The 57,671-nt window shown below is 39.6% G+C and carries 60 protein-coding genes (2 of these 60 running past the window's edge); 57 read left to right on the top strand and 3 right to left on the bottom strand.

Translation table 11 applies throughout. The features are described from left to right. Together G587_RS0104860 and G587_RS0104855 are read left to right on the top strand one after the other, a co-directional pair. Window positions 1-150: the 3' end of a homoserine dehydrogenase gene (locus tag G587_RS0104860; protein WP_026491327.1), read on the top strand. The gene continues 1,056 nt to the left of window position 1, outside the view; the window shows 150 of its 1,206 coding nt (coding positions 1,057-1,206); its start codon lies beyond the left edge, outside the window; the stop codon is at window positions 148-150. 23 nt (window positions 151-173) lie between these two features. After that, on the top strand, window positions 174-1,493 hold the full coding sequence (locus G587_RS0104855; protein WP_026491326.1) for an aspartate kinase: 1,320 nt from the start codon (window positions 174-176) through the stop codon (window positions 1,491-1,493). Between the two features lie 58 nt (window positions 1,494-1,551). Here G587_RS0104855 and G587_RS0104850 read toward each other — a convergent pair whose 3' ends face one another. Next, complete coding sequence (locus G587_RS0104850) at window positions 1,552-2,292, bottom strand: hypothetical protein (protein ID WP_026491325.1); 741 nt, start codon at window positions 2,290-2,292, stop codon at window positions 1,552-1,554. 143 nt (window positions 2,293-2,435) lie between these two features. On the opposite strand from G587_RS0104850, the gene G587_RS0104845 reads away from it, so the two are divergent. The 5 genes from G587_RS0104845 to G587_RS0104825 all read left to right on the top strand — a co-directional run bounded on the left by G587_RS0104845 (window position 2,436) and on the right by G587_RS0104825 (window position 9,910). Then, complete coding sequence (locus G587_RS0104845; RefSeq protein WP_026491324.1) at window positions 2,436-2,942, top strand: DUF6106 family protein; 507 nt, start codon at window positions 2,436-2,438, stop codon at window positions 2,940-2,942. 14 nt (window positions 2,943-2,956) lie between these two features. Next, window positions 2,957-4,411 carry an IMP dehydrogenase gene (guaB, locus tag G587_RS0104840; protein WP_026491323.1) on the top strand — a complete coding sequence of 485 codons (1,455 nt, stop codon included), beginning with the start codon at window positions 2,957-2,959 and terminating at the stop codon, window positions 4,409-4,411. A 129-nt stretch (window positions 4,412-4,540) separates the two neighbouring features. Beyond that, the gene (locus G587_RS21440; protein WP_051200743.1) at window positions 4,541-7,201 is read left to right on the top strand and encodes a bifunctional diguanylate cyclase/phosphodiesterase; all 2,661 of its coding nucleotides are present in this window, start codon (window positions 4,541-4,543) and stop codon (window positions 7,199-7,201) included. Window positions 7,202-7,303: 102 nt separating this feature from the next. Continuing rightward, window positions 7,304-8,965: a glutamine--tRNA ligase/YqeY domain fusion protein gene (locus tag G587_RS0104830; protein ID WP_026491322.1), complete on the top strand. Its 1,662-nt coding sequence runs from the start codon at window positions 7,304-7,306 to the stop codon at window positions 8,963-8,965. A gap of 75 nt (window positions 8,966-9,040) precedes the next feature. Next, a complete protein-coding gene (locus G587_RS0104825) occupies window positions 9,041-9,910 on the top strand; it encodes a DUF2225 domain-containing protein (RefSeq protein WP_026491321.1) in 870 nt (289 codons plus the stop codon). A 47-nt stretch (window positions 9,911-9,957) separates the two neighbouring features. On the opposite strand, the gene G587_RS21435 is transcribed toward G587_RS0104825, so the two are convergent. Continuing rightward, window positions 9,958-10,293, bottom strand: coding sequence for a hypothetical protein (locus G587_RS21435; protein ID WP_051200741.1), 336 nt, complete (start codon window positions 10,291-10,293; stop codon window positions 9,958-9,960). 169 nt (window positions 10,294-10,462) lie between these two features. Between G587_RS21435 and G587_RS24165 the strand changes: the two genes are divergently transcribed. The 28 genes from G587_RS24165 to G587_RS21410 all read left to right on the top strand — a co-directional run bounded on the left by G587_RS24165 (window position 10,463) and on the right by G587_RS21410 (window position 38,526). Continuing rightward, window positions 10,463-11,065 carry a TetR/AcrR family transcriptional regulator gene (locus G587_RS24165; RefSeq protein ID WP_051200738.1) on the top strand — a complete coding sequence of 201 codons (603 nt, stop codon included), beginning with the start codon at window positions 10,463-10,465 and terminating at the stop codon, window positions 11,063-11,065. Window positions 11,066-11,101: 36 nt separating this feature from the next. Beyond that, window positions 11,102-12,028 carry a carbohydrate kinase family protein gene (locus G587_RS0104810; RefSeq protein WP_026491320.1) on the top strand — a complete coding sequence of 309 codons (927 nt, stop codon included), beginning with the start codon at window positions 11,102-11,104 and terminating at the stop codon, window positions 12,026-12,028. A 78-nt stretch (window positions 12,029-12,106) separates the two neighbouring features. Further along, window positions 12,107-13,642 (top strand): 4-alpha-glucanotransferase, encoded by a 1,536-nt coding sequence (gene malQ, locus G587_RS0104805; RefSeq protein ID WP_026491319.1) that lies wholly within the window; start codon window positions 12,107-12,109, stop codon window positions 13,640-13,642. Then, the gene (locus G587_RS0104800; protein ID WP_026491318.1) at window positions 13,635-14,675 is read left to right on the top strand and encodes a LacI family DNA-binding transcriptional regulator; all 1,041 of its coding nucleotides are present in this window, start codon (window positions 13,635-13,637) and stop codon (window positions 14,673-14,675) included. Before malQ ends, G587_RS0104800 begins: the two co-directional genes overlap by 8 nt. A gap of 48 nt (window positions 14,676-14,723) precedes the next feature. Next, a complete protein-coding gene (locus tag G587_RS0104795) occupies window positions 14,724-16,298 on the top strand; it encodes an extracellular solute-binding protein (protein WP_026491317.1) in 1,575 nt (524 codons plus the stop codon). 110 nt (window positions 16,299-16,408) lie between these two features. Further along, a complete protein-coding gene (locus G587_RS0104790; protein ID WP_026491316.1) occupies window positions 16,409-16,960 on the top strand; it encodes a DJ-1 family glyoxalase III in 552 nt (183 codons plus the stop codon). Between the two features lie 8 nt (window positions 16,961-16,968). Further along, window positions 16,969-17,460 (top strand): CYTH domain-containing protein, encoded by a 492-nt coding sequence (locus G587_RS0104785; RefSeq protein WP_026491315.1) that lies wholly within the window; start codon window positions 16,969-16,971, stop codon window positions 17,458-17,460. 165 nt (window positions 17,461-17,625) lie between these two features. Next, window positions 17,626-19,071 carry a trigger factor gene (gene tig, locus G587_RS0104780; RefSeq protein ID WP_026491314.1) on the top strand — a complete coding sequence of 482 codons (1,446 nt, stop codon included), beginning with the start codon at window positions 17,626-17,628 and terminating at the stop codon, window positions 19,069-19,071. A 59-nt stretch (window positions 19,072-19,130) separates the two neighbouring features. Continuing rightward, window positions 19,131-19,793, top strand: a complete 663-nt coding sequence (clpP, locus tag G587_RS0104775) for an ATP-dependent Clp endopeptidase proteolytic subunit ClpP (protein ID WP_081679338.1) — start codon at window positions 19,131-19,133, stop codon at window positions 19,791-19,793. A 36-nt stretch (window positions 19,794-19,829) separates the two neighbouring features. Further along, a complete protein-coding gene (gene clpX, locus G587_RS0104770) occupies window positions 19,830-21,104 on the top strand; it encodes an ATP-dependent Clp protease ATP-binding subunit ClpX (protein ID WP_026491312.1) in 1,275 nt (424 codons plus the stop codon). A gap of 69 nt (window positions 21,105-21,173) precedes the next feature. Continuing rightward, window positions 21,174-21,788, top strand: coding sequence for a ribosome biogenesis GTP-binding protein YihA/YsxC (yihA, locus tag G587_RS0104765; RefSeq protein WP_026491311.1), 615 nt, complete (start codon window positions 21,174-21,176; stop codon window positions 21,786-21,788). Between the two features lie 20 nt (window positions 21,789-21,808). Continuing rightward, a complete protein-coding gene (locus tag G587_RS0104760; protein ID WP_026491310.1) occupies window positions 21,809-22,486 on the top strand; it encodes an HdeD family acid-resistance protein in 678 nt (225 codons plus the stop codon). Between the two features lie 157 nt (window positions 22,487-22,643). Beyond that, window positions 22,644-25,235 carry an ATP-dependent chaperone ClpB gene (gene clpB, locus G587_RS0104755; protein ID WP_026491309.1) on the top strand — a complete coding sequence of 864 codons (2,592 nt, stop codon included), beginning with the start codon at window positions 22,644-22,646 and terminating at the stop codon, window positions 25,233-25,235. Continuing rightward, on the top strand, window positions 25,235-25,417 hold the full coding sequence (locus G587_RS0104750) for a DUF4250 domain-containing protein (RefSeq protein WP_026491308.1): 183 nt from the start codon (window positions 25,235-25,237) through the stop codon (window positions 25,415-25,417). The genes clpB and G587_RS0104750 overlap by 1 nt, the downstream gene beginning before the upstream one ends. 208 nt (window positions 25,418-25,625) lie before the next feature. Next, window positions 25,626-26,120, top strand: a complete 495-nt coding sequence (locus tag G587_RS21425; RefSeq protein WP_196812511.1) for a cyclic nucleotide-binding domain-containing protein — start codon at window positions 25,626-25,628, stop codon at window positions 26,118-26,120. 52 nt (window positions 26,121-26,172) lie between these two features. Further along, window positions 26,173-27,342 (top strand): FecR family protein, encoded by a 1,170-nt coding sequence (locus G587_RS0104740; protein ID WP_081679337.1) that lies wholly within the window; start codon window positions 26,173-26,175, stop codon window positions 27,340-27,342. Window positions 27,343-27,348: 6 nt separating this feature from the next. Continuing rightward, window positions 27,349-28,182, top strand: coding sequence for an MBL fold metallo-hydrolase (locus tag G587_RS0104735; RefSeq protein WP_081673449.1), 834 nt, complete (start codon window positions 27,349-27,351; stop codon window positions 28,180-28,182). A gap of 5 nt (window positions 28,183-28,187) precedes the next feature. Next, a complete protein-coding gene (locus G587_RS21420) occupies window positions 28,188-30,005 on the top strand; it encodes a CHASE2 domain-containing protein (protein WP_051200735.1) in 1,818 nt (605 codons plus the stop codon). 100 nt (window positions 30,006-30,105) lie between these two features. Next, window positions 30,106-30,831, top strand: a complete 726-nt coding sequence (locus G587_RS0104725) for a CpsB/CapC family capsule biosynthesis tyrosine phosphatase (protein ID WP_026491305.1) — start codon at window positions 30,106-30,108, stop codon at window positions 30,829-30,831. Window positions 30,832-30,883: 52 nt separating this feature from the next. Continuing rightward, window positions 30,884-31,615, top strand: coding sequence for a YveK family protein (locus tag G587_RS0104720; RefSeq protein WP_035785724.1), 732 nt, complete (start codon window positions 30,884-30,886; stop codon window positions 31,613-31,615). Window positions 31,616-31,671: 56 nt separating this feature from the next. Next, entirely contained in the window at window positions 31,672-32,535 is an 864-nt protein-coding gene (locus G587_RS0104715; RefSeq protein WP_026491303.1) for a polysaccharide biosynthesis tyrosine autokinase, read from the top strand. Between the two features lie 11 nt (window positions 32,536-32,546). Further along, window positions 32,547-33,089 (top strand): hypothetical protein, encoded by a 543-nt coding sequence (locus tag G587_RS0104710; protein WP_155829428.1) that lies wholly within the window; start codon window positions 32,547-32,549, stop codon window positions 33,087-33,089. A gap of 3 nt (window positions 33,090-33,092) precedes the next feature. Next, on the top strand, window positions 33,093-34,151 hold the full coding sequence (locus tag G587_RS0104705; protein ID WP_026491301.1) for an LCP family protein: 1,059 nt from the start codon (window positions 33,093-33,095) through the stop codon (window positions 34,149-34,151). Continuing rightward, complete coding sequence (locus G587_RS24160; RefSeq protein ID WP_196808849.1) at window positions 34,126-34,950, top strand: class B sortase; 825 nt, start codon at window positions 34,126-34,128, stop codon at window positions 34,948-34,950. Before G587_RS0104705 ends, G587_RS24160 begins: the two co-directional genes overlap by 26 nt. Before the next feature lie 171 nt (window positions 34,951-35,121). After that, on the top strand, window positions 35,122-35,874 hold the full coding sequence (locus tag G587_RS0104695; RefSeq protein WP_155829426.1) for a hypothetical protein: 753 nt from the start codon (window positions 35,122-35,124) through the stop codon (window positions 35,872-35,874). 144 nt (window positions 35,875-36,018) lie between these two features. After that, the gene (locus G587_RS0104690) at window positions 36,019-36,723 is read left to right on the top strand and encodes a sugar transferase (RefSeq protein ID WP_081673451.1); all 705 of its coding nucleotides are present in this window, start codon (window positions 36,019-36,021) and stop codon (window positions 36,721-36,723) included. A gap of 94 nt (window positions 36,724-36,817) precedes the next feature. Then, window positions 36,818-37,855, top strand: coding sequence for an aldo/keto reductase (locus G587_RS0104685; protein WP_026491298.1), 1,038 nt, complete (start codon window positions 36,818-36,820; stop codon window positions 37,853-37,855). 17 nt (window positions 37,856-37,872) lie between these two features. Continuing rightward, window positions 37,873-38,526, top strand: coding sequence for a hypothetical protein (locus tag G587_RS21410; RefSeq protein ID WP_242830034.1), 654 nt, complete (start codon window positions 37,873-37,875; stop codon window positions 38,524-38,526). 48 nt (window positions 38,527-38,574) lie between these two features. On the opposite strand, the gene G587_RS0104675 is transcribed toward G587_RS21410, so the two are convergent. After that, on the bottom strand, window positions 38,575-39,459 hold the full coding sequence (locus G587_RS0104675; RefSeq protein WP_026491297.1) for an Rpn family recombination-promoting nuclease/putative transposase: 885 nt from the start codon (window positions 39,457-39,459) through the stop codon (window positions 38,575-38,577). Window positions 39,460-39,855: 396 nt separating this feature from the next. Between G587_RS0104675 and G587_RS0104670 the strand changes: the two genes are divergently transcribed. The 22 genes from G587_RS0104670 to G587_RS21385 form a co-directional block, all read left to right on the top strand. Continuing rightward, complete coding sequence (locus tag G587_RS0104670; RefSeq protein ID WP_026491296.1) at window positions 39,856-40,653, top strand: hypothetical protein; 798 nt, start codon at window positions 39,856-39,858, stop codon at window positions 40,651-40,653. 152 nt (window positions 40,654-40,805) lie between these two features. Then, on the top strand, window positions 40,806-41,198 hold the full coding sequence (locus tag G587_RS0104665) for a helix-turn-helix domain-containing protein (RefSeq protein WP_242830033.1): 393 nt from the start codon (window positions 40,806-40,808) through the stop codon (window positions 41,196-41,198). A 3-nt stretch (window positions 41,199-41,201) separates the two neighbouring features. Next, window positions 41,202-42,395, top strand: a complete 1,194-nt coding sequence (locus G587_RS0104660) for a hypothetical protein (RefSeq protein WP_026491294.1) — start codon at window positions 41,202-41,204, stop codon at window positions 42,393-42,395. Between the two features lie 34 nt (window positions 42,396-42,429). Continuing rightward, complete coding sequence (locus tag G587_RS0104655) at window positions 42,430-42,633, top strand: hypothetical protein (RefSeq protein ID WP_026491293.1); 204 nt, start codon at window positions 42,430-42,432, stop codon at window positions 42,631-42,633. Between the two features lie 3 nt (window positions 42,634-42,636). After that, window positions 42,637-43,080 carry a GNAT family N-acetyltransferase gene (locus G587_RS0104650; protein ID WP_155829425.1) on the top strand — a complete coding sequence of 148 codons (444 nt, stop codon included), beginning with the start codon at window positions 42,637-42,639 and terminating at the stop codon, window positions 43,078-43,080. 318 nt (window positions 43,081-43,398) lie between these two features. Continuing rightward, entirely contained in the window at window positions 43,399-44,325 is a 927-nt protein-coding gene (locus tag G587_RS0104645) for a hypothetical protein (protein WP_026491291.1), read from the top strand. A 181-nt stretch (window positions 44,326-44,506) separates the two neighbouring features. Then, complete coding sequence (locus G587_RS0104640; RefSeq protein WP_026491290.1) at window positions 44,507-44,809, top strand: hypothetical protein; 303 nt, start codon at window positions 44,507-44,509, stop codon at window positions 44,807-44,809. A gap of 72 nt (window positions 44,810-44,881) precedes the next feature. Continuing rightward, window positions 44,882-45,394: a helix-turn-helix domain-containing protein gene (locus G587_RS0104635; protein WP_026491289.1), complete on the top strand. Its 513-nt coding sequence runs from the start codon at window positions 44,882-44,884 to the stop codon at window positions 45,392-45,394. After that, entirely contained in the window at window positions 45,334-46,023 is a 690-nt protein-coding gene (locus G587_RS0104630; RefSeq protein WP_155829423.1) for an IS630 family transposase, read from the top strand. Before G587_RS0104635 ends, G587_RS0104630 begins: the two co-directional genes overlap by 61 nt. A gap of 118 nt (window positions 46,024-46,141) precedes the next feature. Beyond that, window positions 46,142-46,459 (top strand): hypothetical protein, encoded by a 318-nt coding sequence (locus G587_RS0104625; protein WP_026491287.1) that lies wholly within the window; start codon window positions 46,142-46,144, stop codon window positions 46,457-46,459. Then, window positions 46,426-46,725: an FkbM family methyltransferase gene (locus G587_RS0104620; RefSeq protein WP_026491286.1), complete on the top strand. Its 300-nt coding sequence runs from the start codon at window positions 46,426-46,428 to the stop codon at window positions 46,723-46,725. The genes G587_RS0104625 and G587_RS0104620 overlap by 34 nt, the downstream gene beginning before the upstream one ends. Window positions 46,726-46,846: 121 nt before the next feature. Further along, complete coding sequence (locus tag G587_RS0104615; protein ID WP_026491285.1) at window positions 46,847-47,749, top strand: radical SAM protein; 903 nt, start codon at window positions 46,847-46,849, stop codon at window positions 47,747-47,749. After that, window positions 47,739-48,560, top strand: a complete 822-nt coding sequence (locus G587_RS21405) for a glycosyltransferase family 2 protein (protein ID WP_051200730.1) — start codon at window positions 47,739-47,741, stop codon at window positions 48,558-48,560. The genes G587_RS0104615 and G587_RS21405 overlap by 11 nt, the downstream gene beginning before the upstream one ends. A 10-nt stretch (window positions 48,561-48,570) precedes the next feature. Further along, on the top strand, window positions 48,571-49,458 hold the full coding sequence (locus G587_RS0104605) for a radical SAM/SPASM domain-containing protein (RefSeq protein ID WP_051200727.1): 888 nt from the start codon (window positions 48,571-48,573) through the stop codon (window positions 49,456-49,458). A gap of 5 nt (window positions 49,459-49,463) precedes the next feature. Then, on the top strand, window positions 49,464-50,615 hold the full coding sequence (locus tag G587_RS0104600; protein WP_026491283.1) for a glycosyltransferase family 2 protein: 1,152 nt from the start codon (window positions 49,464-49,466) through the stop codon (window positions 50,613-50,615). Between the two features lie 6 nt (window positions 50,616-50,621). Further along, complete coding sequence (locus G587_RS0104595) at window positions 50,622-51,899, top strand: hypothetical protein (RefSeq protein WP_026491282.1); 1,278 nt, start codon at window positions 50,622-50,624, stop codon at window positions 51,897-51,899. Continuing rightward, window positions 51,896-52,897: a hypothetical protein gene (locus G587_RS0104590; RefSeq protein ID WP_026491281.1), complete on the top strand. Its 1,002-nt coding sequence runs from the start codon at window positions 51,896-51,898 to the stop codon at window positions 52,895-52,897. Before G587_RS0104595 ends, G587_RS0104590 begins: the two co-directional genes overlap by 4 nt. A 3-nt stretch (window positions 52,898-52,900) precedes the next feature. After that, window positions 52,901-53,830 (top strand): glycosyltransferase family 2 protein, encoded by a 930-nt coding sequence (locus G587_RS21400; protein ID WP_051200725.1) that lies wholly within the window; start codon window positions 52,901-52,903, stop codon window positions 53,828-53,830. A 9-nt stretch (window positions 53,831-53,839) separates the two neighbouring features. Further along, window positions 53,840-54,715, top strand: a complete 876-nt coding sequence (locus G587_RS24155; RefSeq protein WP_051200723.1) for a glycosyltransferase family 2 protein — start codon at window positions 53,840-53,842, stop codon at window positions 54,713-54,715. A gap of 3 nt (window positions 54,716-54,718) precedes the next feature. Further along, window positions 54,719-55,918 carry a hypothetical protein gene (locus tag G587_RS0104575; protein ID WP_026491280.1) on the top strand — a complete coding sequence of 400 codons (1,200 nt, stop codon included), beginning with the start codon at window positions 54,719-54,721 and terminating at the stop codon, window positions 55,916-55,918. Between the two features lie 48 nt (window positions 55,919-55,966). Beyond that, a complete protein-coding gene (locus G587_RS21390; protein ID WP_051200721.1) occupies window positions 55,967-57,406 on the top strand; it encodes a flippase in 1,440 nt (479 codons plus the stop codon). Further along, window positions 57,403-57,671, top strand: partial view of a radical SAM protein gene (locus tag G587_RS21385; protein WP_196812509.1) — the beginning only. 553 nt of this gene lie beyond the right edge of the window; only the first 269 of its 822 coding nucleotides appear in the window; it begins with the start codon at window positions 57,403-57,405; its stop codon lies off the right edge, out of view. Before G587_RS21390 ends, G587_RS21385 begins: the two co-directional genes overlap by 4 nt.

Raw genomic sequence — 57,671 nt, 5'->3', positions numbered from 1 at the left:
GCAAAGGAGCTTTTTGGTGATGTTAATCAGGTTAAAGCAGCTAAGGTGAGCGGCGAGTTCGCATTTGTTACACCTGAGATGTCTGAGAAGGAGTTTGCTGAGAAATTCGAGAAGCTTAGCGGCGCGAAGAGTTATTTAAGATTATTGTGATATATTGAGGAGTGAGTGAAAAAATGAGCAAGGTAGTAAAATTCGGAGGCACTTCCTGTGCTGACGCAAAGCAGTTCCAGAAGGTTGCAGAGATTGTTAAGGCTGACAAGGAGCGCAGATATGTGGTTGTATCTGCTCCCGGAAAGAGAACTAATCTAGATGTTAAAGTAACTGATATGCTTTATCAGTGCTACGATCTGGCTGAAAAAGGAAAGGACTTTTCCAAAGAGCTGACTGCAATCGAGGAGAGATTCAATGAGATCATCAAGGGCCTTAAGCTCAAGATGTCATTGAAGGATGAGTTCGCTGAGATCGCAAAGAACTTCAAGGCAAAGGCAGGCAGTGATTATGCAGCATCAAGAGGTGAGTTCTTAAATGGTAAGATCATGGCTCAGTATCTTGGATTTGAGTATGTTGATCCCGCAGAGGTTGTTCTCTTTGATGAGGACGGAAGCTTCGATGCAGAGCTGACAAACCGCAAGATGGCCAAGCGCCTTAAGAATGTTGAGTATGCAGTTGTCTCCGGTTTCTACGGAGCCTACGAGGATGGAAAGATCAAGACCTTTTCAAGAGGCGGATCAGATATCACAGGTTCTATCATCGCAAGAGCTATTCATGCAGATGTATATGAGAACTGGACTGATGTTTCAGGCTTCCTTGTAGCAGACCCCAGAATCATCGACAGACCTGCTCAGATTGAGACTATCACATACACAGAGCTCCGAGAGCTTGCATATATGGGTGCTTCCGTTCTTCATGAGGATGCAATTTTCCCTGTAAGAAAAGAGGGCATTCCGATCAACATCAGAAATACCAACAGACCTGAGGATGTTGGAACCTGGATTGTTGAATCAACTGCTAAGAAGTCAAAGTTCACTATCACAGGTATCGCAGGTAAGAAGGGATTCTGCTGTGTGAACATCCTTAAGGATCAGATGAACTCAGAGGTTGGATTTGTGAGAAGAGTTCTTCAGGCCTTCGAGGATCAGGACATTTCAATCGAGCATGTTCCTTCAGGAATCGATACCATGACAGTATTTGTTTCCCAGGATGATTTCATTGATAAGGAGCAGGCAGTTGTTTCCGAGATTCACAGACTTGCAAAGCCGGATCTTCTCGAAATCGAATCAGACCTTGCACTTATCGCAGTCGTTGGTCGAGGCATGAAGAGAACCCGCGGTACTGCAGCGAGAATCTTCTCAGCACTTGCACATGTAAGTGTCAACGTTCGCATGATCGATCAGGGTTCATCCGAGCTTAACATCATCATCGGTGTTGAAAACAGAGACTTTGAAAAAGCAATCAAGGCTATATACGATATCTTCGTAATGACACAGCTTTGATTTAAACAGACATAAAATAAGCCATCCGCAATTGATAAGCGGATGGCTTTTTAGTTTCTTAGTTAAGTATATATTGGATGAAATCCTTTGCTACGTCGGTGCGCTGGCTTGCAGTTACGATTCCGATGTAGGCCTTCTCGCCGGGGTAGTACTGAATCTCGTCGAGATGCGGATTGTTCTCAAGGATGATTCCTACGGGAACAGGCTCTGTTTCAGACATCTTTGCCATTGAATCCTCGGCGGGCTCGGTAGGAGTAATTCCTGTTTCCGGATCTGTTTCCTTTACGAAGTCCTCGGGAGTTGCGTAGTATACCTTATCTCCAAGTGCTGCGAGTTCTTCTTCGGTATAATAATTTCTTAAATCCTGAAAAATTTCATTTCCTACATAGTTCTTGAAAATTGTTTCATCTGCCATGATGACATCTAAGTCTCTGGCAGCTATCATGGCGTATATTCGCTCTGAGTTGGCGATCGAGTACTGGTCAGGACTCTTTAAGTCGATTGTTGAAGATGAGTCAATTGCAATCGTGAACTTCGAGGTATCGATTTTTTCATAGTCGGCGAAGCCATCTCTTATTGAATCAGGTTCCATCATGCTCGCTGTGTTTATGAAGGTACATGACAGAGCATACGGCTTTTGCATAACAATGTCTTTTACAATTGAGATAGTGACTATCACCACGATGACTGCCACAATTACATGGATTTTGTAATAATCCCAAAAATAATCCCAGTGAGCTTTGAATCCCATTCCCTTAAGGGCCTGCCACTGGCTTCTTTTTTCTTCGTTGATATTCATTTTTCAATTACTCCTCAAATTCAATAATAGCTACCCTCGCCGAAAGAACTTTTTGAAAAGTTTTCGTTCCGATTCTTGACGAGAGTTTACAGTTAATATATCATAACGTTTAAAAAACATGGAAGGAAATTTGCAAAAAAATGATGAGTGACAGCAGTTACGTAGAAGTTTTAGTTGCAAGAAAGCCTCAGCCGCTGATGGTTTTCCTTAAGTATCTTTTGATTCTTTTGGCAGTATTCTCATTTATTCTGGGATTCTTAAGCGGAAGCATTATTTTTATGATACTTTTCGTGGCATTCGGAGTCGGAGTTTATTTTGTATCTCTCAATGCATCCATTGAATACGAGTATCAGTATTGCGAACGTGAGATCACCGTAGACAAGATTCTTAACAAGAGTAAGAGAAAAAGAGTAGCAACTTTCGAAGCAGAGCGCATGGAAATGCTTGCGCCATCTAAGTCCTATCATCTGGACGAATATCGTAATAAAGACAATTACAGATTGCTTGACTTCTCATCCGGAATCGAACAGCAGCCGGATATTACTTACACTATGTACTATGACGGCAGAGAAAAGGTTGTTTTCGAGCCCACAAGAGAAATGGTAGAAGCTGTTAAAAATATTGCACCTCGTAAAGTATTTATGGACTGAAAAAGGAGAGAAAAATGGGACAGATTATTGGCGAAGGAATTACTTTTGATGACGTACTTTTGGTTCCGGCATATTCACAGGTTGTGCCGAACATGATAGATGTCAGCACACATCTTACTAAGAAGCTTAAACTCAACATCCCCATGATGAGTGCAGGTATGGATACTGTAACAGAGCACCGCATGGCTATCGCTATGGCTCGTCAGGGTGGTATCGGTATTATTCATAAAAACATGTCAATCGAGGCTCAGGCTGATGAGGTTGATAAGGTTAAGAGATCTGAAAATGGCGTCATCACTGATCCTTTCTCTCTTTCACCTGATCACACACTTGCAGATGCAGATGCTCTTATGGCTAAGTTCCGCATCTCAGGCGTGCCGATCACAGAGGGCAAAAAGCTCGTTGGTATCATCACAAACCGTGACCTTAAGTTCGAGCAGAACTTTGATCAGAAGATCAGAGAGGTTATGACAAGTGAGAATCTTGTAACCGGAAGACCCGGAATTACTCTTGAAGAGGCTAAGCAGATCCTTGCTAAGTCCAAGAAGGAGAAGCTTCCTATCGTCGATGATGACTACAATCTTGTAGGTCTTATTACTATTAAAGATATCGAGAAGACAATCAAATATCCTCTTTCAGCAAAGGATGATCAGGGCAGACTTCTCTGTGGCGCAGGTGTTGGTATCAGCGCTAATGTTCTTGATCGTGTAGGTGCCCTTGTTGATGCAAAGGTTGACTGTGTTGTTCTTGATTCAGCTCATGGTCACTCGGAGAACGTTCTTAAGTGCCTCAGAATGATCAAGGAAAAGTACCCGGATCTTCAGGTTGTTGCTGGTAATGTTGCTACAGCTGCAGCTACAAAGGCTCTTATCGAGTCAGGTGCAGACGCTGTTAAGGTTGGTATCGGTCCCGGATCAATCTGTACAACACGCGTAGTTGCAGGTATCGGTGTTCCTCAGGTATCAGCAATCATGGATTGCTACTCAGTTGCAAGAGAGTACGGCATCCCGATCATCGCTGATGGTGGTATCAAGTACTCAGGTGACATCACAAAGGCTATCGCAGCAGGTGGAAGCCTTGTAATGATGGGTTCAATGTTCGCAGGCTGTGATGAAGCTCCCGGTGAGTTCGAGCTCTTCCAGGGTAGAAAATATAAGGTATATCGTGGCATGGGTTCAATCTCAGCTATGGAGAACGGTTCTAAGGATCGTTACTTCCAGGAGGGTGCTAAGAAGCTCGTTCCCGAGGGTGTTGAAGGTCGTGTTGCTTATAAGGGAACTGTTGAAGATACAGTATTCCAGCTTATCGGTGGTCTCAGAGCAGGTATGGGTTACTGCGGATGCGAGACAATCCAGCAGCTCAATGAGAATGGTAAGTTCATTAAGATGACAAGCGCAGCACTTAAGGAGAGTCATCCTCATGATATCCATATCACTAAGGAAGCTCCTAACTACAGCGTTGATGAGTGATAATTTTTTGCAAATAGTAAAGTCTTCTCCCGGAGTCGGGGGAAGACTTTTTTGATTAAGAATTTTACTTAAAAATATCACAATAAGTGATATAATTATTTGTAATTATAACTATTTCAGGAGACGGCTTTGGACAGCAACAAAAATCCCGGAAATTATATAAGAATGAAGGACAAAGAACTCCGCAAATGGCAGGACAGCTTTGCAACTATGTCAGGAGTTTATTTGTGTTGTCTTGATCCTAAGGGTGAGAAAATTACTGAGTTTTCAGGTGATGTTCTTGAAGTTTCAACCATCAAAAAAGCAGTGGATGATATCCACATCAGAAATATTTTTCAGAGAGTAACAGAGGGTGACTTAGAGGATCAGGCTGTTGAGAGAACAACTATTCCGAACCTCAGAGTTGCTGCGGTTGCAGCGAAGCTTGAGGGCGTAACACAGCTTGTATGGATCGTCTGCGGACTTCTTAAGGATGCAGAGTATGAGCCTGATCTTTACAAAGAGGAGCCTATCACTGATTTTTCATATCTGACAACAGAAAAGAGATTTTATAATTGCCTTGATTTCCTTAGAGTGACTACTCTTGCTATGGCTAAGGGTTATAAGTCAATGAATCAGGCAGAAGCTTCGACTGCTGAGAACTTCAAAAAGTCCGAGGATTTTAAGGTGTCCTTCCACAGAGCAGAGCTCATGACGGAGATCGTGTCTCTTCTTGATAGCGACGACGAGATAGAGGATATCATGACACAGATTCTCGTGAAGGTCTGCGAATATCTGGATATAAGCAATTCCTTTATCTGCCGTATGCACACTGAGGATAGCCTAATGGACATCGTCGTACAGTGGACAGGCGAGGGTGTTTATAAGATATTTGAGGAGGACAAGGATCTGGATCGCTGCTGGTTCCTTGGCAGGAATCACATGGTGGCCGTTTCTCCAAACACTGCCATGAATTCCGGTGAGAAGGAGCAGCTGGAGGACCTCGGAATAAAGGGCGTTGTTTCCGTTCCGATCGCAATTTCGGATCAGACACCTTTCTATGCATGCTTTGCAGAGACAAGAGATGATAAGCGCAATAAGGACTGGGTTGTGGATGACATCAAGTTCATCAATGACGCGATCAAAATCCTGCAGAATATCATCACGAAAAGACTTCAGAAAAATTCCATCGCAAGCTCTTTTCAGTCGCTGGAAGCGGTTCTCGACAACGTGGGAAGCTCGATTTATGTGCGCTGCATGAAGACGGACGAGCTGCTCTTTGCAAACAGAAGTCTTAAGAAGCATTTCGCTAAGGAGCTTCAGAAGAATACACTGAAGGATCTTTTTGAAGAAAATATACCTCCCCGTTCCCATAGCGGTAACTATGAGATTTATTACGAGGAGAAGGATCGCTGGTACGACCTTTATTACACCCGCATCAAATGGGTAGACGGAAGGCTCGTTTCACTCTGCGCTATCTACGAGATCACTGAAAAGAAGATATATCAAAAGCGCATAGAACAGCAGGCGTATACTGACTTTTTGACAGGTCTCTACAACAGATTATGCTGCGAGAGAGATCTGGTAAATTATGTAGAAAAGGCTAAAAAGAGCAATTCCAAGGGTATGCTCATGTATCTTGACCTTGATGATTTCAAGAAGATCAACGACGGTCTTGGACATCAGTTTGGAGACATTCTTTTGCAGGATATATCAGCTGCCATAAAGAGTATCGATGGTGTTCAGAACTCCTGCTATCGTATGGGCGGCGATGAATTTGTAATAATAGTTCCGCCTGAGCATTATCACAAGCTGGACAGCATCCTTGAGGAGATAAGAAGAGCCTTCGCAACTCCCTGGTATCTAAAGGACGGCGAATACTACTGCACGATGAGTATGGGTACTGTTGAGTTCCCTACTGCGGGCGATACAGTTGAAGAGCTTATCCGCAAATCCGACATCGCCATGTATGAAGCTAAGAAGTCCGGTAAAAACAGGATTTCCCAGTATTCTGAAAATATTGATGCGTCCACAATAAGACGCCTCGATATGGAAAAAGCCATGTACAAGGCTGTCGAGGACAACTGCCGCGAGTTCACGGTTAACTATCAGCCTATGCTTGATATTCTTGGAAGAAAGCCCAAGCTTGTGGCTGTGGAGGCCTTTGTCAGATGGAACAGCAAGATTCTGGGAAATGTTAATCCTTCAGAGTTTATCTCTCTGGCAGAGTATCTTGGACTGATTAATCCAATCGGTGAGCATGTATTTCGTGAGGCAGCCAAGTGCTGCGGGATCTGGAGTAAGAAGCTTAAGAGGAAGCTCAATATTCATGTTAATATGTCTGTGGTCCAGCTTATGCAGCCTGACATTGCGGATAAATTGAAGTCTGCGATTGATGATGCCGGAATAAAGCCATCACAGATGATACTGGATGTAAGGGAAGCTCTCACCATGAACAATACTGAGAGAACCAAGGGCGCCATGGAAAAGATCGGTGAGCTTGGCGTAAGGCTATCCCTTGATGATTTCGGAACAGGCTACAGCTCCATAAGCGGACTAAGAGCCCTTCCTTTTGCTGCGGTAAAGGTGGACAAGACCATAACCTCCGAGCTTGGAAAGGAAGAGTACGCGAGGTCACTTATTCATTCTCTGATGGATCTGTCGGGAGCACTTGGAGCCTATGTTTGCGCTGAGGGAGTAGAGAATGAAGAGCAGGAAAAGGTGTTAAAGGAGCTTAAAGTGCCACTTGTTCAGGGCGCTTACTATGATAACCCCATGTCCGCCGGAGAGTTTGAGAAAAAATATATTTAATGCTATGATAGTAATAAGGCTATTTTGCCATATTCTTCTCTGAAGAAGAGGAGAGGAGGCCATGAGGGGAAATATTTAAATAGAAAGTTGGATTTATAGAAAATGGCAGAAGAATCAAGAAATTTTATTGAGCAGGAAATTGACAAGGACCTGAAGGAAGGCGTATACGATCACGTCGTTACAAGATTTCCTCCGGAGCCTAACGGATTTTTACATATAGGACATGCAAAGAGTATTCTTTTGAATTACGGACTTGCCAAGGAGTACAACGGTAAGTTCAACATGAGATTTGATGATACAAATCCCACCAAAGAAAAGTCAGAGTTCATGGACGCTATTATCGAGGACGTTAACTGGCTTGGCGCTGACTACGAGGACAGACTTTTTTATGCATCAGATTACTTCGACAAGATGTATGAGAATGCAGTTAAGCTTATAAAAAATGGCAAGGCTTACGTTTCCGAGCTTACAGCTGAGGAGATGCGTGAGTATAGAGGAACACTTACTGAGCCCGGTAAGAATGATCCCAACAGGGACAGAAGTGTAGAGGAGAACTTAAGACTCTTTGAGGAGATGAAGAGCGGTAATGTTGAAGACGGTGCTATGACACTTCGTGCCAAGATCGACATGTCATCACCTAACATCAACATGCGTGACCCGATCATCTACAGAGTAGCACACATGTCACATGCACGCACAGGCGACAAGTGGTGCATCTATCCTATGTATGACTTTGCTCATCCTATAGAGGATGCAGAGGAGGGAATCACACATTCAATCTGTACCCTTGAGTTTGAGGACCACAGACCTTTATATGACTGGGTTAAGATCGAGTGCGGATATAAGAATCCTCCGCGCCAGATCGAGTTTGCAAAGCTTTATCTGCAGAATGTCGTAACAGGAAAAAGATATATTAAGAAGCTTGTTGAGGATGGAATTGTTGACGGATGGGATGATCCCAGACTTGTTTCAATCGCAGCACTCAGACGTCGCGGATTTACTCCCGAGTCTATTCAGAAGTTCGTAGAGCTCTGTGGTATCAGTAAGGCTAACTCAACAGCTGATTATGCAATGCTTGAGTATTGCATCCGTGAAGACTTAAAGCCTAAGGCTAAGAGAATGATGGCAATCCTTGATCCGGTTAAGCTTATCATCGATAACTATCCGGAAGGACAGGTTGAGATGCTTCCCATCGAGAACAATAAGGAAGCACCGGAGCTCGGAAGCAGAGAGATTCCTTTTGGCAAGGAGCTGTGGATAGAGCGTGAGGACTTCATGGAGGAGCCTCCGAAGAAGTACTTCAGACTTTTCCCCGGCAACGAGGTTCGTCTCATGAATGCTTATTTCGTAACCTGCACAGGCTGCGTTAAGGATGAGAACGGAGTTGTTACCGAGATCCACTGCACATACGATCCTGCAACCAAGGGTGGAGACAGCCCGGACGGCAGAAAGGTGAAGGGAACAATTCACTGGGTATCAGCTGAGAAGTGCGGTGAGGCCGAGGTTCGCCTCTATAAGAATATCATTGATGAGGAGAAGGGCGTATACAACGAGGATGGTTCACTTAACCTCAACCCCAATTCCATCACTGTAATTAAGAATGCAAAGCTTGAGCCTGAGCTTATGGAAGCAAAGGCTTATGATAAGTTCCAGTTCGTAAGAAACGGATTCTTCTGCGTTGACAGCAAGGATTCCAAGGACGGAGCTCCTGTATTTAACAGAATAGTTTCACTCAAGAGTTCTTTTGTACTGCCTAAAGCTTGATGCTTTTGGAATATTTTGCACTACCATGTAACTATTGTCAGATTTAATGACTATCAGCAATGAGGGGTAAAAAGCATGGGATTTTTGGATGGATTAAAAAAGTTTGGTCTTGGTGCATTAGAAAATGAAGAGCTATATGAAGATCCAAAAAAGAAGGAGCAGAAGGAAGAAGAAAAAAAGCCTGCTGTTGTCATCAATGAGGAGACACTTCTTTTTGATAAGAAATATACCTGCCCTATCTGTGAGACACAGTTTGATGTAAAGACACTGAGGTCAGGTAAGGTAAGGATGAAGAGCCAGGATATGGATCTTCGCCCGGTATACAATGAGATGGATCCCAGTAAATATGAAGTGGTTACATGTCCTCGTTGTGGCTATTCGGTTCTGGCAAAGTTTTTTGCTCCGCTCACAAAGTTCCAGATTGATGAGGTTAAGAGCAAGATAAGTTCCAACTACAAGAAGCAGACCTTCGGTACCAAGACCTATTCCTACGAAGAGGCCCGCGTGCGCTATGAGCTTGCGATCGCTTCTGCGATGGTGAAAAAGGCCAAGAATTCCGAGAAAGCTTATCTTTGTCTTAAGATGGCCTGGCTTATAAGAGGAGAGACAGAGCATCTTGATCCTTCGGCTCCGGATTATGAGGAGAAGAAAAAGAAGAACGAGGCAGAAGAGAAGGAGCTTTTAAAGAAGGCTCTGGACGGATTTGTGCTTGCAAGGCAGAGTGAGTCTCAGATTGCAGGTATGGATGAAACTACGACAGATTATCTGATGGCGGCGGTTGCAATGGAAGTTGATGAATTTGATATTGCTATCAGAATGATTTCCAATATTCTTACTTCCAGAACAGCTAATTCCAGAATTAAGGATAAGGCTAATGAACTAAAGGAAATTGTGGCTGAAAAGAAAAAAGCTGCGCAGGCAGCAGCTGCAGCACCTGAAGGATGATATAAAAAGTCCCCGGTATAAACCGGGGATTTTGTTTTGCCATTAATTCAAAGTGCGCCATCCATTTTCTTAAGATCACTGATGTCGTCATCTTCGTCATCGTCGAAGAACTCCTCTGTCTTATCAGGAGCAGGAGCTTCGGTATCAGTAGAAGCTTCCTCTGTGTCTGCCTTTTCTGAAGAGCTTGAGAGATTAACGTAGCGACGGCCCCATGAACCGCTTGTGTCATCATCTTCAAAATCATCAAAGTCATCGTAATCTTCAAAACCATCGAAATCCTCTGATAATTCAGAATCCTTCTGAGTGAGATAATAATATACACCAGCAGCGGCAGCACCGGCAGCGGCTGCAAACAAAAATACTTTACCAAAATGTTTGGACATTGGAACCCCCTTTATAATGAAAAAATTTTTTCGCTTGGTTCTGTACTATAAATGATAATACAATTTATTCAATAAGAAAAGCATTTGCGTTCAAATCGTTGAAAAAAGGTACATAAAATGCTATATTGAAATGGACTAGTCCGGTCAATTTTAGGAGAAATGTTTTTTCATGAACGAAAAATTTTTTGATCTTAAGAAAGAAAAGCAAGATCGTATTATCAATGCAGCGCTGAGAGCTTTTGCTCTTGGTGGTTATATGCATGCCAGTACAGACGATATTGTGAAGATGGCCGGTATCAGTAAAGGACTAATATTTCACTATTTTGAAACAAAGCTTGGATTGTATCAATTTGTTTATGATTACAGTGTGCGTGTAATTAATTTGGAGATTACAACAGGCGTTTCTAGGGATATCACCGATTTTTTCACAATACGAGAGGAAATAGAGAGGGTGTACTCTGTTTGTATGCAGCAGTATCCGTATATTAAGCTGTTTATGTACAGCGCTGCGGTGGAGGACACACCGGAGGCAGCTTCTGCTATTCTTGAAACTCGTGAGAATTACGATGAATCCATCAGGAAGAACCTGGATAGGGGAGATATCACCAGGTTTAAGCCTGAGGCTAATTATCAGATTGTTGATGACATGATCCAGATGGTGAACAAAGAGATACTGGAAAAGATGTTTCAGGAGGGCGTTTTCCAGCCGGAAGACTACTATGAAGAAGTTTTAAAGTACATGGAAATGCTTCGTGCGATTTCGTACGATTAAATGACGGCTTGACGGCCGGTTTTAAAGGAGGCACACATGGGAAAATTCGTCGTAGCAGGTATTACGCAGGTTGAGACAATCGTAAGAGTCAACAAGGTTCCGATTGAGTATGCTCCGCTTACTACAGAGATTAACTCAATTTATACGGGACTTGGTGGTGATGCTTATAACGAATCTCTTGCGCTCAGATGGCTGGGTGATGAGGTTGAGTTTATGTCGATCATCGGCAGAGATAAATCAGTCGAAGACCTGAACCCTCCGGGAACCAATATCGAACTTTCAACTAAGTATGTGGTTCAGATGATGGAGGAGACTCCTAACTGTGTGATCCTTTATGACAAGGAACGCAGAAGACAGATATTCGAGGATATCAAGGATCTGCGTGACAAGGTCTACGATATGTCTATGTTTGCTCCGCTTGCCAGCTGGGCTGATATGGTAGTTCTGGCCAATGCTAATTTCTGCAGACCCTTTGCAATTGCTGCCGCTGAGAACGGCAGGAAGGTTGCGGTTAATATCCGTAATTTCTGCAGGGAAAAAGAAAAATATAACAGGGATTTCCTTGACGCTGCTTCAATCCTTTATTTCTCGGATGATCAGCTCGAGGAGGATCCGTATGATTTCATAAGAGGAATCAGTAAGACCTACGGAACAGATATTATTATCATGGGCCGTGGTTCTAAGGGTGTTATTCTCTTTGACAGAAAAGGTGAGTTCATTGCCGATTACAAGACGGTAAAGACCAACGAGGTTGTTAATACTGTCGGTGCCGGTAATGCTCTTTTCTCATGCTTCCTGCACTATTATCAGGAGACAGAGGATTCTGTTAATTCCATTAAGAATGCACTCTTATTCTCATCCTACAAGATCGGTTACATGGGCACATCCAATGGTTTCATGACTACGGAACAGATGGAGCAGTGGCGTAATCTTATCTGGGGTATCAGAGATAACGGACTATGAGCCGTCAGTTGCTCATAGCCTGCGCAAGCAGTTATTAAAATAATTATAGTTTCAGAGAATATAGAGGATTTAGAAAAAATGGCTAAGAAAGTAAATAATAAAAGAGCATGTGGCGTTTTGATGCCTGTATTTAGTTTGCCATCAAAGTACGGAATCGGTGCTTTTTCAAAGGAAGCGTATGATTTTGTGGATTTTCTGGCAAAGTCAGGCCAGAGATATTGGCAGATTCTTCCACTTGGACCTACAAGCTACGGTGATTCACCGTATCAGTCCTTCTCTACTTATGCGGGTAATCCGTATTTTATAGATCTTGAGAAGCTTATTGAAATGAAGTTTCTCACACAAGAGGAAGTGGACAAGGTTGATTTTGGCTCTGATGATAAGGTCATCAATTATGCAAGACTTTTCAAGACACGTTATGACGTTTTATACAAAGCGTTTGTAAACAGTGGTCTGTCAGATACCAGCACAAAAAAGCCTGCCAAGGAGTTTAAGGCTGGATTCGATAAGTTTGTAAAACAGAACGCTGACTGGCTTCCTGACTATGCTCTTTATATGGCACTTAAAAAGCGCTATGACGGACTTAGCTGGGTAGAGTGGCCGGAAGGCTTGAAGCTCAGACAAAAAGAGGCCATTGAAGAAGCAAGGGTTAAGCACGCTGACAGAATCAGATTCCATGAGTTTATTCAGTACCTTTTCATGACACAGTGGTTCGATCTCAAGGCCTATGCTAACGAAAAGGGCATTGATATCATCGGTGACATTCCGATTTATGTTGCATTTGACTCAGCAGATACATGGGCTAATCCCAAGCTTTTCCAGCTTGATAAGAAGAATATGCCCACTGCTGTTGCAGGCTGCCCTCCGGATGCTTTTGCAAGAACCGGTCAGCTCTGGGGCAATCCTCTGTATAAGTGGGAATATCATGAAAAGACAGGCTTTAAGTGGTGGATCAACCGTATAAAGAGCTGCTATGAGCTTTATGATGTAATCCGTATCGATCATTTCCGCGGTTTTGATGAGTACTATTCAATTCCGTTTGGTGATCCTACTGCTGAGCACGGTAAGTGGGTAAAGGGACCCGGCTACAAGCTTTTCGAGGCTATGAAAAAAGAGCTTGGTGATCTTAGAGTTATCGCAGAGGACCTTGGATACCTTACACCTTCTGTAATAAGACTTGTTCATAGAACAGGCTTCCCCGGAATGAAGATCCTTCAGTTCGCTTTTGATGCGAGAGAAGAGAGTGATTACCTTCCTCACAACTATGTGCAGAACAGTATTGTTTACACAGGAACTCATGATAATGAGACAACTCTTGGATGGTACAATTCAATTCCGAGAGCTGATAAGAAGTTTGCCAAGAAGTATCTGAATATCCGCTCCAATAAGGATATTGTATGGGAGTTTATCAGAGCTACATTTGCATCAGTTTCAAATACAGCAGTTATTCCCATGCAGGATTATCTGGGACTTGGAAAAGAGGCAAGAATAAACACTCCTTCTACACTTGGCAAGAACTGGACATGGCGTATGGAGGATGGTGTTCTTACTGACGAGCTTGCTGCACGCATGCTTGATATGGCTAAGACCTACGGAAGAAGTTCAAATGTCTAAAATAACCATAGTTGATGTTGCAAAAATGTGCGGTGTCGGCGTTAGCACCGTATCCAGGGTGATAAATGGTCACCCTGATGTTAGCGCCAAAACACGCGAACGAATAATGGCTGTCATAAGGGAGACAGGATTTGTCCCCAATGACAGTGCGCGTAACCTTAAACGCACCGATGCTAAATGCATCGGTGTACTTATAAAGGGAGTAACCAATCCCTTTTTCTCCCCGATGATCGATATCATCGAGCAGGAGATAGACAGACAGAAGTATGCACTTGTCCTGCGTCATGTTGAGGCTGATGAGGAAGAGGCTGATGTAGCTATGGAGCTGGAGACGGAGAAGAGACTAAGGGGAATCATTTTCCTTGGTGGAGGCTCTGAGCAGTCCAGGCTCAAGCTCAATGAGCTTAAAATTCCGGCGGTTTTCTCAACGATTGGAGCATCCTTTCTTGAGGAGGAAGGCCGAAACGAGTTTTCTACCGTATCGGTTGACGACAGGCTTGAAGCAAGGCATATGACCCAGTATCTCATGAATCTGGGACATAAGAATATAGCCATCATCACTGAGGCTATGGGTAGAAGATCTGTAGGGCACCTCAGACTTGAGGGCTACAAGGATGCATATCTTGAGCGTGGTATGGCGGTTGACGAGGGACTTGTTTTCTACGTTGATCAGACCATGGAACACTTTTCGGTGGAAAATGGTTACAGGACCATGCAGAGAATGCTTTCATCAGGAAGAGAATTTACAGCGGTTTTCTGTGCAACGGATCTTCTGGCGATTGGTGCCATTCGTGCCATAGCAGATGCGGGACTTAAGGTTCCGGAGGATATAAGCGTGTGCGGTTTTGATGGGATGGAGATTGGCAGATATATCAATCCCAGACTCACTACCATTAAGCAGCCCCTTGATCAGATTTCCAGAGAAACAGTAAAGCTGCTGTTTGACATTATAGAATCGAGAAGCTCCCACAGGCATATCACTTTTCCTGCGGAGCTATGTGTTGGTGAATCAACTCAGAGTAACAGTCATTAGTTTTTTCGTTCGGAGTAACAGGCGGACGAAGTTTAACGAGGACAGGCTATGCGTATTTTTTCCAGGACAATTAGCACGATTTTAACATTATCCCTGCTCGTTTCCTGTGCGGGATGTTCCATTTTTAAGTCAAAGGAAGAGGCTGCCACTGACTACTCGGCAGATGATGAAAACTCCATCACCTGCATGGTGTGGGACAGAGGTAATTTCCCCGAAGGATATACTGCTGATGATAACGCCCTTGCTAACTGGATAAGAGCAAAGGTGAAGGATGAGTATGGAATAAATCTCCATTTTGTAAGTGTGGACAGGTCCACCTCTGATACTACCATAAAGAAGATGGTGGACGAGGGAACTGCTCCGGATATCATTTTCACCTATTCATCCTCGGTGTTTGGGTATATGACTAAGCAGGGTAAGGTCACTGATCTTACGGATTCGCTGGAAAAATACGGCGATAACATTAAAAAATATATTGGCGACATTCAGTATATGGGAGCCTACAATGATCTTCAGGTTGCAGTAATGAAGAGAAGAGGCTTCAAAGCGCCCAGGCACATGGCTTATATAAGAAAAGACTGGTGCGATATGATGGGCATGGATGTTCCTACTAATAAAAAGCAGCTTATTGAGTATCTGTATGCTGTTAAGGAACAAAATCCCGCAGGTGTTGATAACGTGATTCCCTGGGCTATGGGCGGGGATATTCATTCGGAACGTTTTTATCAGGGCTTTGTGGGATCCTATGTGGATGGTCTTTCTGACAGGGATGCATTTATTTATTCAGAGAGATATATGGTGGTTGCTGACGGCGCCATAGAAGGAATAAGAGAACTAAACAGGCTGTATAATGATGGGATAATCTCACTTGATTTTACGGCTGATACGGATAATTCCAAATATATAAAGGATGTCACCGAGGGCAGGGCAGGATTTTTTGTTGATGATACAATGTCTCCTTTTACATATATTTCTGAAATGAAGAAGACTGATCAGAAGGTCGAGGTGAGTCCGCTACTGTGCTTTGATCTTAAGGATGGTGGATATCGCAATGTAACAGAGCCTGATTATGGTTTGTATGTAATGGTTCCGGCATCCAGTAAGAATAAGACAGATGCCGTTATCAAATATCTGAACTGGCTTGCCGATCCTGCTATAGCTGAGATGGTCAACTATACTCCGGATCATGAAAAGACTGAAGAAGGTGCAGCAATGGCCATGGCGAAGGATGCGCTGTTCAGTCATGGATATCCCGGCAATCCGGATGATTACTGCATTGTGAATCAGCATTTTGATTTTGTTGATAAAAAAGACGCTCAGGTTTCCACATGGACTCAGAACTGCAAGTGGGAGACTGAGGAGTGGTTTGATTATTTCTATGATCTGTGCGTACAGGATCAGTTTACGTTCCCCGGAAACAGTCTGGTACTGGATTCGGAAGCAAAATATCAGGTGGATCTTGATACAGCACTTGTGGAATATGTTTACAATCTTATGTGCTGTCCTCCTGCTGATTTCGACAGAATGCAGGAAGAGGAATATGGACGTCTTAAGTCAATGGGACTTGAGGAGGTTCTTGGGGAACGCGGCGGCTTATATGACAGTGGTATATTAAAAAATTGAATTTAGGGAGCTGGGGACCGTTATCGCACGTATTTTGGGCGATTACGGACCCCGTATCCGACCGGGCAGAGTCAGATATAAATTAGCATTTATAGAGGAGGATATGAAAAATGGCTAATATTGCAATTTTCCTGGCAGAGGGCTTTGAGGAAATCGAGGCACTTACCGTGGTGGATATCTGCAGAAGAGCAGGTCTTACTATTGATATGGTTTCAGTTATGGGAGCTCTTCAGGTAACAGGCTCTCATGGAATAGAGGTTAAAGCTGACAAGCTTCTTGATGACGTGAAATTCGATGAGATGGATATGCTGGTTCTTCCTGGCGGAATGCCCGGAACAACTAATCTTGAAAAGACAGAGAAGCTCATGGAACAGGTAAGAGCCTTTGATGCAGCAAAGAGATATATCAGCGCAATCTGTGCTGCTCCCGGAGTATTTGGAAGAGCGGGGCTCTTACAGGGCAAAAAAGCCTGCGTATTCCCGGGACTTGAGGGTGAGCTTAAGGGCGCGGATGTTCAGATGACAGAAACTACTGTTGACGGACATATCCTTACAAGCCGCGGAATGGGAACAGCAATTCCCTTCGGGCTTGCTATCGTAGAGCGCTTCTGTGGTAAAGAGACTGCGGATGAACTCGGTAAGAAAATTGTTTTTAGGGTGTGATTTGAGTAATGGGATTAGAAATTGAGAGAAAATTTACTGTAAAGGAATTACCTGAGAATCTGGAGCAGTATGAGGTTCATGTTATCGAGCAGGGCTATCTTAATGTGGTTCCTGCCATCAGAGTTAGAAGGCAGGATGACGAGTACTACATGACATATAAGTGCCATAAGGATTTTGCGGGTGCACATTTCGAAGGCGAAGATGGCGATATAGGTCAGATCGAGTACAACATGCCTCTTGATAAAACAGCATACGAGCATCTTGTTGAGAAGGCAGATGGGAATGTAATAAGAAAGAAGAGATATATCATTCCTATTGAAAATGGATTAAAAATAGAGCTTGATGTTTTCGGGGCTCCCTATGATGGAAGGATTCTTGCCGAGGTGGAGTTTCCCGATGAGAAGGCGGCAGCTGATTATAAGCCTGCTGACTGGTTTTTAGAGGACGTTACGGGAGATGTGAGATACAGTAATGCTCACATGAGTACCGAGAAACTCTGAGTTTTTCACTATTTTCAAATTAATATGGAAAAAGGAAAAGACCTGTGCTATAATCTTTAGGCGACTGTGCCGAGGAAAGTTAGCACAGGTCGTTTTAATATAGATAAATAACACAAAACTGTGTAAAGATTTATTTCATATGTATTCATAGGAGGAAACATTTCAATGAGCGTATCAGTAGAAAAGCTCGAGAAGAGCATGGCTAAGCTTACAATCGAAGTAGCAGCTGAGTCTTTTGACAAGGCAATCGACAAGGTTTACAACAAGCAGAAGAATAAGATCCAGATCCCTGGATTCCGTAAGGGTAAGGCTCCCCGTCATATGATCGAGCGTATGTACGGTAAGGAAGTATTCTTCGAGGATGCTGCTAACGAAGTTATCAACGAGGAGTATCCCAAGGCTGTTGAGGAGTGCGGTGAGGACGTTGTTTCTAACCCTGATATCGAAGTATCACAGATCGAGGCTGGTAAGCCTTTCATCTTTACAGCAACTGTAGCTCTTAAGCCCGAGGTTAAGCTTGGTAAGTACAAGGGCGTTGAGGTTGAGAAGATGGATCTTGACGTAACTGAGGACGAGATCAACGCTGAGATCGACCAGGAGCGTAACAGAAACGCCAGAACAATCGACGTTACAGATCGTAAGGTTGAGGATGGCGATATCGTAACTCTTGATTTCGAGGGATTTGTTGACGGTGTTGCTTTCGAAGGTGGTAAGGGCACAGATTATCCTCTTACAATCGGTTCAGGTTCATTCATCCCTGGATTCGAGGAGCAGCTTGTAGGCTTCGAGATCGGCAAAGAGGGTGAAGTTAACGTAACATTCCCTGAGGAGTATCATTCAGAGGATCTTGCTGGTAAGGATGCTACATTCAAGTGCACAGTTAAGGCTATCAAGACAAGAGAGCTTCCTGAGCTCAATGATGAGTTTGCAAGCGATGTTTCAGATTTCGAGACAGTTGCTGAGTATAAAGAAGATGTAAAGAAGAAGCTTACAGAGCGTAAAGAGGCTGAGGCTAAGGCTAAGCGTGAGGATGCAGCAGTTAAGGCTGTTATCGAAGATTCTGAGATGGAGCTTCCTGAGAAGATGGTTGAGACACAGCAGCGTCAGATCGTTAACGATTTCGCTCAGAGACTTCAGTATCAGGGCATGAACATGCAGCAGTACATGCAGTACACAGGCAACACAGCTGAGCAGCTCTTAGAGCAGGTTAAGCCTCAGGCTGTAGAGCGTATCCAGTCAAGACTTGTTCTTGAGGCAGTTGCAGCAGCTGAGAAGTTCGAGATCGCTGAGAACGAGATCCAGGAAGAGCTCGAGAAGATGGCTAAGCAGTACAACATGGAAGTTGAGAAGGTTAAGGAGCTTATGGGCGACCGTGAGATCAAGAGCCTTAAGGAGGACCTCCTTGTTCAGAAGGCAGCAGCTTTCCTTGTAGAGAACGTTAAGGAAGTTGGCGCTAAGAAGACAACAAGAAAGGCAGCAGCTAAGAAGGACGATGATGCAGCTGAGGAGAAGCCGAAGCGCACACGCAAGACTGCAGCTAAGAAGGACGATGATGCAGCTGAGGAGAAGCCGAAGCGCACACGTAAGACAACAAAGAAGACAGAAGAGTAATATAGCAGCCCTCCCGGAAACGGGAGGGTTTTTTCGCATAGTTGCGCATATTCAATAAAATGGGGTATAATGATTTGGTATTATATACTAAATATAACAGAGAGGAAGCGAATCATATGAGTTTAATACCTTATGTCATAGAGCAGACGAGCCGCGGAGAGCGCTCATACGATATTTATTCAAGACTTTTAAAGGAACGTATTGTATTCCTTGGTGAGGAGGTCAATTCTGTTTCTGCAAGCGTTGTAGTTGCACAGCTCCTTTTCCTTGAGGCAGAGGATCCCAGCAAGGATATCCACATGTATATCAACAGCCCCGGTGGAGAGATTACTTCCGGTATGGCTATTTATGATACCATGCATTACATCAAATGCGATGTAAGCACAATCTGTATCGGTATGGCAGCAAGTATGGGTGCATTCCTTCTTGCTGGTGGTGCAAAGGGTAAGCGTATGGCACTTCCCAATGCTGAGATCATGATTCACCAGCCCCTTGGCGGAACTCAGGGTCAGGCTACTGAGATTGAGATCGCAGCTAAGCACATCATTCGTACAAAAGAAAAACTGAATACACTCTTATCAGAGAACACAGGTAAGGACTATGCTCAGATCGCAGCTGACACAGAGCGTGATAACTGGATGACAGCTCAGGAAGCTTTAGAGTACGGTCTTATTGATTCTGTTATCGAGTCAAGACCTAAGGAAGAAAATAAGGATAAATAATTTTTTATTATAAGATTTTTAAAAGGAAAATAAATTATGGCAGGAAAAAACAACGGTGAAATTCGTTGCTCATTTTGTAACAAGACACAGAATCAGGTTAAAAAGCTGATTGCCGGTCCCGCAGGTGTTTATATCTGTGACGAGTGCGTTGATATCTGTGCTGATATCATCGAGGAAGAGTTCGAGGATGAGCCGATAGCGCACGACGACAGGGATATCAATCTTTTGAAGCCTGTTGAGATCAAGAATTTCCTTGACGATTATGTAATCGGACAGGATGAAGCTAAGAAGGTTCTCTCTGTGGCTGTTTACAATCACTATAAGCGTGTTATGGCGCCTAAGGCTCATAATAACGACGACGAGGTTGAGCTTCAGAAGAGTAACATCATAATGGTTGGTCCTACAGGTTCCGGTAAGACTTACCTGGCTCAGACACTTGCGAAGATCATAAATGTTCCCTTTGCAATTGCTGATGCGACAACCCTTACAGAGGCCGGATATGTCGGCGAGGATGTTGAGAACATTCTCTTAAAGCTTATTCAGGCAGCTGATTATGATGTTGAGCGTGCACAGTACGGCATCGTTTACATCGATGAGATTGATAAGATAACCAAGAAGAGCGAGAACGTTTCAATCACCCGTGATGTATCAGGCGAAGGTGTTCAGCAGGCACTTCTTAAGATAATCGAGGGTACTACAGCAAGCGTTCCTCCGCAGGGCGGACGTAAGCATCCTCATCAGGAGCTTATCCAGATAGATACATCCAATATTCTGTTCATCTGTGGTGGTGCTTTTGATGGCCTTGATAAGATTGTAGAGGCGAGACTTGATCGCAACTCAATCGGTTTTAACGCTGAGATAGCTGATAAGAGCGAGCGTGAGATCGGTGAAGTATTAAAAGAGGTTACACCTCAGGATCTCACCAAGTTCGGACTTATCCCTGAGTTTGTAGGTCGTGTTCCAATCTGTGTAACTCTTGAAGGGCTGAACAAGGACGCTCTCGTCAGAATCCTTACAGAGCCCAAGAATGCTCTTGTTAAGCAGTATCAGAAACTGTTTGACTTTGATGACGTTAAGCTTTCATTCGAGGATGATGCAATCGATAAGATCGCAGAGATGGCTCATGAGAGAAAGACAGGAGCAAGAGGCTTAAGGTCTATCATGGAAAAGGCTATGATGGATGTTATGTATGAGATTCCTTCAGATGACAACATTTCAGAGTGTGTTGTTACTGAGGAAGCAGTAAGTGGTTCTTCAAGTCCTCTGATTGTTTACAAGGATGAGGCTAAGAGACTTAAGCCTGCTAAATAAATAATGGCTGAAATAATAAGGCAGAGATGAGCTTCATCCCTGCCTTTTAAATCACTTAGCGAGGTTTTTATGGTAATTAAGAAAGTAAATTTAGAAACAGTAATAGGAATTACAAGTAAGCTCCCCCAGAATGATAAGCCGGAGTTTGCTTTTGCAGGAAAAAGTAATGTGGGAAAATCCTCATTGATAAACGGCTTAATGAACCGCAAGCATTATGCTCGTGTCAGTCAGGAGCCCGGTAAAACTCAGACTATCAACTATTACAATATAAATAATGAGTTTTATCTGGTGGATCTTCCGGGATACGGTTTTGCCAAGGTTCCTGAATCAGTAAAGAAACAGTGGGGTAAGATGATTGAGAATTATCTCAATAAGTCAGTGATGCTAAAGCAGGTTTTCCTACTCATAGACATAAGGCATGAGCCTTCTGCCAATGACAGGATGATGTATGACTGGATAGTTTCTCAGGGGGTTAATCCCATCATTATTGCTACTAAATCAGATAAGATTAAGCCCAGTCAGCATGAGAAGCATATTCAGATGATCAAGGACACACTGGGAATGCCTGAGGATGGTCTGGTACTTCCTTTTTCTGCGCAGAGTAAGGCAGGAAGGGAAGAGATATATGAGCTTATGGATAAGCTTCTTGAGGAGTGTGCTACAGGAGAAGAGACTGAAGAATAATTATATTTGAGGTGCTTGGTATGAAATTCTTTGTGAAGTTAAAAACTAATTTTCTGGTGGATGCCCTGATACTTATAGCGGTTGGTGCTCTGCTGATATTTTTGCCGGGGACTACACTTAATCTGCTTACCAAGGTGATCGGTGGCGTGGTACTTGCTGCGGGAGTTATATCCATTTTGACCAGCCTGTTTTCCAAGAATCAGGGACTTATCGCGAGGAACAGCTCTATTGGATTTGGCCTGGTTATAGCTGTGCTTGGTGTATGGATACTTCTCAATCCGCATTTTTTTGAATCCATTATTCCTGTTATTGCAGGTGTGATAATGCTCTTTTCGGGTCTAATGAATCTTGGAGAGACCCTGAGCCTTGGAAGAAGTAAGTATGGAAACTGGTGGATCGCACTTATTCTTGCTGTACTTACTGTGGCAGGCGGACTTTACCTGGTGCTGAATCCTGTTACAACCATGAAGTATATTGTACAGATAATCGGTGCTGCACTTGCCTATAATGGTATTTCCAATCTGTGGATCGTATCAAGGATACATAAGGTTGATAAGATGGCTCAGAAAAATATCGTTGATGGAGAGGCTACCGTGGTGGATGTGGAAGAAGCACCTGCCGGTTCTTTTGATCAGGAGAGCCAGAGAAAAATAGTCGACAAAGAAATTATCGATGTTGAGGGTAAAGAAATAGACTGATAGTGATAGTGCCGTAGAATGCGATATTTCTGCGGCATTTTTATTTCGAAAAAAGAATTAGCACTCACTATTGACGAGTGCTAATAATCGTGTTATAACAGTTGTAGAACAAAGATTATTGTAAGCGGCCGAAACGTTTTTTAGTGAGGTAACTGTTATGAAGATAGATAGATTCACACAAAAATCAATTGAAGCAGTTCAGAACATGGAGAAGGTGGCTCTTGATTATGGCAACCAGGAGATAGAGCAGGAGCACCTCTTATACAGCCTTCTGACAATACAGGATAGTATAGTTCCCAAGCTTATTGAGAAGATGGGAATTGATAATACTGTATTTTTAAACAGAGTTGATGAGGCTTTAAAGAAGAGAACCAAGGTCCAGGGCGGAAGTCCCTATGTGGGCGCTGACCTTAACAAAGTGCTTCTTAAGAGCGAGGATGAGATGAAGGCAATGGGAGATGAGTATGTGTCTGTTGAGCACATTTTCCTCGCTATGCTTCATTATCCGAACCGCGAGATGATAAATATATTCCAGGCTTTTGGTATAGACAGGAACAGATTCCTTCAGGCCCTGTCAGAGGTAAGGGGCAACCAGAAGGTGACCTCCGATAACCCAGAGGCGACCTACGACACCCTTGAGAAATACGGCACAGAGCTTGTGGCAAAGGCTAAGGCACAGAAGCTTGAGCCTGTAATTGGCAGAGATGCTGAGATTAGAAATGTAGTAAGAATTCTGTCCAGAAAGACCAAGAATAATCCGGTTCTGATTGGTGAACCCGGTGTAGGTAAGACTGCGGTTGTAGAGGCTCTTGCCCAGAGAATTGCAGAGGGTGACGTGCCTGAGAACTTAAAAGACAAGAAGATCTTTTCACTTGATATGGGCTCCCTTGTGGCAGGTGCCAAGTACAGAGGCGAATTTGAGGAGAGACTTAAGGCTGTCCTTCAGGATGTGAAGGAATCTGACGGAGAGATAATTCTTTTTATAGATGAGCTTCATACCATTGTGGGTGCCGGCAAAACAGACGGCGCGCTGGATGCAGGTAATATGCTAAAGCCCATGCTTGCAAGAGGAGAGCTCCACTGTATCGGTGCTACCACGCTTAATGAGTACAGACAATATATCGAGAAGGATGCGGCACTTGAGAGACGTTTCCAGCCGGTTATGGTTTCAGAGCCTACTGTTGAAGATACCATCAGTATCCTTAGAGGTCTTAAGGAACGCTATGAGGTTTATCATGGTGTGAAAATTATGGACTCAGCTCTTGTCAGCGCTGCAACCTTAAGTAACAGATATATTTCAGACAGATTCCTTCCCGATAAGGCAATAGACCTTGTGGATGAAGCCTGTGCCCTTATTAAAACCGAGATGGATTCAATGCCTGCTGAGCTTGATGAGATGAATAGAAAGATCATGCAGATGCAGATTGAGGAAACGGCCCTTAAAAAGGAAGATGATTCCTTAAGTAAAGAGCGGCTTGAAAACCTTCAGAAGGAGCTGGCTGAGCTTAAGGCTGATTTTGATAACCAGAAGGCTCAGTGGACCAATGAAAAGGAAGCGGTGGACAGACTCGCTGTTATCCGTGAAGAGATAGAGAACGCCAGCAACGAGCTTCAGATTGCCCAAAGAAGAGGCGATTTTGAGAAGGCAAGTGAGCTTCAGTATGGCAGGATTCCCGAACTGAAAAAACAGCTGGACGAAGAGGAGCAGAAGGTAGGCTCAAAGGATATGTCCCTTGTTCATGAGAGAGTATCCGATGAAGAGATAGCAAGGATTATCTCCAGATGGACAGGTATTCCTGTAGCAAAGCTTACTGAGAGTGAGAGGAATAAAACACTTCACCTTGAGGATGAGCTTCACAAGAGAGTCATCGGACAGGACGAAGCGGTTACCAAGGTTTCAGAGGCAATCATGAGATCCAAGGCAGGTATAAAGGATCCCGGAAAGCCTATCGGTTCATTCATGTTCCTTGGACCTACAGGTGTAGGTAAGACAGAGCTTGCCAAGAGCCTTGCGGCATCACTTTTTGATGATGAAAATAATATAGTCAGAATCGACATGAGTGAATACATGGAGAAGTTCAGCGTGTCCAGACTGATCGGAGCACCGCCCGGATATGTAGGATACGAGGAGGGTGGTCAGCTGACAGAGGCTGTAAGAAGAAAGCCCTATGCGGTTGTACTTTTTGATGAAGTGGAAAAGGCACATCCCGATGTGTTCAACGTTCTTCTTCAGATTCTGGATGATGGCCGTGTTACCGATTCTCAGGGAAGAACAGTGGACTTTAAGAACACTATTCTTATCATGACCTCTAATATAGGTGCACCATATCTTCTTGATGGAATCGAGGAGGATGGAACCATCAGCAAGGAAGCTGAGGAACTGACCATGAATGAGCTTCACGCCCGCTTTAGACCTGAGTTCCTGAACAGACTTGACGAGATGATTCTGTTCAAGCCTTTGACAAAGGATAATGTCAGTGGCATAGTTAAGCTTATCGTGGATGATCTTAACAGAAGATTATCAGACAGAGAGATAAGCATCAGGCTGACTCCTGCTGCAGAGCAGTTTGTAGCAGATAACGCATACGATGCCAACTATGGTGCAAGACCCGTTAAGAGATTTGTGCAGAAGCATGTTGAGACACTTTCAGCAAAGCTTATCCTGGAGGATAAGGTTATGCCTCACGACACTATCGAGATCGATGTGGAAGGTGATGCGCTGGTTGCCCATGCGGTGAAAGGAGAATGATGATACCAAAGGATCCGGTGATACTGTTGAGTTATATTAATACACAGTTAAGAGATAATTATAATAGTCTTGAAGACTTGGCTGAAGGATTATCTCTTGGTGAAGAAGAAATAAGCTCAATTATTGCCAAACTTGAAGGCATAGGATATAACTACAGCTCTGACGCTAATCAGTTTGTCTGATGCATTTTGTAAAAGGCATACAAATACAGAAACCTCAAATGGCTTAAAATAACCATTTGAGGTTTTTGTTTTATTTAATAAAGAGATAGGTCAACGATTTTATGTAAATTTAATAATCAATTATTCGCAATAGTTGTATCATTTATGTATAGAATTAAAAGAATTACAGTATTTTCTATTCAACTGAGATTGTGCGATGGGAGTACTTATGACTGATAAACATACCGTTATAACAAACCTTAAAGGATATGAAGATGGGCAGGTAGTTTTCAATGAAGGCGATGACAGCTGCTGTATGTATGATGTACAGAAGGGAAAGGTTGGTATTTTCCTGAACTACGGAACTGATAAGCAAAAGAAGATTGCAGAAATTGGCGCTGGCAGAGTATTTGGCGAAATGGGAATGGTTGAAGGCCTTCCCCGTTCGGCAACAGCAGTATCTTTATCTGAGTTTACAGTTCTTGCTGTGATAACATGGGAGACTCTCAGTCTTTATTTTAAAGCTAAACCTTCCAGAGTTGTCCAAATTATGCAACATACAAGCGATAGGTTGAGAGTGACAACAAAAGCCAATTCGGGGCTTAGAGCTTCAGTAGAACAGACTATTGAGAAAATTGAAAATGGTTGTTCAAGAGAAGATGCAAGTAAGTTTCTTAGGAAGGCTCTTGAGAATGTGGAGCAGGCTTTTGCTGAAAATAAGTAGATTCTAAATGAAGACTACAATATAAATAGATTTTTTTGAGAAAGGTATTGTTATGAGGGGAGAAAAATCATACCATGATATTTGTTTTATTAGCGCAGGCAGGCGATTCATTTTGATTGCCCTTGTGCTTTTTGTATTTATTTCGTATGCAAAAGTAGATGTTAACGCTGCTGAGGTGAAAACTGATGCTGCAAATATAATGAGGATGGAAAAATACGAGGGGACTGTTGGAGTATCGGACGATAAAGGAAAAGCAATCTCTGTAATGGAGAAAATGAGATTAAACGACGGAAACCAGATTATCACAAAGAAAAAGAGTTATGCATATATAAGTCTTGACGACACAAAGGCAGTTAAGCTTGATGCAGAAAGTTCATTGGAAGTACGAAAGACTGGGACAAAATACGAAGCTTTACTTGATTCCGGAAATTTGTTTTTTAATGTTTCAGAACCTTTGACTGACGATGAAGAATTTAATATAAAAACATCCTCCATGACAATGGGGATTAGAGGTACATGTGCCCAGATAGAAGATATTGATGCAGAGCATACGAAGGTATGCCTTTTGGAAGGAAGCCTTCAGTGTTCAATTAAAAACATAGCTACAGGTGAAGAGAAAACTGTAATGTTAATAGCAGGGCAGGCAGCAGACTTTTATTCATCGGGATTGAGGGTTGAAACAAGTGAAGTCAGCATAAGTGATCTAAAAGGCTTTGCACTACTTGAATTATATAATGATAAGGAGTTAACAGAAAAAATTTTTCAACAAAGCGGTCTTGATTTTAGAAAATTGTCTTATGAGACTGTAACCGCAAGGTTAAAAAAAGATCAAGGTAAAGCAGGAAGCAGGTTGGCAAAAACTAACGGTAAATCAAACAAAAAGCCTAACAGCAATCCTGGCAATAATTTAGATAATCGTATATATCAGCTTCCCATAGCATATGACCAGCCTAGTGAATCACCTTCAAATGGTAATGATCAGGAAAATAATAGTAATCCGGGTGATTCACAAACTAATGGGAATAATAATTCATCATCTGATTCTTCAAAGAAGTCAAAAAAGAAGAATAAGAAGAATAAGAAAAAGAAGGAAGATAATAAAAAGGACGAGGGAAATAAGGACGACGGAAATAAAGATGATGGCAATAAGGACGATGAAAAAAAAGATGACGACAAAAAGGATAAAATAGAAAGTCCGTCAGCATCCGCATATCAACATTAACGAATTATGAGGCTCAGTAATAAAATGATTAATGCGCAGTTTACGCTTACCATTCTTGGAGCACGTGGTTCAATTCCGGTAAGTGGTAGTGAATATAACGAATATGGTGGCGCTACGTCCTGCTATATGGTAGAAGCAGGAGATCAGGTAATATTTTTAGATGCTGGTACAGGCATAATCAATGCCCCTAATCTGGATGATAAGGAAAACATTTATGTTTTATTGTCGCATCCTCATCTTGATCATATTATTGGACTTCCCTTTTTCTCTGAACTATCAAAGAAGAATAGAACTATAACACTTTATGGAAAAAAGAAAAGGGGTAAATCAATTGATCTTCAGATAGAAAAGGCATACTCTCCGCCATATTGGCCATTGACTATAGCGGAATATCCTTCGGATTTTAAATATGTGGATTTGGAATTGCCATTGATAATAAAAGATCAGGGCGGTGATATTACTGTTGACGGAATAAAAGTCAGCCATCCGGGAGGTAATCTCGGTTTATCAATTTCATATAGGGAGAAAAAGCTTGTATACCTGACAGACTGTGAGCTGTCTGAGGAGCCTGACAATAAGATTGTAGAATTTGCAAAGGGAGCAGATTTGCTACTTTGTGATGCTCAGTATACCAGGGAAGAATATGACAAAAGAATAGGGTATGGACATTCTACGCCTGAAATGGCTTCGAAACTATCAGGTTTAGCAGGTGTAAAGCAGACACTTTTTATACATCATGATCCCTTTAGAGATGATAAGGCTATTCATAACCTTGAAAGGAAAACGCAGGATAAGAATATTAGATTTGCTAGGGCTGGTGAAAAAATCATATTGGGTTAATATATATGAAATGTTTAAAAAGCAAGAAAAAAATCATAATAAGTATAGCGGCAATGACTGTCGCTGTACTTTTTGTGTTTATGGCAAACTCCGGTTTACTGAACTATGCGGATGGAGTTGTGTCTGATGCAGTATATCAAAAGCAGAAGGCTACAGATGGAGAAATAGTTGTTGTTGGCATTGATCAGAAGGCTCTTCAAGAGATAGGACCTTTGCCTTGGTCAAGAGATATTATGGCAGATGTAATTTCCATTTTAAATAGTGGAGAGGAGAAACCGGCAGTTATAGCAGTAGATGTTCTTTATGTGGGCGAGAGTGCGAGTCCTGAAAATGATAGTTATCTTGCGAATGTTGCTGATTTTGGGGAGAATGTTGTTACAGCATCAGCGGCTACCTATGGCTCAGGAATTGTTGAAATTGGTGACAATTTTTATGTTGAAAAAAGAAAAGTACTGGCTTATGATGAACCATTTCCAGAGCTTGCTAAGGTTACCAATACTGGACATATAAATACAATGGCGGACTCGGATGGGATAATAAGGCATGCACTCCTAGCTATAGATGTACCTGGAAAAGGGACGGTAAAGTCTTTTTCGAGAACTATTTATGAGAAGTATTGTGAAGTAAAAGGTATTGCGGTAAATCCGGAACCACCGACAATAAAAGGTTTTTTTTATATACCGTTCACTGGAAAAGGTGGTGCTTACTATGATTTTATTTCAGCCTCGGATATCTATTATGGTGAAGTTGATCCGGACTTTTTTGCAGGAAAAATTGTGCTTATTGGACCATATGCAGCAGGGCTTCAGGATGAATACCGGACTTCGATTGACCATGCTGCTCCGACATATGGGATAGAGATTCATGCAAATCTGGTTGAAGCTTTTCGAAACGGTTTTTATCCGATAGAGGCATCGAAAGCCCTTCAACTGGTATTGTTATTTTTTATTACTTTCGTTATGTTTATTTTCTTCTATGATAGGAAAGTATTGCATTCTGTAGTCGGAGAAATAATCGTTTGTTTGGGGACTATCTTGTTAGCATACTTGCTGTACCATACAGGCGGTATAGTGCTTCATGTTCTTTGGATACCTCTTTTTGTAAGCATACTGTTTGTGGTATCCATTGCGATTAATTATATAAAGACAAGTAATGAGAAAAGAAAAGTTGCTGATACGTTCGGCCATTATGTGGATCCTGTGATAATGAAACAACTTTTGGAGCAAGGAACATCTGCTCTTGAACTCGGTGGGAAGATGCATGATATAGCTGTTCTTTTTGTGGATATCCGAGGTTTTACCACAATGAGTGAGAGCTTGGATCCTCCTACTGTTGTGGAGATAATAAATTCATATTTGACTCTGACTACAGAGTGTATTATGAAAAATCATGGTACACTGGATAAGTTTGTGGGAGATTGTACAATGGCATTTTGGAATGCGCCTCTTTCCCAAGAAGATCCAGTGTATCTTGCCTGCTGTGCGGCCATGGATATGGTAGAGGGCTCAAAGGCTCTTGGAGAGCAGCTTTTGGAAAAGTATGGAAGAACAGTTTCTTTTGGCATAGGAGTTAATTGGGGGCCTGCAGTTGTTGGTAATATTGGAGCGCCTCGAAGAATGGATTATACAGCCATTGGAGATACAGTAAATACTTCAGCAAGGCTTGAAGCAAATGCACCTGGTGGCAAAATTCTTATTTCAAGGGCGGTTGCGGATATTCTTGGTGATAGAGCAAAGGTGACTTCTCTTGGGAATTCTATAAAGCTCAAAGGGAAGGCCGATGGTTTTGAAATTTTAACATTAGATGAGCTTATAAGAAAATGAGTGTAATCATAAAAAACTCCTTTTGTGCACTATTGCTATAAAAATCAACATGTTGTAAAATATATTGTGTATAAGTACAAGTTGTAGTGGGGAGTTTTTCGTGGTTCCATCAATTGATATTCATTGCCATATATTGCCCGGCGTGGATGATGGCTCACCTGATATTGAGACCAGTCTGGCTATGCTAAAGACTGCGATTTCAGAGGGTACCAAGGGCATGATCCTGACGCCGCATCATAAGCCTATGCATCACAATGTACGTCCGGATCATCTGATCGAGTACACTGCGCAGCTTATGGACAGGGCACACGAAAAGGGCATCAATGTTCAGCTTTTCCCCGGAAATGAAATATACTACAGCGATTCTACTGTTAAAGAGCTTGAAAGCGGCAGAGCTTCTACTCTTGCAGGTTCGGAATACGTGCTTATAGAGTTCCATCCCACGGATATGTATAAGACCATACATAATGCGTTGTATGCGGTTCAGTCAGCGGGATACATGCCGATACTGGCTCATGTTGAGCGCTATGCGGATATGGCTAAGCATGTGAAGTATGTCGATGAGCTGCTTGATATGGGAATATACATCCAGGTGAATGCCAACAGCGTAATGGGGAAGTATGGACTTGGAATAAGGCATTTTACCAGAGAATTATTGAAGCGGGATATGGTACATTTTGTTGCTACGGATGCCCATGACAACGGATCCAGAGCGCCACATCTTCTTGATTGCAGGGATTATGTGGAAGGAAAATTCGGAGAGCAGTACGCACTGAAGATTTTCCATGACAATGCAATGAAGGTACTTAGGAACGAAGTAATATAGAACTTAATAGGGTTCAGACAGATTAACATTATTATATATTTATGAGGGTTGTATGGGAAAAGATGATGTTATTGAAATTAATCTGGGTGAGTTGTTTGCAGTTCTGATCGGACGTGCCTGGCTTATCTTAAGCGCAGGAGTGTTCTTTGCATTACTGTGTCTTTTTGTCAGTAAATTCGTATTGACTCCTTTATATTCCTCAACTACAAAGATTTATATATTGAACAAGGAAGAGGGTGCTACGGTAACCTATTCGGATGTGCAGATTTCCACGCAGCTGACGCAGGATTATGCACAGCTGATTAAGAGCAGATATGTGCTCGAGGAGGTTATCCAGACACTTCACCTTGACATGGAATACGATGAGTTCAACGACCATGTATCTATCAGCACTCCTGATGATACCCGTATCGTTGCCATAACAGTCAGGGATTCGGATCCCATGATGGCTATGAAGGAAGCTAACTGCGTGCGAGAGGTTGCATCAAAGCACATTCAGAATGTTATGGATATTGATGCTATCAATATAGCAGAGCTTGCTAACATGCCTACAGAAAAGTATAGTCCCAGTCCCAAGAGATGGACTATGATAGGCGGAATCGCAGCAGTTGTGATTGTTTCAGCGGTGATAATCCTTAACTATCTTATGGATGATACCATTAAGTCCAGTGATGATATCGAGGCTTATCTTGGTCTTAGTACGTTGGCAATGATACCTTCCATAACGGATGAGCAGACCAGTAAGAAAAAGCATAGTAAGTCAAAGAGCAGGAATACTGCATAAATGGCATTTTTCAAAAGGTTACGTTAGAAAGAAAAAATGCGACATGAGGGGAATATATGCAGCAGACTACATTACATTTTAGTGAATCCGAAAATAACTACCAGATAAAGGAAGCCTACAAGACGCTTCGAAGTAACGTCGAGTTCAGTGGACAAGACATGAGGGCAATCTCAATCACCAGTTGTACACCCGGTGAGGGTAAGTCCAGCGTGTCCATGGCACTTGCAAGAGCCTTTGCAGAGGCTGGAAAAAAGACAGTGCTTGTGGACGCTGACATGAGAAAGTCGGTCATGGTAGGACGATATAAGACAGGATCTGTAAGGCTTGGGCTTACACACTGTCTGGTTGGTCGTGAAAAATTGTCAAATGTAATTTGTGAGACTGATACTCCGAATCTTTATGTTATCTTTTCAGGACCTATTCCTCCAAACCCCAGTGAGCTTTTGGGTGGACAGATTTTCAGCAAGATCCTGGACAATATGAAAAATGTATTTGATTACATAATCATCGACACACCGCCCCTTGGAAGTGTTATCGATGCCGCTGTTATCGCAAAGCAGTGCGACGGAACAGTTATGGTTATAGAGGACAACGCCATAAGCTACCGTTTTGCACAGAGGGTAAAGAGCCAGCTTGATAAGGCGGGAGCCAAGGTTATAGGCGCCGTTTTAAATAAGGTGGATATGACAGGTGGTGTCTATGGACACTACGGAAAGTATTATGGCAGATACTACGGCAGGTATTACGGCAAGTACTACGGAAAGGATGATTCATCTGATAATGGAAGCATGACAGGTGGTAATCCCAAACGAGTTTTCCAACCACAGAAGGCTGCTGAGAGGCCGACTCCAAAGCCTGCATCAACAAAGGGTAATCTGGATGAGCTCGACTATATCGAGGGCGTTGTTAGAAAGGATTGAGTGAGCTTATAGTGAAAAGTAATATTCTGGCATTCTTTTTTACAATAGGTAGCATAGTGATGGCGGTTTTCATAGTCTGGTTTTATAACATGTCAGACAGGATTGAGCCCGAGATGAGATTCTCTGCGTATGATCTCACTTATAATGGGGAGACCAAGGAAGCGGATCTGTTAAACGGCGTAGTTGCCTATGATGCGGTGGATGGAGATATCACCGACCGTATAGTAGTTGAGAAGACTATTCTTAACGAAGAGCAGAGCGCTGCTGTGGTTTACTATGCTGTAAGCGATATGTCTGGTAATGTGACGAAGCAGTCCCGCGTTTTTAATGCGGATGTTGACAGTCTCAGAGGAACATACAATGAGTTTATGACAAATGCTCCGGATTACGAAGCTTTTGATGATGGTGAAGAGGGCTTTAATACTGAAGGCTTTAACACAGAGGGATTTACTCAGACCACTTTGTTTACGGAAGGTGAAAACACAGAAGGTGGTTCTAATTCTGAAGAAGGTAGTAGTGCGAACACTCAGGAGGGTGAATCGACAGGTAACTAATGTATGAGGAATCGTGTTAACAAAATCCTGCTTATATGGTGCATAGTGGTAACACTGATACTTGTCGGCCTTGGAGCTTTTGAAGTTACAAGGGTGGTTGGTAAGTCTGGCCTTTTTGCGAAAAATGCCAAGAGTGCGCCGGTTACCACAAGCACAGAAGTACTGACTCAGGCAGAGAATGCCATGCAGTGGCAGGATGACTGGATTAAGCATGATGGCGTTATATACGACTATAACGAGGACATCATGACGTTTCTGGTCATGGGAATTGATAAAACAGATGAAGAAGTGACTCCGGTGTATGGCGAGATCAATGGCGGACAGGCGGATGCACTTTTTTTGCTTGTGTTTAATCCACACAATGAAACCACAACGGTAATCGGAATTAACAGAAATACCATGACCGATGTGGAGATGTATGATGAGTATGGGAATTATGTGAATACCATCAAGGCGCAGATAGCAGTTCAACATGGCTTTGGGGATGGCGTTGAGGGATCATGTGATCTTGAGAAAAGAGCGGTTAGTAATCTTTTCTATCAGCTTCCAATCCATGGATACGCTGCAATAAATATGAGCGCAATACCAACAATAAATGATGAGGTGGGTGGTGTTGATGTGACACCGACCTTTGACTTTGCCAGTGGGGATTACGAGTTTAAGGCAGGAGAAACAGTTCATCTTGATGGTGATGCAGCTTTTGCGTTTTTGCAGAATAGAGATCTGGAACAAATCGGGTCTGCGGATAAAAGACTTGCCAGACAGAAAGTGTACCTTACAGCGTTTATCAGGCAGGTAATTGAAACCACAAAGAGTCAGCCTACACTTGCAGTAGATATCTATAAGGCAATCAGTAAGCAGATGGTAACAGATGTATCAGTTGACCAACTTTCATACATAGCGTCAACAGTTGCAGGATATGATTTTAATGAGGACAGCTTAAAGCTCCTTAAGGGGGAGACGAGACTTGGCGAAAAATTTGAGGAATTTTATCCAGACCAGAATGAACTATATGAATTGTTTCTTGATACTTTTTATGAAAAAGTTGATGTGCAGGGGTAAAGGAAACAGATATATGTGTCGATATAAAGAATGGACAGCGTATAAGATGCTGAAAGGCGGGGGAATATTTCTGATTGGTATGACCATGGCGGCAGTTCTTGCGTCATGTGGAAATCAGGCTAAGTCGTCTAATTCCGGAAGCAGTGGAACTTCGGATAAAGAAATTATGCAGAAAATAGAAAATGCGCATGATCTTGTTGAAAGTAATCCTGACATTTTTGGGTGGATTATTATACCTGATACTGGAATAGATTATCCTTTAGCACAGAACCTTGATGGTGATGATACTTATTATGAGACGCATGATATTACCGGAAAAAAGAAAAGCAAAAAAGGCGGGATATATATTAAGTCATTTAACATGAATGATATGTGTGATTTTAACACTGTTATTTACGGGGCTACAACAAAAGATGGCGATATGTTTTCTGAGCTATGGAATTTTGCAGATGAAAATTTCTTTAACAAACATGACACATTGCTGATTGCGATTGAGGATAATATTCTGACTTACGAAGTATGGACTGCATATGCAAGAGATAATACTGATGTTATGCAGCAATATGATTTTACTGAAAAGACAGAGTGCCAGCAGTATCTTTATGACATGAAAAAAGATTGGACTTCTGCAACTAACATTCGTAGTGGATGGGAAGATGGTGTTACACCGGATAATTTCTTAGTGAGCCTTGTTACTGTGGATTCTGAACATCCTGATAAGCAATGGGTTGTGGTGGGCTGTCTTGTTGAAGATCAGAATGGTACGATTAATCGGGAAACGCTACAGTTTGATGAATAAAGCCAGGAAAAATCTGCAATATAGGTATATTAATCGTTATTAAGTGAAAATAAACTCAGTATTCATGCAGATTTTATGATTTTTTAATAGTTTATAGTTCGAATTTTTGATAATATTAATTTAGACTTTCTTATGATATTTGCGTCGTAAGATGCAGAAAGGGGAATTGCTATGAAAAAGATAATGGCTTTATTGTTGGCGGGGGCATTGATGATTTCTACATTGAAAATTTCAGCAGTGGCTGCTGTGAGACCTCCAAGGCCAGATTATATTCCATCAGCCGAAGCAGCTTCTTATTATGCAGGATATTTTGAAGGTGAGGTTGATGCTAAGGATAAGCATATTGCTGATTTAAATAGGGATGTAACGGAGCTTTCCGGGATGGTTAGAGAACTATACAAAAAACTTGATGAGAAAACTAAAGTAGAAGTTACTGTTAAATATAAGAAAGGCTCAGACAGTAAACCAAAGGTTACGGTTAAAAGCGTTGGATCTTCATCAGGAGGGGGTGGCAATAATACACCGCAGCCAACTTATGTAAATACTGTACTAAATGCTCCAGGGTTGGATAAGGTTTGTCCTGTTGGACAAGGGGGGAAATTAATAATCAATGGAGTTAAGACCAGAGCAACCTTTGTAATGAGTGAAACAACAAGTGGAAAGGTTGCGTCAGCAAAGATTCTTGCTGCTGGTATCGGCGGTACTGTAAAAAATGTGGTCGAGACATATGCACCTGGTGTGCGTTTCAGCAAGGCACAGGTTAACTTCAATGTATATTGCGCAAAGAACGGAGATATATATAAGGTTTACCAAATGGGACCTAATGGTACTTGGCAGGAAGTTCAAGTGGATGAGGTTCGCGAGGGACACGTAATTTGTACAGTTTATAAAGCAGGAACATTTGCTTTTATAAAAATGAATTGATCTTCCAAGGATGATTAAGCAGAGTTATAGGATATAAGTTATAGCTCAAGGAAGGGCAAAAGCTCTGGATGTAAGTTTTGTTACATAAATCCTTTTTCGTAAAAGAGAAAGGCGCCAGCAGTATCGGCGTATGAGGGGAACAATATGAATGATAGCGCACTTATGAGGCAGGAGCAGGACATCTCTGTGGTGTCAGGCAGGAAGATTATTAGCTTAATTTATCAGGAGGTTTATGACCACAAAGCAAATATTTATAAGGGACTCAAGAGAGTCTTCGATGTGGTTGCAAGCAGTCTCGCCTTGATTGCGTTATCGCCCATTTTCCTGATTACAGCGATAGCAATTCTGTTAGAGGATGGTGGTCCGGTTTTCTTTACTCAGGAGAGGGCGGGAAAGGATTTAAAACCCTTTAAGATTTATAAGTTCCGCAGTATGTACAAAAATGCGGAGGCACAGTTTAAACGTATGCAGGCTCAAAATGAGCAGACAGGACATGCGTTCAAGATTAAGGATGATCCAAGAGTAACCCGTGTGGGTAAGTTTATCCGTAAGTACTCTATTGATGAGCTTCCGCAGCTTATAAATATCATCAAGGGTGATATGAGTATTGTGGGACCAAGACCGATTCTACTTAGCCAGATGGAAGAGTGTAATGCTTATGAAAAGCAGCGCCTCATAGTAAAGCCCGGTCTTACATGCTACTGGCAGGTAGGCGGACGCGCTAATATCAAGTGGGATGAGTGGGTTGAGCTTGATCTTAAGTACATTAAGGATATGAGCGTTACCACAGACATAAAACTTATTTTAAAAACTATTCCGGTTGTATTTGAATCGGAAGGCGCATATTGATAAAATAGTAATAGGCAGACTCCTCCGCAGTTCTTGCGGGGGAGTTTTTTAATATGGAAATTGAGATATGCTAAGTTCTCATTGGGAGGTTTCTATGAAAAATATTACATTGGGAAGTACAGGAATAACTGTTCCACAGAATGGGTTTGGTGCGCTTCCTGTTCAGCGAGTTACACAGGAAGAAGCTGTTAAATTGCTTCGCAAAGCTTATGATGGTGGCATGCGATTTTTTGATACAGCGAGAGCATATAGTGACAGCGAGGAGAAAGTTGGAGCAGCCTTTGGAGATGGCTATGTAAAACGAGAAGATATCGTCATCGCTACCAAGACAGGAGCAAAGACACCGGAGGAGTTCTGGCAGCATCTAGAGACATCGCTGAAGAACCTGAGAACAGACTATATCGACATTTATCAGTTCCATCTTATGGGACAGTGCTGGAAGCCCGGAGACGGAACCGGTATGTATGAGTGCATGCTTGAAGCAAAGAAGCAGGGCAAGATAAAGCATATCGGAGGAACCGCTCACAAGATTGGAGTTGCAAAGGAACTGGCTGAATCTGGATTGTATGAGACTGTTCAGTATCCTATAAGTTACCTTGCTACTGATCAGGAGATAGAGCTGATTCATATATGTAACAAAAATAATGTGGGTGTTATCTGCATGAAGGGCCTGGCAGGTGGCCTTATAACCAACTCAAAGGCTGCTATGGCATTCGTTAACCAGTTTGAGGGAGCGGTGCCGATTTGGGGAATCCAGAGAGAGTCAGAGCTTGATGAATGGCTTTCATATATTGATAGCACACCTCAGATGGATGATGAGATAAAGGCGTTTATTGACGCTGAGAGAAAAGAGCTCATGGGTGATTTCTGCAGAGGCTGTGGATATTGCATGCCTTGCACAGTTGGTATTCAGATAAATCAGTGTAATCGTATGTCACTGATGCTTCGCCGCGCTCCAAGTGATGCATGGCTCTCCGAGTACTGGCAGGGTGAGATGAATAAGATTGAAGAATGTGTAAGATGCGGTGCCTGCCTTAGTAAGTGCCCGTATGAGCTTCAGATTCCGGATCTCCTCAGAAAGAACCTTGAGGATTACAGAGAGGTTCTGGCTGGAAACAGAAAAGTAAAATAAGTAATAAGAGGTGTAAATTGGGAAGTAGTTCACTGGATTTTCTTAACATGATAAAGAACACTAAGGAGGTTGTTAGCGCAGTACCTGATAGTAGAGAAGAGATAGTAGCTGATAGCAGGCTTTTTGCTGTGATAGATACTGAGACCAACTGGAATAACGAAGTAATGTCGCTTGGCGTTGCTATAGCAGATGAGGATAGTCATCAATGTGTAGCTAAGAAATATTACATATTTGAACCGGAGTGCCTGATTGGCGGAATGTTCTCAAATGTGCTCTATAAAGGGAATATTAAAGCTGTAAAATGCAGAAGAGATGATGCATTAGCTGACCTTAGCAGATATCTGGAAAATATGGGCGTAAGTAAAATCTTCGCATATAATGCAAGGTTTGATCACGGATTATTACCGGAGCTGGATGACTTTGAATGGTTCGATATCATGAGAATCGCAGCTTATAAACAGTATAATCACGCAATCCCGGAAGGTGCTCTGTGCTGTAAAACCGGAAGATTAAAAAGCAATTATGGAGTAGAACCTATACTCAGGATGCTTAGCGGAGATACGAGATATTGCGAAACGCACAATGCAGTTAACGATGCTGTTGATGAACTCAGGATCGTAGAACTGCTGGGGCATGAGCTCTCAGTCTATGAATGTGGCAGGATTAATTGATGAAAAGCGGCTAATTCAAGAGTTAGCCGCTTTTACTATATATGGACGTTAATGTTTGATTCCGTTATCTTCCAAGAGCTTTGTAAGACGCGATATCTCTGCAGAAAGAGAAATTGTTTCTGTAGTTAAAGCCTTGTTTTGAGCGGAAAGATTTTCTATTTGTCTTTCCTTTTCTTCTAGTTGTTCTTTTTGGTATTTTTCATGTGCAATAGCATCTTCTCTGGCGCGACATTGCTCCTGAATAGCAAAATCGGAATTAGAAAGATATATAGACTCAGCCGTGGAGTCCATTGAAGGATTATCCTGTGTGATCATCTTGATTTCCTCCCAGGTTCTGGCCTTGCAAAGCTTAGCCCAGTTGTCTATACCAAGGCGCTTATCGTTGTCAGTTGCTATGTTTGTATGATTTAATTCTATCACGTACAGATTGAAATTGTTAGTGTACAGATAGTTGTCTATTGCGTTTCTAACTTGGTATTTTGCAAAGAATTCAGGATGATCTTCAAATAAAGTAAAGTCAAGAAAACTTACGTGATAGACAGGTTTTATTGTATTGTAATCCTTTCCACGGGCAGCATTGTCAAAACGTCTGCAAAGATAGGCAAGAGAGCGATTGGTCCAGTTATCGTAATTGACAACCTGCATCTCAAGATTGATATAAGTGTTACCGTTTAGTAGTACAAGGATATCAAGCTGATACTCTTTATCGCTTATAGCTTTTCCGGGTTCAACGGAGTTCTCTATTTTTACATCTTCAATTACTGATAGTGGAAGGTCAAGCACAGAGCTAATAAGATTAATCAAAGTATTTTTATCTCTCTGTAAAACCATTCGAAACATATAGTCGTTGGTCATATTGTATTTTAGCTCTCCGGTAGCATTCATATATTGGTAATGCATATCGGAGGAGCTTTTTATATTACTAATTGGCATAAAATCTCCTTGTTAAAAACTTTTTCCTCATTATTGCGCGCAAAATAATAACATTGGAAAATACGAATGATTGAAAACCATTTCGGTGCATCAGGAATGATGCCAGAATAAAATAACACAACTGAAATAATAATGCAAGCGCTTGGATACAAAATAATATCGATGTATGATAGTGGGCACTGTTACAGATATTTACTGACTTTTTGGGTGCATAGATACCTGATTTAGGTTCTTAAGATTTTCTTAAGGCACTTGCTTTCTATTTTGAAAAGTGATAATTTCGTTATCACGTCATTTCTTGACGTGGCTGCTGTTAGACAAACGGCAGATAATATCCCGGATATTTTTTATTTGTTACGTAACTGAAAAAGAAAAAACAGGAGGATAATTTTGTAAATGAATATTAAAGCAGTCAGAAGGCTAAAAAGAATGGCTGTAGCTATAGCTGTATCGGGGGCAGCTTTTCTGTGGACACCAACACCGGCTGGCACTGTGCATGCAGAAAATTGTACACATGAAAACTATGAATGGGTCACATTGGTTAAGCCGACATGCAGCAAAATGGGCAAAGACGTCAGAGTATGTCAGGATTGCGAAGAGATTCTGGAAACAGAATATATTGAAAAGAAAGAGCATAAGGGAAAGTGGGAACGAACAAAAGAGCCCACATGTGCTTCTGTAGGCATTAAGTCTTATATATGCAAGAACTGTAACGCAGTGATTGAAACAGAAGTAATACCGACAAAGAATCATAAGTTTGTGAGGATTGATACCATAGGTGCAACCTGCAAGGCTCCGAAGGTTATCAAAAAAGAATGTAGTACGTGCGGTCTTAAGACTACTGAGCAATCAGGCAATAAGCTAGATCACAAATATGGAAACTGGTCCATTAAGTCGATTAAAGTAAAAGGCAAAAATGTAAAGGTTACGCAGATTCGTACATGTTCGAGATGCAATGAAAGCAGCCAGTTAGTAACAGGCACATCTGCTGCATTATCAGGAAAACATGGGAGAAACAATTATTTCTATAAGCTTACTAAGAGAAGTGGAAGGATTACAGTGCTTTGCGCGCAGTGCCACCAATCTGTTACAGGGAAAATATCAGGTGGAGTAATTAAGTTTACAAGACCCAAAAGAGATAATTCAAAACATACGGCAAAGGCTTGGAAATCATTGAATAAAATGCATAAGTAAATAGTATAAGCCTGGGGTGATTTACTTGACTATAGTATCCAAATAGGATACTATATTAGTATAGATAACCATATTGGATAGTAAACAGAATTGGGTATCCGAATAGGATACACCAATTCATTTGAAAGGAAGACGCATATATGGCTATAACTATGAAAGAATTAAGAGAAAACACAGGGCTGACACAAAAAGCATTTGCCAAGATGTATGGAATACCTGTAAGTACATTGAGAAAGTGGGAGCAGGGAGAATCCAGACCTGCTCCATATATTATGAGTATGTTATCAATGCTTCTGCCAACTCCTGAAAACTATTCGGAAATCATCCAGGCTCAAAATGGAGACAGATATTACTATAATAAGAGTTCTAATAGCATTACAGATTCTCTTGGTAACACGATACGAATCAAGACGTCTCTTGAAGGCGTTAAGCGGGAGAACCTTCCATTATATGTTAAGGATATGTTTGATTCTTATTATGATATACGCGAGAAATTTGAGAAAGACTGCGAATATGACAAGAATGAAGATATAATATGGAGTTAAAACGTGAGAAAAATTGGTACTGAATATTATCTTATGCATAAAGATATACCGGTTTGCCTGATGGAAATATCTGAGGATGGTAGACTTGGAAACTACAAAAAGAATGAAGCTCAAATTGACCATTTTCCTTTAGGCGGCAGAATGAATGACATTAGATTTCATGAATGGTGGAAAGACCGTGCAATCCCCAAGACCAGGAATGGTGCTAAGTCTGCCCTCCAAAAACTCGGATATGAATCTACTAATAGCGCACTAGTCGATAATCTCGCACTTAGCCTGTCAGATTGTTATTGGATAAAACCTCGCGGAGAGGATCTGTCATGGGAAGATGTAAATCTGTTTGCAAATGATTTTGTAGATACCTTTGGTGAACTAACGATAAATAAGGATCATATTATAGATTTGCGCAATAAAACACGATTTAAATGTGCGGCTTCCCAGGGAGAACTACAGAAAAAATGGTGCATAGATGAAAACGGAAAAAGATACATGGTCAAAGGGAACTATGGAAGTTCTTATCAACAGAGCTTAAATGAAATTTTTGCCACAAATCTTCACCAAAAGCAAGGATTCACAAATCATACAGAATACAAGCTTACCACAGTTGATGTGGAGGGCGGAATAGAAGGCATCGGTTGCATGTCTTATGATTTTTGCAGTGAGAATCTGGAGTGTATAAGTGCGTGGGAGCTACTTCAAACAATAAAAATCAAACAAAATGAATCTTTATATTATCCGCTCAAAAAGGTATGCGTCAGTATTGGAATAAGTGATGATGATTTCACAAGGTTCATGGATTACGAGATAATGACAGATTATCTTATATCTAATACGGACAGGCATATGAATAATATAGCTGTTGTTCGTAATCCTGATACTCTTGAAATAAAAGGATTTGCCCCTATATACGATTCCGGAAACTCTATGTTTTATAACATTCCTTATACAGAGCTTGAGCATGTAAAGTTGTCATCAATTAAAACACATTCTTTTATAGCCAGGGAAAGCAAACTACTGTCATATGTCCAGGACAGAAATGCTGTTGACTTGGAGAAAGCTTGCATGAGATTTGACGTATATGAAAAAGATTTATATGAACGGCAAATAAGAATTCCACGACTAAAAAAGCTCTATGAGCAGAAACTTATGAAGCTGGAAGCTTTTCAAAAAGGCAAGAATATATGGAAAGAGGCTTGATAAAATCGTGGCTTGGGGAAGGAGTGTGGATTATATGATAATTCCAATCGGAACAAAAGAGAGGGAGTTGATTGAGACATTTAATGATATGGAATGGATTGATAGGGAACATCTGCTTGAGCATGCCAAAAATATGCTTGTAAGGAGCACTGAAAATGGGAAGCGTATGAAAGTGTTCTACATCTACAGTACTGTGATAAGATTATCCTTGTTGATTAAAAATATATCAGGCAGGTAAATCATGAATTACAGACTAATGACAGAACAAGATTTGGCCTATGCAGTAGAAAAGAACATTGAATACTATAACACTGTGGAAGATTGCTGTTGGATATATGAAAAGGCATACAAAAGAATCCACCAGGTACTTACTATGGAAGACTCTATGTGTATGGTTCAGCTTGATGATAATAACAGCATAACCGGATATTTAATGGGTTACTTCAAGGAATTCGACGATATAAGAGGCTACTTCCTTGATGAGATTGTTATATTTAAGGGCTTTCAAGGAAAAGGTTATGGTACTGACTTTATAAAGATACTGGAACAAGAAGTTAGTAAGAATGACGCTTCTATCATAGAACTAAACAGTGTGAACGATGAGATGCACAAACATTTCTATTCAAAGCTATCCTATTATGAAACCAAAAATTTCGTAATGATGGGAAAATTTTTGGAATCCTAATAAATATAGAACTGCCCACGGATTAAACTGATCCGTGGGCGTTATATGAAAGTGATGGATGTTAACTGCCAAAAAACGATGGAAATAAACTGCCAAAATTTGATGGTTTCTACTTGCCGTTTAGACATGACAGCACTTCCTGTTTAACAGTGTGAAAACAAGATATATTTATATGCAAATATGCGAGATTGCAGTAAATATTACTATATAATGGTACCACAAAAATTCAGATTTACAAAACATAAGTTCGATGATATATTTAAAAAGTTGTTGCAGATAAAAATAATTGATATGATAATCTAAGTAGAAGGACAACAGATGGAAACAAATTTAGCACAATCACTTGAAATCACTAGAGATAGAGCCAAATATGATGACAGCGTTAAGGAATTGTTGGCAGATAAGCAAATTTTGGCACGCATTTTGAAATATACTCTTGATGAGTTCAAGAGTGAAAGTATTGATGATATCATAAATAATATTGATGAACCTGAAATATCTAAAATCCGAATTGAGCCAGGGCATACAAATACGACGGACAGAATCAGGAAACAGTCAGAAGAAGATAACGTTCCAGGAGAGGGAAAAATATTTTTTGATATTCGTTTTTCTGCATATGCTGGGGAAGAACAGATTAAAGTGCTGATAAATATTGAGGCACAAAAAAGCTCAGATAAAAATAAACTCCATTATCATCTTGATAACAGAATACTGTATTATCTTGGACGTATGATATCATCTCAAAAAGAGGTTGAGTTTGCAAAGTCTGATTATGATAATCTTAAAGCTGTTAGAAGTATATGGATTTGCATGGATGCCAATGATGATGAAGATTCTATAAATAGAATCCAATTTGTTCAGGATACGATATATGGAAAAGACATGAGCCTTGATAATATCGATAAAGTTCAGGGCGTTATTATAAGACTTAGAAGGAATGAAGATCTTTCTGCTTCCAAGAATGAGCTGATTGCAATGCTTGAAGAATTGCTTAGAAAAGAAAAGCTTGAAGACAAAAAGAAAAAGCTTGCAGGAAAATATGGTCTTAAGATGAATGAAGATACAGAGAGGAGGCTTAACACCATGTGTAATATAAGTGAACTTGTATTAGAAGAAGGGTTACAGCAAGGTACTATAAAAACTCTGATTGATTTAGTTAAGGATGACCTCCTTGACATCGAAATTGCCGCTGAAAGAGCAAATCTAACTGTTGAGGAATTTAAAGTACTCATGGAAAAGAAATGAGCCTGGGTTCCAGGTTATATAATGGCTTGTTTTCAATGACAAATGCCTATTTTTGGCGTATAATATCCCTATAGAGTTACATGCTCTATGGGGATTTTCTTATGGGTTAGATTTAATGAAAAAAGTTATAATCTGGGGCATATTATATTCTGATTAATTAACGGCAGCGCGCCTGGATTGAATGGGCGTGGCTGCCGTTTTTAATGATGATGGGAGAGCTATGTCGGCTAGAGAGGCTATCTACTATGGATATCATATGATGCAGAAAAGCGAGGGTATGCTGGGGATAATAGCATGGCTTCAACAGCATTATGTTACGGTGGTAATCGGTGATGTTATAAATTATCCTAGAACAGTGAAAAGTAGAAAGAATCCCGAAAAATATCTTAAGAAGAGTAGGGACTATTTTGAACATAATAAAGATAGAGTGGAAAAAATAAAAGAATGGCTTGCGGATGATCAATCTAGTGTCTTGTCTAATTGACATTTAATTAAATTAAGGCTATTAATTGCTGGGCTTTTCCATTATAATTAAAAGAAAACGGCGAGGTTACTTATGGCAGGAAAACCCAACAAAAATGCAATTTACTTAACTGATGAGGAGTACAATACACTTTCTTCACTTTCAAAAAAGAAATCAAGTTGTAAGACACTTAAATGCAGGTGTCATGTACTCATGGATCTTGATAATAACCACGGCAAACGTCTTACCTACAGCCAAAGTGCAAGAGCAAATGGTGTTTGTCCTGCAACAGTTTCTAACATAACAAAGCTTTATAGAGATGGTGGTATTGATGCCGTAATAGCTTTAAAACGTAATGTTAATTCTGACAACGCACGTCGCAAAATGGATGGACGTGCCGAAGCACGCATCATTGAAATTGCTTGCAGCCCAGCTCCGGAAGGTCATTCAAGATGGACTCTTCGAATGCTTGAAGATGAATGCAAAATTGTCCTTGAAGAACCTGTGAGCAAAGAAACCATACGTACCACTCTAAAAAAAACGAACTGCAACCTCACCGGAACAGATACTGGTGTATCCCCAAAAAGGAGGACCCAGAATTCATAGCTTGCATGGAGGACGTTCTCGATGTATATGAACGCCCTTATAATCCAAAAGAACCAGTCGTTTGTATGGATGAAAAGCCATTACAGTTACTCGGAGAAGTGCGTGAGCCTCTTCCTATGAAGCCTGGCAAAACAGCAATAATTGATTCCGAGTACATAAGAAATGGTACTTGCAGCATCTTTGCATTTATTGAACCACTTGCTGGAAAACATCATGTCAGTGTCAGAGAGCATCGTACTGCTACTGACTGGGCAGAAGAAATCAAATATCTCTGCGATGTGATGTACCCGGATGCTGACAAAATCATTCTCGTTATGGACAATCTTAATACACATAAGGTTGCATCGTTATACAAAAAGTATCGTCCAGAAGAAGCATTCCGTCTAAAGAAACGGCTTGAAATCCATTACACTCCAAAGCACGGAAGCTGGCTGGACATTGCTGAGATTGAATTAAATGTAATGACAAAACAATGCCTATCAAGGAGAATTGAAAGCATTGACAAACTTAAGTCTGAACTCTCTGCATGGGAGTCAGAACGTAACGCAAAGCAGGCAAAGGTTAAGTGGCAATTCACTAATGATAAAGCAAGGATAAAGCTGCTTTCCTTATACCCCAAGCTTGAGTAGATCTCAGGCTTGGAGATTAAATTAATTCTGAACTTGCCACGACACTAGGTTAGCATATGATGCAGCTATCAAATACCGAACTGAAAGAAGACGTATAAGAAGTAATGAGTGGTCACTAATGGATCAGTATTTTGTGGATGGAATAATTAGCCTGAAGGACGGTGAAGTGTTTATAGATGGTGGCGCGTACAATGGCGATACCATTGATAAACTAAATAAGTGTTGTAATAAGAAAAAAGCAAAAAAGACAATTAAAAAAGTAATAGCATTTGAACCTGGAGACTTGAATGAAAGACTACTTAGGAAGAGATATGGTAATGACGAACGTGTAAAGATTCTCAAAGCTGGCTTGGGTAAAAAAGCGGAAAAGGTTATTTTAAATCCACAGGCAGTTCTTCACATGTGGTATATGAAGGGCAAGATAATATTTCAATAAAAATTTGTTCAATCGATGATACTCCTGAATGTGAAGGTGCTTCGTTTATAAAAATGGATATTGAAGGTGCGGAATGGGATGCTTTGCATGGCGCAGAGAAAACAATATGCAGAAATAAGCCAAAGTTAGCACTTTGTATATATCATAGTGATGAGGATATGATTCGAATTGCGGAGTATATTCATGAGCTTGTACCAGAGTATAGGTTGTATGTAAGACATCATACTAGAAGAAATCATGAGACTGTGTTGTATGCAGTAATATGAATGAACGGATATGCATGGAATTATATTAAAAATATGAGAGTGATTTCAAAAGAAGATACAATTGGATAGGATAACAAAACAGTATATCAGTTGTTTTTTGATGATGATAATGGATTGACATATGAAGGAACGATTACTAGAAGCAATATTTTTTTTCGCTGAAAAAGGCAAGCATATTGGGGTTAAAAGAGAAATACTGAGAGCAAGACTTTTTCCTTTTTATAGGTTTGTTTGTAGGGTTTTATATAGGGGTGGGAATTATTTGTATTTATATCATGTTGAACTTCCGGTTACCCAAAGGTGTAATTTGAGGTGCAAGAACTGTGTATTTATGATGCCGTATTTTGAAAAACCAAGAGATTTTCAAACGGAAGACTTATTAAAGTATGAGAAGAAACTATTTGATACAATCGATGCTATTCAGATATTTAGAATTCTTGGAGGAGAACCTTTTCTGTATAAAAATTTAAAGCCAATTATTATTGAAGCATTAAACAGCGACAAGGTAAAGACGGTGGAAATTGTGACAAATGGTACCATATTGCCATCCGAGGATTTATTAAAAACTTTGAAAAACCCAAAACTGAAGATACAAATTAGTGATTATGGAAAGTTGTCACGCAAACGAGATGAGATAAAAACATTATGTGACGATAATGGAATAAATTGTGTAATTCGTGGTTCAGATGAGAAAAATTGGTTTGATCCAGGTGATTTACATTTTAGAGGGCGAAATAAAAAGGAATTAAAAAGACAATTCGCAAATTGTGGAGAGATATGTAGAAATTTGCATGATGGACGTTTATATTTTTGTCCGAGAGCTGCATTTGGAACAAAACTTGGAATTCCTGATTTGGAAAGTGAATATGTTGATTTCGCTAGTGATAAAAGTAGAGAGCAATTAAGAAAAGAAATATATGAGCTTAACCAAAAAAGATATCTTTTGGCATGCAATTATTGTAATGAAGGTACAGATGATTATGTACCTATTCCTGTAGCGGAGCAATTAACGGATGAAAAATGATTATCAAGAAGCAACTTTAGTATCTGTAGTAATGGCATCGTTTAATGAGCCTTCGAATATAATAGGAGAGGCTATAGATAGTATTCTTGCTCAGACCTATGGAAACTTTGAATTACTAATAATAGATGATAGTACTAATGAAGAAACGATTCATAAATTGAATTCATATAATGATCCACGTATTAGGCTAGTTAGACAAGGACATCATGCGTACCTTCCAGAAAAGCTTAATGTCGGTTTAAAAATGGCTAGGGGCAAATATATTGCGAGGATGGATGCAGATGATATAGCTTTGAAAGAAAGATTTGAGAAACAAGTGGACTTTCTGGAAAAACATAGCAATATATACGTCATTGGTGGGCAAGTTAATCTGATGGATGAATCTGGATATGTCTTTTCTGAAAAAAAATATCCATTGAAGGGATTGAAACTATATATGCATTCGACATATAAAAGTCCTTTTAATCATCCCAGTACAATGTTTAGAAAAGAGCTTATAGATAGTGGCTTTCTTTATAATGAGTCATTGACTAAAACATCTGAAGATATTGACCTTTGGCTAAGAATAATACATGAAGGTTATGGAATAGCTAATCTGCCAATAAAGGTAACTAATTATAGAGTGAGAGAAAAAATGGCTCAGTGGAGAAGTTCCAAAAAAGAAATAGAATATATGGCTTATGTAAGGAAAAAGACATTTTCGATAAAATGTCCAATACATTCTCTATTATCTTTTGTGGCAGGGAGAGTTTTTTTGCTGATTCCGCAAAAGGCGGTTACAAAAATGTATATACAAATGTATAAAAAATAGAAGAGAAAGAATGAGAAAACAACCATTAAAAACAGTCGTAAGATTTATTATGCATAGAATGATCTCTGGCGAGATTAGGCAGACTATATACACCGTGCCTTATTACTTTTTCATTGGTAGATTCATGAAAAAGGTAAACATAAATGATATTCCGCTTTTTTCTTACATTGAAATTGAGACAATAAACAGATGCAATGGATTGTGTTCTTTTTGTCCTGTTAATGCTAATCAGAAACAAAGACCATATGCCAAAATGACGGATTTTTTGTTCAAAAAAATAATAGATGAGCTATCTGGATTAAAGTATAGTGGGGAATTGCATTTGTTCTCTAACAATGAGCCTTTGCTTGATGATAGAATAGTTGAGTTCTCTCAATATGCAAAAGAAAAGGTTCCTAGTTCATATCTTACGTTATATACAAATGGAAGTTTATTGGATATTGAGAAAACAATAGAACTCACAAAATATTTAGATCTGTTGGTTATAGATAACTATTCCGAGAATGGAGAGTTGCCAAATAATATTAGAGAAATACGAGAATTTTGTAAAGAAAAAGATCTATTGAATAAAGTAGTTATTGATAACAAGAAGCCAATGAGCATTTTAAGTTCTCGTGGAGGACAAGCTCCTAATAAGAGAAAAGCATCGCTTTGGGGGGTTGGAAAAGGCTGTATATATCCTTTTCGACAAATGGTAGTAAGACCGGATGGCAAGTGTAGTCTATGCTGTAATGATGCCTTGGGAAAATACACTCTTGGAGATGTTCAAAAAGACTCGTTGATGCATATATGGTATTCGAAGGAATATAGAAGTGTTAGAGAAACAATGATCTCTTGTGGGCGTAAAGGATTAGCATTATGTAATAAATGTGATACACATTATTTTGATGGGACATAAATGATATGATAAGTGATTCAGCAAGAAAGATTCTAGGGGCTGTTCCTAAACCAATGAGCCTATTTTTTATATGGATATCTCATAATTTGCGAAGCTACAAAAAAATTAAAGATAATTTCGGCATTATAGATGATTACAGAAGAAGGAACCTTAAGGGAGAAAATTTTAAAGCCGATGAAAAGTTAATAGAAAATTTTAAGAAATTTATAGTTTATTTTGATAAGGCAGGTGCGCAAGAATTCATAGATAGTTATCTAGGTGGAGGGAAACTTATATGCAAAAAGAAAAATGAATATGTTGTCGATAATATAATATTAATTTGCTGTGTTAAAGATGATTTAAAACGTATAAAGGCAGTATATGAATATCATAAAGCATTAGGAATAGAACATATGGTATTTATAGATAATGATTCATCTGATGGGACTCTTGAATTTCTTATGGGGCTCGATGTGGATGTTTATTGGACTGATGAATCATATGCTACTGGGATAAAAACTGCATGGGTCAGAAAAATACAAGATATATATGGATATAATAGGTGGTATTTGATTGTTGATTCAGATGAGTTGTTTTCCTATGTGGGGATGGAAAATCATAATATTACGGAGTTTGTCTATTATTTAACACAACGAGGATATAAAAGAGCAGGCGCAGTTATGCTTGATATGTATAGTTCACATGAATTATACAAGGATAATGAAAAAGATTTTGTGAGAGAGTATCGCTTTTTTGATGACGACTCATATATAGAAACAAATGATGGTAAGGGAAGGATGATTCGCGGCGGACCAAGGAAGCGTGTATTTCAAACTGGTAAAAACTTTTCTGAAGCTTTGGGTAAGATACCAATGATCTATGCAGAGGAAGAAGATTTATGGACAGATCATCAGCCAATACCATTTCAAAAGAACTATAATATTCCGATATTATCTGTCCTTAGACATTATAAATTTATGGAAGGGGATAATAAAAAATACAGGGAAATCGTTCAAACGCAGAAATACCATAACAATAGTTTTACATATAAGACCTATTTAGAGAATGAAGATATTCAAACTATGTATTATGATAAAGCATGTGAGTATCGTTGTTCGGAGTCTTTATCTGTATTACCGTTTTTGGAATCAATAGATTGGAATAGTAAAGTTGAGTGATTATTCATGAAACAGTTAATTAAATGTGTGATAGGCGAAAAAAATACAAAAAGGATAAAGAAAGCTATTCAGAGTAAGAAATATTTTGATGATATCAAAAAGGGTACTGTAGGGAAAATTATTACAGAGCTTGAGCATAGGGTTTATGCAGTTGATGGGTACCATCTGTTTTTTGGCTACTATGATATTCAGCAAGGAAATGCTGATAATAGTAAGCTTCTAGTCCATAAGCTAAAAAAAGGAGCTATATCAGGAATAGACGAAATAACGATTTCATACATTGACAAAAGAAATGGTGAAATTAAGGATGTGGCAACTAGCAAAGCGTGGAATTGGCAGCAGGGTAGCAGATTAAGGTGGAATCCACTTGAAGAAGATTGTATTTTTTTTAATAACACGGCTAACGGCAATTATTGTACTGAATTGTGGGACATGAATGAAAAGAAGCTTATACATAGGTATAACAGAGCTTTTTATGATATTAGTCCCGGAGCTGATTATGGATTATCATTGAATTTTGCAAGATTGCAGAGATTAAGGCCAGGATATGGCTATTCAAATTTTGTGGATTTAACGCAAAATGAGGTGGCTCCAGTTGATGATGGCATTTTTTTTGAAGATATGGCAACAGGAGAGACTAGATGTTTGATTAATCTAAGAGAGCTTTCATTGGAAAACCATGTTGGAGATGAATACGAAAGCTATGTGAATCATATATCGATTAGTCCTAATGGAAGTGGATTTATCTTTTTTTATGTGTGGACAAAAGGAAAGAATATGCTTTGGAAAAATGCCTTGTATTATTATGACTTTAAAAGTAAAAATAGAAGGTTAATTACTAGAGAAATAGTTACTTCACATTACTGTTGGATTGATGAAAGTAATCTGATATTTACATCGACAGACGGTAAATATTATATCTGCAATGTAGAATCAAATGCTAGAATACTCGAAAATCCAAAGCTTGTTAGAGATGGTCATCCTAGTTATATAAAGGGGGGAAATGTAATAATTTCTGATACATACCCATTAAAAGGTGATTATCAACATATATTTATGGCTGATATATACGATAGTGAATACTGTGAGCTGGTCTGTGTTTTTTCTGATCCTAGAATGTATGGAGAATATAGATGTGATACACACCCAAGAATAACAAGGGATAGAACTTTAATGACAATTGATTCAACTTATAAAGGAGAAATGGAAAGAAGTGTAATTGAATTTGATATATCTTCAGTACATTTAGGAACCAACACATCAGTGAGGGATGGAATAATTTGAGAAAGTACTATGTTATAACAAGTGGAAGTGCAATACATGAATCACTTTTGGGAATTGAATCCGGAATAACAGATAATGTTGAGCTATATTATCCTAGTTTTAAAATTACTAATAGTTTATTAAAGGCTGTTTTTTACGTATGCTTTTCTAATAGATTTTCATGGCTGTTTTCATGGATTAATAAAAATGCCTGGTTTGCTTATCACGTGTTAGAGTATATTGATTTCGACGATAATTATGAAAATATAGTAGTTCTTGCACCGGGGTTAAAAATTGATAGAGAAATAAATAAAGAGTATCTGATTAAGTTTAAAACTGAGAGAAAATGCAAATTTGTATTGCTATTATTTGATTCTTTGGATTTTAAATCAAATGGGGGGTGGAATTCCATTTCGGATTGCTTTGATATATTTGATGTTGTAATGACATTTGATGATAATGATGCACAAAAATATGGAATCAATCATTTCAGTTTGCCGTTGGATATTTGCGCGAACGAAGGACAGAGAGATATACAAACAGATTTGTTTTTTGTTGGATATAATAAAAAACGTAGTCATTTGATTGAAAATCTATATGACAGAGCATGCATGAATGGCTTGAAATGTGATTTTAATGTTATTGATCGAAAAAAAGCTGTTTTGAGTTTCTTTCTAAAAAATAAGGACATATATAAGACAAGACGTATATGTTATAGACAGGTATTAAAGCAGATAATGCAGTCTAATTGTATTTTGGAAGTGTTATGCGAGGGGCAAAAGACATCCTCTCTTAGATATTTGGAAGCAGTAATATTGAATAAAAAGATAATTACAAACAATAAAAATGTTAAAGCTATGCCACTTTATAATGAAGAATATGTTAGGTATTTTGAAAAAATAGATGATATAGATTTTGATTGGATTAAAACAAGAGAAAATATAGATTTCAATTATCAAAATGAATTTAGTGTTCGACATTTGTTTGATAGATTAGACCGAATTCTTGATAGGAACTGATTTATGATAGCAGTACTTCTTGCAACATATAATGGAGAAAAATATATACGGGAACAGTTAGAGTCAATAGTTCAGCAAACATATTCGAATTTTATATGTTATGTACATGATGATGGATCGAAAGATGAGACGGTTAGCATTATAAAAGAATTCAAAGGAGCATATCCTGATAGACTTAGGATAATGGAGTTTGAAAAAACTGGAAGTTCCAAAAAAAATTTTCTTGAAATGTTAAAAAGAGTAGAAGCAGATTTGTATTTTTTTGCCGATCAGGATGACATATGGGAAATAAATAAGATAGAACAGATTTATAAAAAATATAAAAGTATATATTTTAATAGTGTTAAACCAGTATTGTTTTTCTCAGATATGTATGTTGTCGATGAAAGGAATAATTTGATATCAGATTCTTTTCTTCATTATTGCAGACTTGACCCTGAAAAATTGGAATTGAGAAATCTGATAGTACAGAATGTTGTAGCAGGTTGCTCTTGCATGATAAATGAAGCATTGAAGAAAGAATGCCTCAAATTTCAGTCAATCGATAACATTATTCAGCATGATTGGTGGATGGCCATAGTTGCTTCGGCTACGGGTGAAATACAGTATATTGATCATAAATATGTCAGATATAGGCAGCATGCTGATAATTTAATTGGAGCGCAAAAAGATCTTTCTGCAGGAAGATATATAAATTATATCAGTAATATTTTTAGAGGAAACCAGATATTAAGGTCGAAAAAAAGGACAGAGAAGGTTATTAAACAAGCTATAGAGATGCAATACATTTCGATTCGGTTGGAAAAAGATAGCAATTTGATAAAGGATCTAGAGGATTTTGAATCAAAACGTAAAACAAAGAGGGTTTGGATTTTTATAAAACACAGAATATATCGTTGCAAGCGTAACTTATGGATGTATTTAACAGTTTAGGGTGGGAGTATGGTTTCGGTAATAATACCAACATATAACAGAGCAGGGACTATAGTTCGGGCAATAGATAGCGTAAATAATCAAACATACAAAGATGTAGAGATTATTGTTGTTGATGATTGCTCTGATGATAATACGGAGGAAAGAATAAAAGCATGTAGTTATGAGAATTTAAAATATATAAGATTAGATGCTAGATCTGGTGCGTGTATTGCGAGAAATACAGGTATTGATGTTGCAAATGGAGATTATGTTGCTTTTCTTGATAGTGATGACACATGGAGAAAAGGTAAGCTGGAAAAACAATTAGAGTGCCTAAAAAAATATGATGCAGATATATGCCTTTGTAGGATCGAAAGGCATGATTATCCCATTGAATACGAGAAAATAATACCTCTTTATAAAGAAGGAATAGTTGGAAAGGAAATACTTCAGGGTCAAGGTATTACAGATACCATCATGATATTAGCAAAACGTCAGGTGGTTAATGATATTAAATTTGATAATGAGCTGTTTATGTGGCAGGACTATGACTGGATGGTTAGAGCTTCGCTGAAGTATAGGGTAGTGTTGTGTTACGAAATATTGGCAGATTCATATTATATGATAACGCAGACAATAACGACTTTTGATAATAAGAAACTATTAAGAATAAATAAGGTTTTATATGACAAATATTCTGGAAATAAGGAGTTTATATTTGCTACTGAAAAATTACTTAATGGCATAGTATATAATAGTTTGAAATTACATTTAAACTGCAAGCGGGAAAGCCGCGAATTATATGAGCTAACTAAAAAGAAAAAAGATTTATATAAATATTTAATGAATATTGCAGGATTATTATATGTTTTTTATTTGATTAGAAATAAAAAGAAGATATAGAGTATGGTGAATAAAAAAATTACTGAATTCAATATAGAAATACCTTCAAATTTTTGGTATTATCTGACTTTCGTTTTGTGGTTTGGAAGCGAAATATTTTTTAAATCCACTTTGGAATACATTAATGAAATGCCTAAATCTGTATACGAAGATAGAGTAACGGTACTAGTTAGTATAATGCTTGTAGTACAGATTGTGTTTTTTCAAAGCTATACCAAATATGATATGGCTATTATTTCTTCGATTACAGCATTAGTGCTTATAGCTACTATAAATAGTGGGTTCCAATATTTGTTAGCAGCATGGTTGTTTATTGTGGCTTCTAAAAAGTGTCATTTGAAGCAGATGGCAAAAGTGGCATTTGTTGTTCTGACGGTAGGTATAGTATTCGTTATTTTTCTATATAAAATCAATTATATTCCGGATTATGTAATGTATAGACATGGTATGCCTAGACATTCACTGGGGTTTGCCCATCCTAATCAATTGGGGTTAAGAGTGTTTCAATGGATCCTCTGCTTTAGCTATGCATTTTGGGATAGCTTTGGACTTGCACATTTTACGGTTGTTGGAGTTGTAGGGTATTGGATGCATAGAGTTACTGACTCACAAACGGCTACAATATGTGTGCTTGCGTATATTACGTTAATTTTGATTTTGAAAATATTGGAGAGAAAGGAATCGAATCTTATCGATTATGTGAATGTGATATTACGTATAGGTAGTGCTTTGATAGGAATTTTGAGCATACTTTTTACGGTGGTGGATATAAGACTCATACCTACTTTGGGACTAATTGATCAGCTTATTTCCAGAAGATTTTATTGGGCTCATAAGGTGTATAAGAGATTTGGAAGTTCTTTACTTGGAAAAAAATTCAGTACTGCAGCAGTTGAGAATGGAATTATCAGAATTAGAGCACGTATGTATTTTGATAATGGATACGCTAACCTATGGCTTAGATTTGGAACCATTATTTTTGTTCTATTTATTGTTGGCTATTATTTGTTAATGAAGAAGAATGCCAAGAATCGACTTTTATTGGTGATATTGTTTATATATTCAATTTATGGAATTATGGAAGCTGGATTGGTACAGCTAACTCATAATGTTTTTCTTTTGGCGTTTGCCCAGGTTATATACAAGGATAATAGTTATGTTGAAGAAAGCAGTTTGGAAAGAAAGCTTGTCTTTAAATTGTAATAACATGCTTTATTTGAAATAGTGTATAAACGATTACGAGGTCTGCTTTTGAAAAAAATAGTTAGAAACTATGCATACAATGTTTTTTTTCAGTTGTTTAGGATCATAATTCCTTTGATAACAACACCGTATCTGTCTAGAATTTTAGGAGCTGAAGGAATCGGAAGTTATGCATATGAATATTCGATTGTAAGTTATTTTTCTTTGGCTATTGTTTTGGGACTTAGAAGTTATGGGAACAAATCGATTGCTGAGGTTCGTGATAATAAACATGAGATGTCGGACAAATTTGTAAATATATATGCAATGCAGTTGATTATGTTGATTATCACAGTTGTGTTGTATTTGTTTTACTGCTTTTTCTTTTCTAAGATTCGAATTATTGCATTTATAATGGTAATTATTTTATTTGCTGAAGGAACTGATATTACTTGGTTTTTTAATGGACTTGAAGAGTTTAGAATTACGGTTAGCAGAGATTTTTTTGTAAAATTAGTCACGACTATATTGGTTTTTGTTTTTATAAAATCGAAGGAAGATGTATGGAAGTATGCATGTATTATTTCGTGTGGAATGCTTGTTAGTCAACTTTTGTTATGGATTCTTATAAAGAAATATGTTTTTTTTGTAAAGCCAAGTCCTGAAAAGATTCTGATTCATTTAAGACCTAATCTGATAATGTTTATCCCGGTTGTGGCAGTAAATTTTTATAAGACAATGGATAAAGTTATGCTAGGAGTTTTTGCCGGTGATACAGAAGTTGGATATTACTATAGTAGTGAAAAGATAATAAATGTGCCCATGGCATTTATAGTTGCATTAAATACAGTTATGCTTCCGCGCATGTCGTATATTACTCGTAATTTTTCAGAAGAAATAAAAATAAATGAGTTGATATTGAATTCGCTAAAGTGTTCATTGTCAATAGCCACTTTTTTAGGAACGGGAATCATATGTATAGCTGATTTGTTTGTGCCTTTATTTTATGGAGAAGGTTTTGAAAAATGTATTATTCTTTTTTGGATACTTATTCCCACATGTACTATTATTGCTTATACAAATGTAGTTTGTTATCAGTTTTTGATTCCCAATGGGTATCAGAAGATTTATGTTGGGGCAAGAGTGATAGGAGCATTTATAAATTTGCTATTAAATATTACATTGATACCGCTCTTTATGTCATGTGGAGCTGCGATTGGAACGCTAATTACGGAAATGGTTGTGTGCTTGACTCAAATATTTGCTGTGCGAAAAGTTTTGCCAATAAGAAAGATGAATTGTTTATTACTTCATAATGCATTTATAGGTATGATTGTTATTTTGTGTGTAAGAAATATAAGCTTTATGGATGGGTGGATTGGGATTTTTATAAAAGCGGCAATAAGTAGCTTCGCATATTTGGTGATTTGGATATTATTAACAATAACATCGAAGAAATATGGGGGAGAAAAGTGCTCAGATTTAAGGAATATATTCCACAGCGAATGAAAAATGTAGTTCATATTATTACAAAAAGAAAGAAGAAAAAAGAAACTCTTAGATTTGGTATAGATATTGTGAAACATTGCAACCTTAGATGTAGGGGATGCGATCATTTCTCATGCATAGCAAATGAACAATATGCCAAGTTTGAGACGGTAGAGAAGGATTTAAACAGAATAAAAGAAATATTTGGCGAACGGGTGGAACAGATTAATTTGCTTGGAGGGGAGCCTTTGCTAAATAGAGATATAGTGAAATATTGCAGGTTTAT

Origin of the sequence: Butyrivibrio sp. XPD2002, assembly GCF_000423945.1 — a bacterium.
GTDB lineage: Bacteria > Bacillota > Clostridia > Lachnospirales > Lachnospiraceae > Butyrivibrio.
This window is presented reverse-complemented; position numbering and strand designations above follow the sequence as displayed.

What these genes read in the sequence shown, in the direction of transcription:
- G587_RS0104855 (WP_026491326.1), top strand. Translation starts at nt 174, where the DNA reads ATGAGCAAGGTAGTAAAATTCGGAGGCACTTCCTGTGCTGACGCAAAG.
- G587_RS0104850 (WP_026491325.1), bottom strand. Translation starts at nt 2,292, where the DNA reads ATGAATATCAACGAAGAAAAAAGAAGCCAGTGGCAGGCCCTTAAGGGA.
- G587_RS0104845 (WP_026491324.1), top strand. Translation starts at nt 2,436, where the DNA reads ATGAGTGACAGCAGTTACGTAGAAGTTTTAGTTGCAAGAAAGCCTCAG.
- guaB (WP_026491323.1), top strand. Translation starts at nt 2,957, where the DNA reads ATGGGACAGATTATTGGCGAAGGAATTACTTTTGATGACGTACTTTTG.
- G587_RS0104830 (WP_026491322.1), top strand. Translation starts at nt 7,304, where the DNA reads ATGGCAGAAGAATCAAGAAATTTTATTGAGCAGGAAATTGACAAGGAC.
- G587_RS0104825 (WP_026491321.1), top strand. Translation starts at nt 9,041, where the DNA reads ATGGGATTTTTGGATGGATTAAAAAAGTTTGGTCTTGGTGCATTAGAA.
- G587_RS21435 (WP_051200741.1), bottom strand. Translation starts at nt 10,293, where the DNA reads ATGTCCAAACATTTTGGTAAAGTATTTTTGTTTGCAGCCGCTGCCGGT.
- G587_RS24165 (WP_051200738.1), top strand. Translation starts at nt 10,463, where the DNA reads ATGAACGAAAAATTTTTTGATCTTAAGAAAGAAAAGCAAGATCGTATT.
- G587_RS0104810 (WP_026491320.1), top strand. Translation starts at nt 11,102, where the DNA reads ATGGGAAAATTCGTCGTAGCAGGTATTACGCAGGTTGAGACAATCGTA.
- malQ (WP_026491319.1), top strand. Translation starts at nt 12,107, where the DNA reads ATGGCTAAGAAAGTAAATAATAAAAGAGCATGTGGCGTTTTGATGCCT.
- G587_RS0104800 (WP_026491318.1), top strand. Translation starts at nt 13,635, where the DNA reads ATGTCTAAAATAACCATAGTTGATGTTGCAAAAATGTGCGGTGTCGGC.
- G587_RS0104795 (WP_026491317.1), top strand. Translation starts at nt 14,724, where the DNA reads ATGCGTATTTTTTCCAGGACAATTAGCACGATTTTAACATTATCCCTG.
- G587_RS0104790 (WP_026491316.1), top strand. Translation starts at nt 16,409, where the DNA reads ATGGCTAATATTGCAATTTTCCTGGCAGAGGGCTTTGAGGAAATCGAG.
- G587_RS0104785 (WP_026491315.1), top strand. Translation starts at nt 16,969, where the DNA reads ATGGGATTAGAAATTGAGAGAAAATTTACTGTAAAGGAATTACCTGAG.
- tig (WP_026491314.1), top strand. Translation starts at nt 17,626, where the DNA reads ATGAGCGTATCAGTAGAAAAGCTCGAGAAGAGCATGGCTAAGCTTACA.
- clpP (WP_081679338.1), top strand. Translation starts at nt 19,131, where the DNA reads ATGGGGTATAATGATTTGGTATTATATACTAAATATAACAGAGAGGAA.
- clpX (WP_026491312.1), top strand. Translation starts at nt 19,830, where the DNA reads ATGGCAGGAAAAAACAACGGTGAAATTCGTTGCTCATTTTGTAACAAG.
- yihA (WP_026491311.1), top strand. Translation starts at nt 21,174, where the DNA reads ATGGTAATTAAGAAAGTAAATTTAGAAACAGTAATAGGAATTACAAGT.
- G587_RS0104760 (WP_026491310.1), top strand. Translation starts at nt 21,809, where the DNA reads ATGAAATTCTTTGTGAAGTTAAAAACTAATTTTCTGGTGGATGCCCTG.
- clpB (WP_026491309.1), top strand. Translation starts at nt 22,644, where the DNA reads ATGAAGATAGATAGATTCACACAAAAATCAATTGAAGCAGTTCAGAAC.
- G587_RS0104750 (WP_026491308.1), top strand. Translation starts at nt 25,235, where the DNA reads ATGATACCAAAGGATCCGGTGATACTGTTGAGTTATATTAATACACAG.
- G587_RS21425 (WP_196812511.1), top strand. Translation starts at nt 25,626, where the DNA reads ATGACTGATAAACATACCGTTATAACAAACCTTAAAGGATATGAAGAT.
- G587_RS0104740 (WP_081679337.1), top strand. Translation starts at nt 26,173, where the DNA reads ATGAGGGGAGAAAAATCATACCATGATATTTGTTTTATTAGCGCAGGC.
- G587_RS0104735 (WP_081673449.1), top strand. Translation starts at nt 27,349, where the DNA reads ATGAGGCTCAGTAATAAAATGATTAATGCGCAGTTTACGCTTACCATT.
- G587_RS21420 (WP_051200735.1), top strand. Translation starts at nt 28,188, where the DNA reads ATGAAATGTTTAAAAAGCAAGAAAAAAATCATAATAAGTATAGCGGCA.
- G587_RS0104720 (WP_035785724.1), top strand. Translation starts at nt 30,884, where the DNA reads ATGGGAAAAGATGATGTTATTGAAATTAATCTGGGTGAGTTGTTTGCA.
- G587_RS0104715 (WP_026491303.1), top strand. Translation starts at nt 31,672, where the DNA reads ATGCAGCAGACTACATTACATTTTAGTGAATCCGAAAATAACTACCAG.
- G587_RS0104705 (WP_026491301.1), top strand. Translation starts at nt 33,093, where the DNA reads ATGAGGAATCGTGTTAACAAAATCCTGCTTATATGGTGCATAGTGGTA.
- G587_RS24160 (WP_196808849.1), top strand. Translation starts at nt 34,126, where the DNA reads ATGAAAAAGTTGATGTGCAGGGGTAAAGGAAACAGATATATGTGTCGA.
- G587_RS0104695 (WP_155829426.1), top strand. Translation starts at nt 35,122, where the DNA reads ATGAAAAAGATAATGGCTTTATTGTTGGCGGGGGCATTGATGATTTCT.
- G587_RS0104690 (WP_081673451.1), top strand. Translation starts at nt 36,019, where the DNA reads ATGAATGATAGCGCACTTATGAGGCAGGAGCAGGACATCTCTGTGGTG.
- G587_RS0104685 (WP_026491298.1), top strand. Translation starts at nt 36,818, where the DNA reads ATGAAAAATATTACATTGGGAAGTACAGGAATAACTGTTCCACAGAAT.
- G587_RS0104675 (WP_026491297.1), bottom strand. Translation starts at nt 39,459, where the DNA reads ATGCCAATTAGTAATATAAAAAGCTCCTCCGATATGCATTACCAATAT.
- G587_RS0104670 (WP_026491296.1), top strand. Translation starts at nt 39,856, where the DNA reads ATGAATATTAAAGCAGTCAGAAGGCTAAAAAGAATGGCTGTAGCTATA.
- G587_RS0104665 (WP_242830033.1), top strand. Translation starts at nt 40,806, where the DNA reads ATGAAAGAATTAAGAGAAAACACAGGGCTGACACAAAAAGCATTTGCC.
- G587_RS0104655 (WP_026491293.1), top strand. Translation starts at nt 42,430, where the DNA reads ATGATAATTCCAATCGGAACAAAAGAGAGGGAGTTGATTGAGACATTT.
- G587_RS0104650 (WP_155829425.1), top strand. Translation starts at nt 42,637, where the DNA reads ATGAATTACAGACTAATGACAGAACAAGATTTGGCCTATGCAGTAGAA.
- G587_RS0104645 (WP_026491291.1), top strand. Translation starts at nt 43,399, where the DNA reads ATGGAAACAAATTTAGCACAATCACTTGAAATCACTAGAGATAGAGCC.
- G587_RS0104640 (WP_026491290.1), top strand. Translation starts at nt 44,507, where the DNA reads ATGGGCGTGGCTGCCGTTTTTAATGATGATGGGAGAGCTATGTCGGCT.
- G587_RS0104635 (WP_026491289.1), top strand. Translation starts at nt 44,882, where the DNA reads ATGGCAGGAAAACCCAACAAAAATGCAATTTACTTAACTGATGAGGAG.
- G587_RS0104625 (WP_026491287.1), top strand. Translation starts at nt 46,142, where the DNA reads ATGGATCAGTATTTTGTGGATGGAATAATTAGCCTGAAGGACGGTGAA.
- G587_RS0104615 (WP_026491285.1), top strand. Translation starts at nt 46,847, where the DNA reads ATGAAGGAACGATTACTAGAAGCAATATTTTTTTTCGCTGAAAAAGGC.
- G587_RS21405 (WP_051200730.1), top strand. Translation starts at nt 47,739, where the DNA reads ATGAAAAATGATTATCAAGAAGCAACTTTAGTATCTGTAGTAATGGCA.
- G587_RS0104605 (WP_051200727.1), top strand. Translation starts at nt 48,571, where the DNA reads ATGAGAAAACAACCATTAAAAACAGTCGTAAGATTTATTATGCATAGA.
- G587_RS0104600 (WP_026491283.1), top strand. Translation starts at nt 49,464, where the DNA reads ATGATAAGTGATTCAGCAAGAAAGATTCTAGGGGCTGTTCCTAAACCA.
- G587_RS0104595 (WP_026491282.1), top strand. Translation starts at nt 50,622, where the DNA reads ATGAAACAGTTAATTAAATGTGTGATAGGCGAAAAAAATACAAAAAGG.
- G587_RS21400 (WP_051200725.1), top strand. Translation starts at nt 52,901, where the DNA reads ATGATAGCAGTACTTCTTGCAACATATAATGGAGAAAAATATATACGG.
- G587_RS24155 (WP_051200723.1), top strand. Translation starts at nt 53,840, where the DNA reads ATGGTTTCGGTAATAATACCAACATATAACAGAGCAGGGACTATAGTT.
- G587_RS0104575 (WP_026491280.1), top strand. Translation starts at nt 54,719, where the DNA reads ATGGTGAATAAAAAAATTACTGAATTCAATATAGAAATACCTTCAAAT.